Genomic DNA, 50,909 nt, shown 5'->3' with positions numbered 1-50,909 from the left:
TATATTATTTCAATAGAAATTGTCTTTTTTTACTTATCCTGGGACTTTATGTCCCAACCTTTTTGTATATCTATTTATCGTTCATGCCCTTACCTTGTAATATAGCGTTAATATATTTATCAATACGATTATATCGCGTCTGACTACGTTTAGCCTGTGAGAAATAATATAAATATTGATGCTGACGTCCTGGCGTTAATTGGTAAAATGCTTCTTTTAAACGGGGGAACTCTTCAAATTTTTGTTGTAGCTCCTCAGGTACTTCATAATCTTCATTCTTTTTCATTGGAACATTTTTACCAGCTTTTTCAGTTTTAATTGCTTCATTCAAGTAGTATTTTATTTCATCTTTACGCTTTTCTATTTCTTCTAAACTGTTAAAACGTAATTGTCGTGCTGCCTGTACTCTTTCAGTTTGTTGAATCAATGTATGATACTTATCTTCAAGTATTGCTCCTTTTTGAAAAAGCAACGCTACATAATCTTTAAATCCATGTATTAGCACAACATTTTTATTGTTTATCGTATAACAAGGATGCATCCATTTATAATTTTCTTCAAGTTCAGTTTCATTAAAAATTAAATTTCTCAAAAATTTATAACAATCTTGCCATTGGCTTTCTTTAGCTAAAAATTGATCAACTTGCTCATTTTTTTGTTTATTCATTCATTACTACACCTCTTTTAATTAACATTACCTTCTCATATTATATATATTTTATTTATTGATATTTAATTAAACAATATTAATTGTATTATTACAAAAATTTAGTTTGACTAATGTTTTAACTAGCGTATAATTATAGCGTAATATTTTTGTTGATTATTCAACATATACAAAGGAGTATTTATGAAAAATAAAAACAAATCAAAAAGTAATAAGATAAGCCTTTCTCAACTCGTCCTCCTTGGTCTTGGTTCATTAATAGGATCAGGTTGGTTATTTGGAGCGTGGGAAGCATCTTCAATGGCCGGTCCAGCCGCCATCATTTCCTGGGTTATCGGTTTCTTAGTAATTGGAACGATTGCCTATAACTATATTGAGATAGGAACTATGTTCCCTCAATCAGGCGGTATGAGTAACTATGCACAGTATACTCACGGCTCATTACTTGGTTTTATTGCAGCATGGGCGAACTGGGTATCATTAGTAACAATTATTCCCATTGAAGCTGTGTCTGCTGTTCAATATATGAGTTCTTGGCCTTGGGATTGGGCTAAACCAATGGGATCTTTAATGAAAGATGGCTCAATCAGTACTTACGGTTTGATTGCTGTTTACATCATTATTGCAATCTTTTCATTATTAAACTATTGGTCAGTAAAATTATTAACATCATTTACAAGTTTAATTTCAGTATTCAAATTAGGTGTCCCTATTTTAACCATAATTATGTTATTAGTTTCCGGTTTTGATACAGGTAATTATGGACACTCTATCGGTACATTTATGCCTTACGGAAGTGCACCTATTTTTGCTGCAACAACAACATCTGGAATTATCTTCTCATTTAATGCATTCCAGACAATTATTAACATGGGATCAGAGATTAAAAATCCAGAGAAAAACATCGCACGTGGGATTGTTATCTCACTTACATTAAGTGCTATATTATATATAGTTTTACAAAGTACGTTCATTACATCTATGCCAAGTTCAATGTTGCACGAGCATGGATGGAGCGGTATCAATTTCAATTCACCATTTGCAGATATGGCAATTTTATTAGGTCTTAACTGGTTAGCAATATTACTTTATATGGAAGCAGTTGTGTCACCGTTTGGTACTGGAGTTTCTTTTGTTGCCGTTACTGGACGTGTGTTACGCGCTATGGAAGAAAATGGGCATATTCCTAAATTCTTAGGTAAAATTAATAAAAAGTATAATATCCCACGTGTTGCCATTGCATTTAATGCAATTATCAGCATGGTTATGGTGACATTGTTCCGTGACTGGGGTACACTAGCTGCGGTTATTTCTACTGCAACATTAGTTGCATATTTAACTGGTCCAACTACGGTTATTTCATTACGTAAAATGGCACCAAAAATGACTCGTCCATTCAAAGCTAATATTTTAAAATTTATGGCACCTTTATCCTTTGTTTTAGCATCATTAGCTATCTATTGGGCAATGTGGCCAACAACAGCAGAAGTTATTTTAATTATTATTTTAGGTTTACCTATTTATTTCTTCTATGAATATAAAATGAATTGGAAGAATACTAAAAAACAAATTGGCGGAAGCTTATGGATTATTATCTATCTTATTGTTCTCGCATTCTTATCATTTATTGGAAGTAAAGAGTTCAAAGGCTTAAATTGGATTCACTATCCATGGGATTTCTTAGTCATTGTAATCGTTGCTTTAATCTTCTATCAACTAGGTACGACAAGTTACTTTGAAAGTATTTATTTCAAGCGTGCGAACAAGTTGAATAAGAAAATGGGCGATAAGTTGCGTAAAACACGAAAAAAAGCGCGTCATAAAGATTGGAAAGAACGCGATAGACAAGAACAAAATCAATAAGACGACAGCTTATAGAACATAAAATATTTATAATAAAAGCTTGGGACTATCATCATTGTCTCAAGCTTTTTAATATACCAGTAATTATGAATTAAATTCAAAAGTTCATATAATTCTATCTGATATCATTCGTTAAATATTCAGTTATACACTTAATATCATTTTTACTTCGTTTGTAAATTTAATATTCTAACACATTATTCAAGTCAATCATCAACAGTTCTTTTCACTTTCACTTTGTTACTTGGTCACATTTCATCTAAATATTATTTTTCATGTTATAGTTAAGCTACGACTTTATATGTAAAGGTGTGTTCAAACATGGTTCAAGTCAAGATAGGTAACTGTACCATCAATGGCTTACACAAAAAGAATATTGATGTATTCTTAGGCATCCCGTATGCCAAACCATTCAATAAGATATCTCGATTCCAACATTCAAAGCTTATGGAACTAACCAAACCAATGATTGATGCAACTCATATTCAATCCATCCCACCACAACCCTACAATTCACTTGAAGACTTTTTTTCGATGACAGATTCATCGTTTAATTCTTTTAAACAAAATGATTATTGCCTGTTTTTAAATATTTGGAAACCATCATCCAATCAAAATCATTTACCTGTAGTGATTTACTTTTATGGTGGTAGTTTTCTTCAAGGACATGGTACAGCTGAACTATATTGTCCTGAGCACATAGTAGAACAAGAAAATATAATAGTAGTTACTTTTAATTATCGCTTAGGTGCACTCGGCTACCTAGATTGGTCTTATTTAAATCAACATTTGAACTATAATAATGGGATTTCTGATCAAATTAACGTTTTAAAATGGGTACATCAATATATCGAACATTTTGGCGGTGATCCAAATAACGTGACACTAATAGGTCAATCTGCAGGTAGTATGAGTATCATGACATTAATGCAAATGCCCGAACTTGATGATTATTATCATAAAGTAATGTTATTAAGTGGAACGTTAACAACTGATACACCACGCAATGCACATACTAAAGTACAACATTTTTCACAACTCATGAGACATTATTTTCCTAATAAAACACTTAAGACACTTACCAGTGATGACATTTTATATCTAATGGAGTCTCAAAAAATAGAGCGCGGAAGATCTCGTGGACTTGATTTGATTTATCAACCTATTAAAGATCATCATATGTCACGATCCATTAAAAAATTCTCCAAGCCGACATTCATGAGTTATACACACGATGAAGGTGATATTTATATTGAAGACGCAACACGCACCTTACCTTCTGAACGTTTTATTCACTTGATGACTCAATATGGTGCACACGTCGAAAAAATTGATGTCATCACAATGAAACAACAAAGAAATTTAATAACAGAGCATTGTTTTGTTCGTCCGACTTATCTATTTTTAAATCAAATGAATAATTGCGACACTTGGCTAGCACGTTTTGATTGGCATCAACCCCATACCTCCTACTTTAAAAGTGCATATCATATATTGGATTTAGTATTTTGGTTTGGTCACCTCTCTATTTTGACTAAAAATCATTATTCTGTAACCCAACATGATATGAATTTAAGTCGTAACATGATATCTGACTTAGCTTATTTTGCCCGAAAAGGTAGGATGCCATGGAAATGTTATGAACCTCATCATCAAGCGTTACATATCTATAAATAAAGACTGGAAAAGGCACTGATAACATACACGAATCTAATACCATAAAGATACTTCTATATGCTATCGTGCAAACCTTTTCCAGTCATAAATTTTTAGCATAGTGTCTATTTTTTAAAGTTAATACAATGATAAGACTAATTAAACCTATCAATGCACTAGTATAAGTAACATATTCCACTGATAAATGTGTCATAACGAGTCCACCTACGATTCCGCCAACGCCAATACCGGCATTGAGACTCGACATATTCCAACTCATCACTTGGCTTGTATCACCTTCGACGTGTTCAATAATACCGCTTTGAATAGCTGGATTTGTACTCCACTGCATTAAATTCCACATAAATAAGCCGACTAATAATAATCCTGTTCCTGGTAATAATAAATTAAGAATTATCATCATTATTATAAATATTGAAATCGAAATTATTAACCAACGCTTACTAGTAAACTTATCAGATAAAACACCGCCTAATGAAGTACCGATCACACCTGCTACACCATTAACAAGCAGTGCTAAAGACACAAAAGACATTTCATGTCCATTGGATAAAATTAATGGATTAATAAAGACGAATGTTACAGAATTAGCAACCAGTACTAAAAATGTAATCATCAGATATTTAATAACCTCACGAGGTCTTATGACGCTTGAGCCAGTTTGTGATTCAATACTAGCTGAACGAAGTGTTTGATTTGGATGTGACAATTCATCTTCTTTTGGTAGATATATTAACATCAAAATACCAACAAATACACTTACAACAATAATAAATAAAAATGTAAATCGCCATCCTACCCAGTCGCCAATCACTGTACCGATGGGAACTCCAAAGACATTCGCCCCACTAAAACCTGTATAAACAATGCCAATCATTTTACCTCTGTTTTTTGCTGATGTGAGCATCGCCGTGAGTGCTAAAACTTTCACAATAATGAGTGAAGCTGCGGCAGAAGATAAAATACGTCCTACAACTATTATTGCAAAATGAGGCGCAATGGCAATCAAACCATTCCCGAAGATAAAGATAATTAATGCCCATAATAATACTGATCGCGAAGCAAACCGATGAGTCAATTTCACTAATAACGGACCACATATCGCAAAGGTAAGCGCGTACAACGTCACCAGTTGCCCAACCACCGCTTCAGAAACATGAAGATCTTGACTCATTAAATTCATAATACCTGCAACCATCATCTCAACCATACCTACGATAAAAACACTTAATATAAATGTTGTTGTGCGTGCGACAGTCATAATATCTAGATGCCCCTTTCAAAGTAATGACGTAACTATTGATTTTAACTAAAATAAAACAGCTACAAACTTATCATTGTTTATAACTGTTTTATTATATAATATTTAAAGCTGTACTGTGTAGGTTAGATATTTAACTACTTTGTCTTGTGCGTTGCGTTCTAGCAATGAGTTGATGACGAGCATTAAAGAACTGACCGTAACTCATATACGTTGCAATGAGTGCAGACATAATCGTCGCTGTTGTATGAATAAACACGACAAGCAATTGAAATTTAATTGCTTGAAGTGGGTCAACGCCTCCGATAATCAATCCCGTCATCATACCTGGAATTGAAACTAAACCATATGTTTTTACAGAATCAATTGTAGGAACAATCGCTAAGCGTATACTTTCTCTAATAGATGATTTTGATGCGAGCTTAGGTGTCGCTGCTAACGTAAGTTTGGATTCAATATCAGAAACATCTTGAACAAATGCTCTTTCTAAATTCTGGTAAGCGAGATTAATCGCGATTAAACCATTATTAGCTAACATACCTCCAATTGGAATCACTTCATTCGCTGTAAATTTAATTGCACCTGTAGCAACAGTTGCTGCCAATGGTAGTGCTGTTCCCACAAATATAGCCACAAATGATATCCAAAAAACATGATGCATGACAGGTGAAGCACGACTTATTATATTCCAAGATGCATTAATAATAATGACTAACACACAAAGCACTAATAACCATTTTTCATTAATTTCGAAAATATAATGTAATAAAAAACCTAAAATCAATAATTGTATGGTTGCTCTAATTGTGGCAATAACTAAATCTTTGATAATATGTAATCCTTCTTTATAAGAAATAAAGATAGGGATTAGTAATAAAAGTGCTGTCAGACAAAGTGCTGTATTACTCATTACCATTCAACTCCTCATCACTCGATATCTTACCGTCAGTAATTGTGATTCTACGCTTAAAATGACGCATACTTTGGTCATCACTATGTGTAATCCACAAAATGGCAATCCCTTTATCCGCTAGTTTAAATATAATTTCTTCAATTTTCTTTTTATTATGTGTATCTAAAGCGCTAGTAGCTTCGTCCAATAATAAAACTTCAGGTTCATACATGAGTTGCCGTGCGATGGTAATACGTTGTTGCTCTCCCCCAGACATGTGCTCAAATTGAGCATCTAACTGATAATTACCTAGTCCCACTTGAGAGATGAGCTGTTTCGCTTTATCACGGTCATAAGCTTCATTTCTAGCCTCAGCAGGAAATTTCATATTATCTTCAATTGTATAACCAATTAACTCACTTTGTTGCATTAAATAACTCACACGTGTTCTTATCTCTTCCGGCTTATAATCAAAGTAAGATTGATCATTCAAATATAAATCTCCACTCGTAGGACTAATTAAATGATTCAATTGTTTGAGTAAAGTACTCTTACCGCTTCCAGAAGGACCTACAATAGCAATCGTGTCTCCTTTATTAATATTCAAATTAATATCATCTAAGATCGTACGATTATCAACCTTGTATGTAAGATGTTCAACCTTAAGTAGCAATTTAAACACATCCTTATATCGACATTACTAAACTCTATTCCCTATTTTGACTATTTTATTATTATTAAATTTAAGTTTGTACCTGTTAAATTATAGTACTCAATCACTCACTTATATTATAGATGTATATACACTTATAAATGCAACCACACTTAAAATCATATGCATTAGTATAGCAACTGCTAAATTTCTACCACTAGAATACTTATTATCTGAACTAGTTTATTTGAGAGTGTTGGGTTCTAATATGAAGTAATAGTTTACTTAAACGCAATCGTATAAGTAGAAGCACTGTTCAAAATGCTATTAAATTTGTAATCATATGCAAAGCAATTGGTACTGCTAAATTACGGTGGCTAAAATGGTAACCTATAACAAATACGACTGCTGCAATAAAGTAAGGTCCTGCTTCAAATGGTGAAACTGCATCGGTACAATGAAAATATGTAAATCCCACTACTGACACAATATACATCAAACCATAAGTTAATTTTTTACCTAGTTCATGAATGATTAAATGACGAAATAAAAGTTCTTCAATGATTGGTGTAAAAATAACAATATCTATAAATAGTATGGGTGTTATCCACGTATGTGTAAATAACTCTTCAATTCCCTCTTCATTAACTGTCTCATAATATTGATACTGTTCAGGTAAAAAATCAATTGAATATTCCCAAAGACTTGTAAAAATCTCTGTACTTAACGCACAAATAATAAGTAAAGGTATATATTTTTTTAATTCTTTAATTTTAGTCATTGCAGTCGTTATCATCGTACTTTTATGTAATAAATAAAAAATAAGAATAACAATTGCCTCTCCGACAAACGCATATACAGTACTTGCATCATTATAAAAGCTATTTAAATAATCTTCAGATAAATAACCATTAACTATAGCTAATATCTACGTTGTAATATTAGCGAACAAATCAGGTAAAATAAAAATTGCCAAAACATATAAAAGAACAAGCAAAAAATCCCTTTTGACTATTTTCTTTAATTTAAATTTCCCCTCAACGGTAGTTTGAGTTTGACAATACAATGTTGTACTTCCTTTGACATAATAAACTTCTATTTCAAACTTTTCTTCTTAAAAGTTGGTATACTTACTTAAAATTTCTATAAAAAGGATACATTGCAAAATCACTTGAAATATATAAGCGACAATTAAATTATCCCGCGATTTAATATATAGTATTGTAGCTGCTGAAGCAATAACGATATATGGAAGAATTTCAAAAATCGATGCCATATCGTAAACATGTACGATCGTTTCAATAACAATAGACAAACCAATTACAAATTGTCTATTCCATACTTTTCCTAATTCATGGATGATGAGATATCTATAAATGATTTGTTCTACCATTGGACGTAAGAATACCATGGATATAAAAGTAACTAACAACACATAAGGTGATTTAAATAGTCCTAATGTACGTTGTTCGTATTGCGTGAGATGATAACTTAAATGATTAGGTAATGCTGTTCCAATCACCCGAACTATAAGTAATAATAAATATACGACAATCGCAACTATTACAATTTTAATTATTTTATTCTTTGCAACTATCCATTGTTGCTTCATCACATCATTTATTACAGATTGATGCATTTTATAAAAGATAACTAATATTAGACCTTGAGCAATCACAAAACTTAAACTCAATGAAAAATGATACAACCATTGTGGTGGTGCTTGTTGTGTTATCATTGCAGTGATCCCTAATGAGCCGAAAACAACAATGATTGGTACGATACTTTGTAATAAAATATAAGCTGGTATTAATATAAAATTTCTTTTTAAAACTGTCCCACTGTCTGATAAATGATACGGTCGACCTTGTTTCTCTGAAGATTGTTTAATATCCATATTGTCCCTCTTCTCGCATAAAACATATATTTTTATCTTAATACAGCCGTACAATAATTTTAATGTTTTTCTATTAGACTTTCATTGTAAAACGCATACATTGTTGTATCATAATATTGAAAACGTTTTTAGGGGGTATTGTTTATGTCAGTTTTAACTGTCATGCAATTCATAGTCAATATCATCATCATGATTGTGTTATTAACGATTATGATTTTTGGGGTTATTTGGTTATTTAAAGACAAAGGTCAAAATCAACACAGTGTACTAAGAAATTTTCCTGTTTTGGGTCGTATACGTTATATTTCTGAAAAAATCGGTCCCGAATTAAGACAATATTTCTTCGCAAACGATAATGAAGGCAAACCTTTTTCACGAAGTGATTATAAAAATATCGTTTTAGCTGGAAAATATAAATCACGAATGACTAGTTTCGGTACAGGTAAGGATTATGAAGAAGGGTTTTATATTCAGAATACGATGTTTCCACTTCAAGCAACTGAATTACATATCGATCATACTGAATTCATTTCTACATTTTTATATCATATTGAGAATGAGCGCCTATTTAGTAGAGAAGAATACAGAAAAAGCGCTCAGGTTGATCCGTTTTTCTTAACTGATGAACATGCAGTAGTATTGGGCTCTAACCTTAAGCATCCCTTTAAAATCAAACGCTTAGTTGGTCAATCTGGGATGAGTTATGGCGCTTTAGGTAAAAATGCAATTACTGCACTATCAATGGGGTTAGCTAAAGCTGGTACATGGATGAATACAGGTGAAGGTGGATTATCTGAATATCATTTGAAAGGTAATGGTGACATCATCTATCAAATTGGTCCAGGACTCTTTGGGGTAAGAGATCATGATGGCAATTTTAATAGAGACATGTTTATCAATCTTGCCGAACACAATAATGTACGTGCGTTTGAAATCAAGTTAGCACAAGGCGCTAAAACACGTGGTGGACATATGGAAGGCAATAAAGTCACAGAAGAGATTGCACGCATTAGAAATGTGAAACCATATGAAACTATTAATTCACCTAATCGTTTTGATTTTATTAAAAATCCAACAGATTTACTGAATTTCGTTAATCGATTACAATCAATAGGTCAAAAACCGGTAGGCTGTAAAATTGTTGTTAGTAAAGTTGAAGAAATAGAGACGTTAGTTAAAACAATGGTAGAGATAGACATCTATCCAAGCTTTATCACTGTTGACGGTGGCGAAGGTGGTACAGGCGCTACTTTCCAAGAGCTTGAAGATGGTGTAGGTTTACCATTATTTACAGCACTTCCTATCGTTTCAAGTATGTTAGAAAAGTATGGTATAAGAGATAAAGTTAAAATTTTTGCGTCTGGTAAATTAGTGACTCCAGATAAAATCGCAATTGCATTAGGATTAGGTGCAGATCTCGTCAATATTGCTAGAGGGATGATGATAAGTGTAGGATGCATCATGAGCCAACAATGTCATTTAAATACATGCCCAGTCGGAGTAGCAACAACCGATCCTAAAAAAGAAAAAGGACTTATTGTTGATGAAAAACAATACCGTGTTACAAATTATGTTACAAGTTTGCATGAAGGATTATTTAACATCGCTGCAGCTGTAGGCGTTCATAGTCCAACGGAGATTACTTCCGATCATATTATCTATAGACAATTAGATGGCACTACAACGTCCATTCAGGATTATAAACTTAAATTAATTTCTTAAATCACAACATCGAAAAGGAGCGAGACAGAATGCTGTCTCACTCCTTTTCAATTTAATTATCTTCATTCATTTTACTTTTATCTTTTAAACCATTACGTTTGAGTTGTTTAACAACCCTATCCATACTCACATGGTCACCTTTTTTGGCATCGGATGATATGAAACCTAAATTTTTCTTAAGCTGATCGATATCCGCATCTTTATAATCAATATCGATATGTTCGATGGCCTTTCGATCTTTAAAATCAGCTTTATATGTGACACCTTCTATCCCTTTAAAGGCTTGCTCATCATTTTTAAACATTTGTTTCGCTTCATCTTTAGTAATGCCTAAATCATCATATTTAACTGTTGCTATAGTAGATTGTTTGAGAACTTCATCATCTTTGTATGTCAAAGATGTAATCACTTGCTTTCCGTTGACTTCGCCTTCATAAGTTTTTGTGCGTTCCTTCCCACATGCTGAAAGAGATACAGCACTTATCACTATTACTACTAAAAGCGATATGACTTTTTTCATAGTAGTCGCCTTCTCTCATCTTTAATCATGTTAATTATATCATCTTTAATTTGAATATGTTACTTATATGAAGATAAATATCTTTTTATTTTGAAAATTTAAACATCTATAAACATGGGATTCAGAATTTCACTATTTAGAATGTTATACTACTTTTAAAGACTTATTAATGGAGGAATGACTATGCCAGAATCTAAAGCATTACTTAAATCTTTAACAGATGTTAATGGCATTTCTGGACATGAAATGCAAGTTAAATCATTGATGAAAGATTATTTAACACCTGTCAGCGACGAGATTGTTGAAGACCGATTAGGAGGTATTTTTGGTAAAAAGAATGCTACTCATGGAACTAAATCTTTAATGATTTCCGGTCATTTAGATGAAATTGGCTTTATCGTTACACAAATTGATGAACAAGGATACATTTATTTCACGCCCATTGGTGGCTGGTGGAATCAAGTCATGTTATCTCAAAAAGTGACGATTACTACTGAAAATGGTAAAGAGATACGTGGAATTATTGGTTCTAAACCACCACATGCCCTCTCACCAGAAGAGCGTAAGAAGCCTGTTGATATTAAAAATATGTATATCGATATTGGTGTAGGTAGTAAAGAAGAAGCGAAAGAAGCAGGAATTGAATTAGGTAATATGATTACACCTTATAGCGAATTCGAATCGCTAGCCAATGATAAATACTTAACAGCTAAAGCGTTCGATAATCGATATGGATGCGCACTTGCTGTTGATGTACTTCAACAACTTAAAGATGAAAACATAGATATCAATCTATATGCCGGTGCAACTGTACAAGAGGAAGTAGGTTTACGTGGTGCTAAAGTTGCAGCAAATTTGATTAAACCTGATTTAGCAATCGCTGTGGACGTCGGGGTTGCATACGATGTTCCAGGTATGACGAGTGAAAAAAATGAAGGTAAGTTGGGTGATGGCCCGTTAGCAATATTGATGGATGCCACTAGTATCGCTCACGATGGTTTGCGCAAACATATTAAAGATGTTGCTGAGCATCATAATATTCCTGTACAGTGGGCAACAACACCTGGTGGTGGTACAGATGCAGGTAGCATTCATGTAGCCAATGAAGGTATCCCAACAATTACAATCGGCGTGCCATTAAGATACATGCACTCTAATGTATCAGTGCTCAACATTGATGATTATACAAATTCAGTGCGCTTAATTACTGAGATTGTTCGCTCATTAAATGATGACAGTTATCAAGCACTTATGTGGTAAATGAAGGAGGTATATCATGTTTTCTACTGGTAATAAAGCTAAAAAGACTATATTTGGAGCTATGACTTGTTCAAAATGTGGTAAAACACTCAATAATGACGAAAACATTACCATTAAAATCAATACTAAAGAATTAAAAGGTTATACTCACTTATCAAGTTGGGCTGATGCACAGTATAAATTGTGTGAAATCTGCTCAGAATAATCATTACCAGAGCACTAATGAATTAAGTTAACATTCATATTAGAATTTACTGCTACATCTCAATAACAAAAATTAAATTTGTTAAAATGCTTTAATAAAAATAAAATTTATTTCTGTGATTACCCGACAATATATTAAAACATGCCTGAGACAAGCAATGAGGTCTTAGGCATGCTTTATTTTCAATAATTTTATTTAGTAGAGTTTTTCCAACTTTCATCACTTAACATTTCTCCAGGCCATGTATAAGCCATCACACCACCATCGATACGAATAGTTTCACCAGTTATAAATGAACTATCATCAGAAGCTAAAAATGCTACAAGTTTCCCGACTTCATCCGGTGTTCCTAGTCGACCTAATGGTGTTACCCATTTTTGATTTTCTCGGAATGTTTGTCCGGCCTCTTCATCTGATGTACCTGCTAAATTATCAACAAGTGGTGTTTCGATTGTTCCAGGTGCTATGGCATTAGCACGAATATTTTCACGTCCATATTCTATAGCGATAGATTTTGTGAAATTAATGACACCACCCTTTGCAGCATTATACCCTGAACGGTATAAATCGGCAGCTTGTCCAGAGAATGAAGCTGTATTAATAATAGAACCACCTTGTTTCATCATTAAAGGTAATAAAAATTTAGTTACTAAAAACGTTCCTCTCATATCAACAGCCATAATTTTATCAAACACTTCAACTGGATACTCATGAATACGTCCGGCGCCATTATCTACACCCGCATTATTAAAAATAACATCTACATGTCCAAAGTCTTGTGCTATTTTTTCTGAGAATTGTTTGACTTGTTTATCATCTGAAATATCTACACGATATGCAGTTGCTTTCCCACCATTATCATTAATAGACTGTACAGTTTCTTCTAATTGATCTGATATATCAAGCGCTAACACATGTGCGCCTTCTTTTGCTAACGCCACGGCTGATGCTTTCCCAATACCAGTACTCGCACCAGTAATCACTGCGATTTTGTTTTCTAAACGTTCCATCCAAAGTCACTCTCCTATCACTTGTACATACTTAATACAATTAAGTATCATGTTAGTTTATTTTTTCCACGATGTGAATCAACTTAAACAGTGATAAGAATAAGACGCACGAAGAATAAATAGCTGAGTTAAGTTATACACTTATGTACTTTTCTTTTTACTAAAATTATATTTTTTAAAATTATAATTACTAATCAATCATCTTAAATATTTCAGAAAAATTAACTGTAAGTTCTTTTCAATTTATCTATATCATGTACAATAAAATTAAATAGGGATTATTTTAAACGCATTGTTTGAATAATAGGAGGCACACATGGAAGAAAGAATTGGTTTGATAGACATTGGTTCCAACACGATTCGACTTGTTATATTTGGCTACAATAAAAAAACTGGACTCAATGAAATACTGAATATAAAAACACCTGCACGATTAAGTCAATATCTCACAAAGTCCAATGAAATGAATGATGAAGGTATTCATGTTTTAAAAGAGACATTAAGCAGTTTTAGAAAAGTTGCGGATAAATTTAAAGTTGATGCATTATATCCCATCGCAACAGCTGCTATTCGTCAATCTAAAAATCGTGAAGCTATCATTAAAGAAATTAAACAAGATATTCATATCGAAATTCAAATTGTACCTGAAGAAGATGAAGCATTTTACGGTTACTATGCGATTACACATACTACTGATATTGAAAATGGAATTTCTGTCGATATCGGTGGCGGTTCTACCGAAGTTACCCTTTTCAAAGATAAGCAACTTAAAGAGTCTCACAGCTTTCCATTCGGCGTAGTATCACTTAAGCGTCAGTTTTTTGGTGATAAAGAACATAATGACAAAACAGCCATTAAAAATATGGAACAGTTTTTACGTGAGCAATTTAGTCAGCTAGACTGGCTATCCAATCAACATATTGCGCTTGTAGGAGTAGGTGGTTCTGCACGTAATGTTGCACGCATTCATCAATCAGCACATGCATACCCTATCGGTGGCGTTCATAACTATACGATGACTTCGAAAGATATTAACAATGTTTATGATTTAATCCGTAAAAGTTCTCGCGATGAACTAACAAATCTAGACGGTTTAAGTCGCGACCGCGTCGATATTATTCTGCCGGCTATCTCCGTCTTTAAAACGCTTTTCAAAAAAATTGACGCCACACAATTCACCTTCTCAAGAAAAGGGATTCGTGAAGGATTTATTATGAACCACATCAGCAAACGATATCCTGATGAGTTTAATAAAAGTCACGTACGTAAAGATGCATTGCGTCATTTAGCGAACGAATATCATATTGAAGAAACGAGTGCTAATCGTCGTGTGAAATTAGCTGAATCCTTATTGAATCAAATTATAAGTGAACGATCACTTAATATTTCGGAAATAGAAAAAGAATTATTTATTGAAGGTGCCTACATCTATTACCTAGGTAGTTTCATTGATTCAGACTCAAGTTCACCACATACGTATTACTTAATCGCAAATTCAATGATTAACGGCTTTTCACATAAAGATCGTGTGAAATTAGCTTTGTTAGCTAGTTTTAAAAACAAATCTTTACTTAAATTTTATTGCAAAGAAACACAGTGGTTTAGTAATAAAGAAATAGATACAATACAAGCTTTAGGGGGGATTATTAAATTTGCAAACACCTTGAATATCTCACATACTAGTTTTGTAGAGGAAGTTAAACTAAAAGCAAAGAAAGATGACAAATACGATTTAATAGTTTATTACAAAGGATCACCTATTGCAGAAGAATACCAAGCAAATCGTCAGAAAAAGCATATTGAGAAAATTTTAAAAGGTAAGGTTTCTATTATATTTACAAAATCTTAAAATTATTATGATATTTTAGATTGGTGCATAATAAAGATTAATTAATGAGGTGTATGTATAGTATGCAAACTCGATTGGGAGAAAAAGATATTAATTTACCGCAGTATTACAACAATAGGGAGTTAAGTTGGCTAGATTTTAACTACAGAGTATTACAAGAATCATATGATAAAAATAATCCGTTGCTTGAAAAACTTAATTTTATTTCTATCTTTAGTTCAAATTTAGATGAATTCTTTATGGTTCGAGTGGCTGGGTTAAAAGACCAAGTCAAAATGGGATATGACAAACCTGAAAATAAAGCACAAATGACGCCTCAAGAACAACTTGATGCTATTAAAATTAAAAATACAGACTATGTGAACACTCAATATCAACGTTATAACGAATTAATTAAAGAATTAGCCAATTACGATATTGAGATGGTAAAACCTGAAGACTTATCAGATGCATTGATAGAAAAATTAGAACAAGAGTTCAAGTTAAGTGTCTTGCCGACACTGACTCCATTAGGTATTGATGCGTATCATCCATTTCCAAAGTTAAATAATAAAAGTTTAAATATTTTTGTTGATATCGATACGGAAGATGCCATTAATTCAGCTATCGTTCAAATTCCTTCATTAATTCCACGCTTTTTAACTTTAAATGAGGGTACAAAACAATACGTTGTCATGGTCGAAGATGTGATTACGTATTTCATCAATTATCTATTTACAGGATACGAAGTACTAAATACTTTTACTTTCCGAATAACACGTAATGCAGATTTAACCATTCATGAAGATGGTGCTGAGGATTTGCTTATAGAAATTGAACGTTTCTTAAAAGAACGTAAGAGTGGTTCCGCTGTACGTTTAGAATTAGATTGTCGCACTTCTGAAAAAGAGAATGTAGAATGGTTAATCAATCAATTAGAAATTGAAGATAATGATATTTATTATTTGGATGGGCCACTGGATTTAACATTCTTATTTGGATTGGTTGATCATCTATCTCATAAACTCAAGTATTTAACGTATGATAAATATACCCCTCAACCACCTAAATCATTAGGTAACAAGAATATCTATCAGTTATCATTAGAAAGAGATATATTCTTCCACCATCCGTATGAATCTTTTGAACCAATAGTTGACTTTATTCGACAAGCAGCAGATGATCCAAATACAATCGCTATCAAACAAACCTTGTATCGAGTGAGTAAGGATTCGCCGATTATTAACAGCTTAAAAGAAGCTGCTGAAAACGGCAAGCAAGTAACGGTGCTCGTAGAATTAAAAGCACGCTTTGATGAAGAAAATAACGTACATTGGGCACGTATGCTTGAAGATGCTGGCTGTCACGTTATTTATGGTATGACACATTTAAAAACGCATAGTAAAATTGCTTTAGTCGTTAAACGCATCAATAATGAACTGACGTCATTTGTTCATTTGGGTACAGGTAACTATAACGATAAAACTGCTAAATTATACACAGATATGGGTATCATCACGACAAATAAAGATATTGCTGAGGATGCAATTAACTTCTTTAATTACTTGAGTGGTTACTCAACAAAACCAGAATACAATAAATTGATTGTAGCACCATACGATATTCGAGACGTCTTCATTGATCGTATCGATAAAGAGATACGTAGTCATTTACAACATGGTAATGGTAAAATTATGATGAAAATGAACTCTTTAACCGATAAAACGATTATCGAAAAGCTCTTCGAAGCATCCCAAGCTGGTGTTAAAATACAACTCATCATTCGTGGTATCTGTTGTCTTAAACCAGGCATTCCAGGTATTAGCGAAAATATAGAGGTTGTTAGTATTGTGGGTCGTTTGCTTGAACATTCACGTATTTATTACTTCCATAATAATGGCGAGGCGCATATTTATTTATCTTCAGCTGACGTTATGACACGTAATATGATTAAACGTGTCGAAATATTATTCCCTGTTGAAGATAAATCAATAGGACAACGATTAGTTAACTATATGAATTTACAATTATCTGACAACCAAAAAGGTCGTTACCAAGAAGCACAGGGCGTTTATCATTACGTCGAAAACAATTCATCACCTTTAAACTCTCAATCTTACTTGATGCAAGAAGCAATTAAGTATGGAGAAGAACTAAAAAAACAATCGGTACAACCTTCAGGACAACCCGTTCATTCTAGACGTGGTGGTAGTTGGATGCGAAAATTAAAAAACACATTTAAAAGATAAACTCACCTTGACAATTGTATTTTATATGAAATGAACACGAAAATAATAAATATCTTTTTATAACTATTCAACTTGTTATTCTTTATAATAATTAAGAGGTACAGAACACATCACTTTAACTCAACATTTTGAGAGTATAAAAGTCGTTCTTGTACCTCTTTTTTATCTATGATGATTTATAGGATTGTGGGTGTGCATACCACTCTTTTAAAAATGTATATAAAACATCACTATATTGTGCTAATTCCCTTGCTTTTATTTTCTCATCTACGCTATGTGCTTCTTCTAAACTACCTGGGCCATATAGTATTGTGGGAATGCCAAAATGTGCTGTCCAACCTCCATCAGTTACAGTTGTACTCATACCATGTTCAAGCTTTTTATTATGAATATATTCATGTGCTTTTTCTAATTGCTTAAAACCTGGATGATGTGTCGGCACAGTGAAACTTGGGAAGATTTCTCCTTTATCCTCAATCATGGATGTACCACCCCATTCAAATTCAAGTGGATTCTCTCTGAGCCATACATCTGCTTCTGCAACCTTATTTAAATATTTCTCTATTTCATCAACTACAGATTCATAACTTTCGTTCGGTAAGTAATGAACAGTAATCCATAATCGACATTCATCTGCAATAAATGCAGGATGACGTCCACCTTCTATGACAGCTGGGTTAATTGTATTCGCACCTGGCGGCATTCCAGGGCTCTTCTTCATGACAGCCCAATGTCTTTCAAGTTCATTAAGCGATTGAATCACCTTTGTCATTTTTTCAATGGCACTTGCACCAAACAAGCCCCCACCGGCATGTATCGTTTGACTACGCGCACCATCATGTATTGTATTCTTACTTTTAACTGTAATCCATCCAGTAATCACGCCACCTTGCCCAAGTGCTTGATTCTCACTCGTATCTAAGACAAGAGCTAAGTCACCTTTAGGTCCTATTTCACACGCACGTTTAGTTCCCGCTTCACCTACTTCTTCACCGACTACTGATTGAACAATAATATCCCCTTCAGGGCGTAGTCCTTCTTGATGTAATTGCTCCAAGACGTAGAATAACGAAGACATACCACCTTTCATATCGCTAACACCTCGACCGTATAACCATTCATCTTTGTTGGTAAGTTTAAAAGGTGGATACTGCCAATATTGATCGTCATCTACAGAAGCTACATCAACATGCCCATTCAATATCAGTTTTGGCGCTTGAGGATTGTGTCCTTTTAAGGTTGCTACTATCACACTATCATTGTCATATAACTGTTCTCTTTGTATTGAAAAATCCAGTTGTTTAAGTAACGTTTCAATTTCATCTTGCAATGGATCTGTATTACGTCCAGGTGGACTTTCAGTATTAAATTTAACTAGCATATCTAAAATTTCAAATTGACGTTTATCCAATTGATATCCCATCCTTTGTATAAAGTGGTTGAATTCAAACGTAACAATTTAAGTGTAACATGAAACGAAAATGCTATTTTAAATAAAGAAATGTCACCATTTAAACAGGTCTTATCGTTACTTCATTAACATTAACGCGACTAGGTTGTGTTAAAGCATATACTACAGCATCAGCAATGTTCTGTGCTTCAAGTTTTTTGCGTTCTCCAAAATCAGTACCTTCCGTCATAGGGGTATCAACCATTCCTGGTGAAATACTAGTCACTTTAACACCTGTACGTGCTAATTCTTTTTCAAGAGACTGTGTGATTGCATGTATTGCTGCTTTTGTCGCACCATAAACGGCATTCGTCTTTGTTGGTTCAAATCCTGATACCGATGCAAGATTGATGATATGCCCACTAGATTGTTTTAACAAATAAGGCAATGTTGCTTGTAAAACATGGATTGTACCTTTAATATTTACATCTATCATAGTATCCCACTGCTCAACATTATAGTCTGTAATTTTAGATGATAAACTTTGACCTGCGCTATTCACAACAATATCGATATGACCAAAATGGTCTATTACAGCTTTTAACATATCATCTATGTTCGATTTTACAGTGACATCCGCTGAAACAACTTTAGCTGGGGTATTTAATTGCTGGGCTATTTCGTTTAAGCGTTGTTCGTTACGACCAACCAGAACTATTGATGCACCTTGTTGACTTAACTTTTTGGCAATCGCCTCTCCTATACCGCTACTCGCACCTGTAACGACTGCAACTTTCTCTTTTAACTTTGTCATACATCACTACTCCTTATCATAGAATTATTTTGAATATCTTTATCATAACGTTTTGTTAGAGAATAGGACATTAATGTGATTTATAGATCAACTTTAAACAAAAGGAATCAATCATATATTTAATTATAAAAATCATTTTATATTTAGTCATTTTCATTATAAAGTAAACATAGTAACTAAAGAATAAAAGTCAAGTTTTAGGAGGAACAGTAATGTCGTTTTATGAACGGGTATTAAAACTAAGTGAAAATAATCATCGTACTGCTTTTGAATTTCGTTTTGAAGAATTATTTTCAAAGGAAGAATGGTGCGCATTATCGCTAGCTGAACGTCAGGAACAAGAAAAAGCATTTAGATGCGAAGTGAACAAGCGAGACGATATACGTATACCATTTTCAAGTGAAAACGATGCTAAAAATAAGTTATATAATATTGTTTATGCTTACAATTCCGTAAAAAAGAACTTTAAACAGGCTGAACACTCTAGAAATCCTAGAGGTCGAAACGTTTAATAATTATCAAGACAGTTTGCATTGTGATGATTAAAATATGTTGGGAAATGAAAGATTCGATGTAATCATAGGATACTTCGTGTGAGACAATATGACACATTAAAAGAAATGTAAATCATCGTTGAATCACAGATCAAAAATGAAGACCATAACTCACAGGGGTAGTAAGTTACGGTCTCCTAACACATTAATTTAGATTTTAGGGGTATATAGAGTGTCAATTTTGCCCTCAATTACTCTTTGAGAGCAAGCGAGTTCAACATTGTGGGAGTGCGTCAAAAATCAACTTGTAACGAGGGCTTTGCGCTCTAAACTATAATAGTATAATCTTTCAGCATCAATATACGGGATAGAATCAATCGTCAAATAACCATCCTTGATGTCTCCAACCAACCCTTGGTTAACGCCTGTGTTTACATAGATGTCATAACTACTTACATCGGAGAAGATCAATTCTTCTATAGCATTTCTCATAGTCATCACCTCAATAATTTACTCTTTCCTTACACTTCATATACTACATCATTTTATGTAAATTAAAAGCATTTTGTGATACATTTCACAAAAGTATCACTAATTTTTACTAATAATCAAAATTCAGAAATAATAATTTTAGTATAAGTAATTAAGTGATATATCTATAAATATCATCTCGAATGGACGTATTCATTGATAAATGCATAGTAACCACGCTATTTCCATTAGGCATATAATCTTGCTTCTCAGTTCCATTAATATATTTGGCTTTACCTAAATAGTAGAAATATTTCCCTTCATCATCTCTTTTTTTCACAAATATATACATATCTGTATTATTTTCTTCATGCTTTAAAATATTTTGTACTTCTGGTGAAGTTAATTTACGATTAGACCGCGTGTACCATTTTAATTCGTCTTGGCTCAAAAATTCATCGTCATACTTAGTATTATCGCTGATATTCTCATGTTTATCATAAGTGATAAATAAAGGAAGTGTACGATGTTTCATACGATAACCATTAATAGTTCCTGATTCATCTTTATCCCAGTTTAATAACTTAACAAAATCTTCCCTAGAATATTTGTTATATAGAATTAAACTGTTTTTCTTATTTTGGTATTTGTCATTATTATAATTAGCAAGATCAATTAAATCATGAACAAATGTGTTAAATAGTGATTTATTTAAAGCCTCTTTAAATTCATTTCCTAGACAAATAAGATTATCCTTATATTGTATTAAAGGCAATCCATAAGTTTTACCTATAGTCTTTTTGAAAAAAGTAAAATCTAAAATACTTAATGAAGTGTTAATATCATATTCAGAAATATCGTTATTAATGTTTAACATTTTTTTTGTTAAGTTTTCATAAGTTACGTCATTTTGTATAACTTCTTTCAATACATCAATATCTACTTTTTTAAGTCCAGGTGCTAATTGTCTTGATAAAAATGTTAAATTTTTAAATTCATTAATACTTAATTCATTCTCAATAATTTTATTTTTTATTAAAAACTCATAATAATTTTTAAAACGTGAGAAAATCACACTTGGATCAATCGAATCGTTATTTATAAAGTCCATAAGTAAAGGTAATTTACCTATACGGTCTTTTAAATTGTTAAAAGCTTCTTTAATTAGTTTTGGTTGATTTAATTTAACAGAATCTAGTGAATTATAGATTTTATTTTTAGCTACTTCTTCAAAATTTATTGTTGAAACACCGTTTAAAACCGTAGTATCTGTTAAGAATTTTCTGTAATTATCCTTATTTTGAGATTTATTTCCAGATAAGGCTATTGGGATCATATAGTTAGTTTTATAATTCCCAATAAAATCAATAACAGTAACGAATTCTTTATTATTACTTTTTCTTAATCCTCTACCAAGCTGTTGAATAAATATAATACTGGATTTAGTAGGTCTTAACATTACAACTTGATTAATTTCTGGAATATCAATTCCTTCGTTAAACAAATCAACAGTAATTATATAATTAATAGATCCTTCTTTTAGTTGTTGAATTGTTTCAGTTCTATAAGCTATAGAATCTTTTCCTGTCAAACCAACTGATGATATACCACGTTTACTTAATTGGTTTGCTAATTGATACGCCTCCTCCCTACTACTAACAAATATTAAACCCTTTAAAGCGTCACCTGAATAACCATAATAATTAGTCTTTTTTATGATATGTTCAACACGCTCATTAGATGCTAAATATTTTAGATTAAATGCATCTTCTTGACTCATTTCATTTTGAATATAATCTGTAACTCCAAAATAATGAAAAGGACATAAAATATTACTCTCTAAAGCCTCTTGTAAACGAATTTCATAAGCAATATTATAATTAAACAATTCAAAAATATTTAATTCATCAGTTCTTTCTGGTGTTGCAGTCATTCCTAGCAAAAAGTTAGGTTTAAAATAATTAAATATTTTCTGATAACTAGATGCAGCAGTTCGATGCGCCTCGTCAAAAACGATATAGTCAAAATGATTAGAGTTAAACAATTTATAATTTTCCTTTTTAGAAAGTGTTTGAATTGTTGCAAAAAGGAATTTAGCATCATGATCTTTTCGCTTTCCCGTTAATAATCCAAAATTACTTTCATCCTCATATGGAAAAACTTTCTTAAATTCTTCTATAGCTCTATTTAATATACCTTCATTATGAACAATAAATAGAAATTTATCTGGAGAATAAGCCCTTACATCAAGTGCGCATAAAATAGTTTTTCCAGTTCCTGTCGCAGAAATAATTAACCCCTTTTCTTCTCCCACATTTCTCAAAGACTCTAATGACTTTAATGCGTGTTCTTGCATTAAATTGGGTTTTATAAGTTTTGATTCATTAAACTTTTTAATATCTGAATTTTGAACGGCAGTGTTATCAAATACTTTTTGCAATGATTGATATTCAAAAGACTGTTTATATTCCTTTATCCATTCATCAGTTAAAGAAAAGCTAGAATCCCAAAGTTCATCAAACTTATATTTAATATTGTTAACAAGATCTCCATTTTTATGAGTTGATAAAAATAAATTATGTTCATAATTCAATTTCAATGCATTAGAAGTTAAATTCGAACTCCCTATAATAAAGGAAGTATGATTATGATGTTCAAATATGTATCCCTTAGCATGGAACCCCTCAATGTTTGTTAATTTAACCTCTACATTCTCTATTTTTAATAATTCCTCAAACATTTTCGGACTATTAAAACCTAAGTAATTTGATGTTATTATCCTTCCTTTTACGCCTTTCTTACTTAAATCATAAAAATGTGATTTTAGACTTGCCAAACCACTTTCTGTTATAAATGCAACCGAAATACAAAAAGATTGGCAATTGTGCAGCTGATCTATAATAGTAGAAAGAACATTTTCCTCTTTGTTATTTACTAGTAATCTTGGAACAAAATTACCTTTATGGGAACTATCTTTATCTATAAACCCTTTATATAAAGATTGCTTAATATCTTGTATCAAATTACTCAATCTAATTCTCCTCTATTATACGTCTTACAGCAGGTACGTCTGCTGGAGCCCATTCTAATTTATCTAATTCATTTTTTCCTACCCATTTTATTTCCTTATGCTCAGTTAAAGTTGGTTTTTTATTGTTAAGTTTACACTTGTAGGTTGTTAAGTTAACTATTCCAAAGTCATACTCATAAGTTGTGGTTGTTACCTTATCACCAACAATTAAATCACATTTCATTTCTTCTTTAATTTCTCTTATTAATGCATCTTTTTCGGTTTCCCCATTTTCTATTTTCCCACCTGGGAACTCCCATTTTAAGGGTAAACTCATATTTTCGCTTCTTTGCGCACATAATATTTTGTTATCAGAGTATATAATAGCACCTACTACATTAATTTCCTTTTTCAATTTCATCACCTTCACACCTTAATAAATTTATTTTAATTTTAACAAATGTATATGTGTTTATACATCCAAACAACTGCGAAAAATGCTCTGTTTATGTATATAAAATTTATTTTTTAAACAAGTCGTGGTTTACATACTTAATATATTAGATGAGTTAAAAATATGATTTATATAGATAATTCATTGTTATTAAACGTATTTTATTTATGCATAAAAAAGGTATTCAGATCATCTCAACCATCTGAATACCTAAAATTTTCAATTTATATATAATTACTTTACTCTCTCAAACAACTTCTGATAGTTATTCTTTGCTTGTTCATACTTGAGTGCATTTTTTGTTTCAACTTTTGTTAGTGGATTTTTAATTATTTTATCCATATAGGCTGCGAATGCTTCAATGTTATCTGGCTCAACAAGATAACCATTTTCACCGTGCTCTATGATTTCACCAGGACCGTATCTTACGTCATAAGCAATGACTGGGCAACCTACTTCAATACTTTCCATAACGGTTAAACCAAAACCTTCGTATTCACTGGTTAATAGTGAGGCTTTAGATTTTTTGAATTCTTCAAGTGGATGCTTGGTAAAATCATTTAAATCAACTTTATCTTCAATTTGATATTCTTTAACTAAATCTAGTATGACTTGTTTTTGATTTTGTTCATCTGCACCATAAATCGCTAATTTCGTTTGATGTCCATATTTTAAGAATTGATTATAAGATTTGATTAAATGGTCCACTTGTTTTTGTTTGCCTAGTCTACCAATAAATACAAATCTATCCTCTTTGTCTTGAGTATCTTGTTGTCCATAGCTTTTAATAAAGTGAGGTACAATCGATATTTTTTCATCGCTGATACCATATGCATGTTGAATATCGTCTTTTTGCATATGTGTGAGCAAGAGGTATTGAGCTACTTTATCAGAATTTTCCAATGCAATTTTGTATGAAGATTTAATATTATCGCCATCGATGTGGCTATTATGAAATACAAGCACATTTTTTGTGTTCATACAGTTATTTAAAAGTGGTTTATCTAAAAGTCTAGCATCATTAAACACAATATCATTTTGTTTAAAGCGATGTTCGAAATAATATTTAAAGAGATCTTTTTCGTTTTTAAAAGCCTTCATGATACGTTGATTTTTAAAAATTTGAATAAAATCTAATTCATTTGCCTTTTGTGAATTGAAGAATTTTTTACAGTAAATACTTCCCTCAGTGTCAAAATATTCTTCCAAAATTTTGTGATATGTGCGGCTTGAGAAGTAAATCTTTCTATGCAATTGACCGAAGTGATTATATTCTCTACGTTCAATTTTTTTCTTAGAAATTGGTGACATCACGTCTTCAAATTCTATGATATTTGTATCTTCATAAAATTTCCGATATAAAACATAAGTTTCTTGATCATAATATCTCATCACATTGCCATCATTGAATGCTTTAGAAGTTAAACCTTCAATGTCTCTATCTTTTTCAGAGTAAAGCGTTTTTTTCTTAAATCTACTTTTAGGTATTGAAAGTAATTTGAAATCAGATAACCAATCATATATATTTTCGATTTGCGTATTTTTCGTTATGAGTTGATTCTCTTCGAACTTTTGATAAACTTCATTATAATTGGCGTTATAATTCGTTGTTAATATTTTATTGTGAATGCCCATTTCTTTATCAAGAAATCGAATTCTTGTTAATAATGATTTAGTTCTTCCTCCGTGCACTAAGGGTAATGTGCTTGTTACTGTATATATCATTGTTTTAATCCCCACCTTTTAAGATGTATGCTATTTTATAGTTAATTATAAAAATATTGATGCATTTTGAAGCCAGAAATTTTATAATGTGATTTAAGAAGTATTTTATAAGTTGTTTTAAAATAAGTTAAGAACTTTTTATGTTTTCGAAAATAAACGTAAACTAAAAATATAGTATAATGTATATTTTAATTTTAATAAAGAGGAATTTGTAAATATGAAAAATAATTGGATAGATGTATTAGATGAAAGTTTAGTCAAAGATTTTTATAATAATCAAACTTCCGAAGAGCAACAAGAAGGACTTAATACTACACTGTCTTTTGGCACGGCTGGTATTAGAGGGAAATTCGGTTTAGGTGAAGGACGATTAAATAAGTTCACAGTATCTAAAGTAGCGTTAGGCTTTGCCCATTATTTAACATCAAGTATCGCGCATCCTGTTGTCGTCATACATTATGACACAAGACACTTATCACCTGAATTTGCTCAAATTATCGCTAATATTCTAGCAAGTCTTGATATTAAAGTTTATCTTGCTGATACATACAGAACAACACCTGATTTGTCATTTGCAGTCAGATACTTACAGGCTGATGCGGGTGTTATGATTACAGCTAGTCATAATCCTAAAGATTACAATGGAATTAAAGTTTATGGAGAAGATGGTGCTCAATTATCAACCGACGATTCCGCACGACTAAGCACATATATCGATAAGTTAGGTCATCCGCTTCATATTAATTTACCTAGTTTAACTACTGAACAACAATCATTAATTCATTCAGTCCCGAGCGAAGTCAGAGAAGATTATTTCAAAAACGTACAAGACTTAGTTGGAACGATTCCACAGTCTGATTTAAAAGTTGTCTTTACAAGCTTGCATGGTACGAGTGTGCCAGTTGTACCTGACATCTTATCTTCTCTTAACTTTAATCAATTTGAGTTAGTCGCATCACAATGTGAACCTGATTCAGATTTCAGCTCTGTAGCCAGTGCAAATCCAGAGGATCATAAAGCCTTTGATCAATCGATAGAACTCGCTAATCACATTGATGCTGATTTACTTATTGGCACAGATCCCGATGCAGACCGTTTAGGAATAGTTGAACTTGATGCTGAAGGTAACATCCACTATTACAACGGAAATCAGATTGGTGCACTTTTGTTAAATTATCGTATCAAACAAACAGAAGGATTATCTAACAGAATTATGTTCCAATCAATTGTAAGTGGTGGCTTAGCTAAATCTCTTGCTCAATATCATAATGTCAATTTCAAAGAAGTTTTGACAGGTTTTAAATATATCGCAGCTGAAATAAGACATCTGTCTCCTGAACAAAACTTTATTTTTGGCTACGAGGAAAGTTATGGCTTCTTAGCCCGTCCTTTCGTGAGAGATAAAGATGCGATTCAAATTGTGCCATTAATGATTAAGTATGCAGCTGAATTAAAAAACAAAGGACGCATGCTTAAAGATGAATTAGAAGACATTACTCGAAATGTCGGTAACTTTAATGACAAGCTTTTCTCACATACATTTGAAGGTACTCAAGGCAAGGCAAAAATCGAAAATATTATGACTCAATTCAGAAGTGAAACACCTTCGGAAATGTGTGGTCTTAAAGTCATTGCAATCGAAGATTTTGAAACAGGTAAAAAGACTGACTTACAAAATGATGAAGTCAGCGATATAACTTTACCTAAAGCGAATGTAATAAAGATATACTTTAATGAAGGATTTATTGCTTTGCGTCCTTCTGGTACAGAGCCTAAAATTAAACTTTATGTATCACTTTCTTGTGACCATTTTGACGTAGTTGCACAAAAAATGAACGATGCTATATTTAACTCTTAAATAGAAAAAGGTGGAAATGTATTCTCTTTGCAATCTTGATATCGAAATAGAATTAACATGGTTAGTAAAATTTCTAGGTGGTACTCATGATATTGAGGACCACCCTTTCTAATAATCAAAATTTGATGACAGTGAATACTCAATCCAATCATCCACTATAAATACGTAAAATGCCTGGGACAACTATTTTGTCTCAGGCATTTTTGATTGAATTTAAATATCTAATTGCTTAATGAATGCTTTTAAGTCTTGACTCATTTCTGGATCTTTTAAAGCATATTCAATCGTTGTTTTAACAAATCCTAATTTTTCTCCAACATCATAACGATTACCCTCAAAATCATATGCATACACTTGTTGTTTGCTATTCATTCGTTCAATCGCATCAGTTAATTGAATTTCATTTCCAGCACCTTCTTGTTGTGTTTCAAGATAATCAAAAATTTCTGGTGTTAATACATAACGACCCATGATTGCTAGATTAGACGGGGCAGTACCTTGTTTCGGCTTTTCTACAAATTGACGTACTTCATATCGACTTCCCTCTTTAGCAGAAGGATCAATGACACCATAACGATGTGTATCAGATTCTGGCACTTCTTGAACACCTATTACTGAATGGCCTGTTTCTTCATAAACGTCCATTAATTGTTTAATAGCTGGTGTATCAGACTCTACAATGTCATCTCCTAATAACACTGCAAATGGTTCGTTACCGATAAACTGTTTTGCAGTATGAATTGCATGTCCTAGCCCCTTTTGTTCTTTTTGTCGTACGTAAAAAATATTAGCTAAATCTGTTGAATATTGTACTTTTTCAAGCAGGTCTGCTTTTCCTTTATTTTCAAGAACCATTTCTAATTCTTTTTGATTATCAAAGTGATCTTCAATTGCACGTTTATGCTTGCCAGTCACTATAATAATATCTTCAATCCCTGCTTTAGAGGCTTCTTCTACAATATATTGGATTGTTGGTTTATCTAATATTGGTAACATTTCTTTTGGCATCGCCTTAGTTGCTGGTAAAAAACGAGTACCTAAACCAGCAGCAGGAATTATTGCTTTTTTTATCTTTTTCAATCTATAAACTCCTTTACCTATTTACGTAATTAAACTCTTAATAAAGTGTATCACTATTTAAAATGCTTTCATAGTAGTGTTTTTTCACCACAATCTTTTTCATTATTAACATTAACTTAATCAAGAATTGAGTTAGAAATTAAAAATACTCGAAAAGAAATTAACTTTATTTTAAATATATCGGTGACAGACATCCACTGAAAAACACTCGCTATATTTTTAAAATGAGAGTGGCAGGAAATTTTTCTCTATACAAATAAACTAATAAACAAAATAAATAAAATACCTGATACTGAAATAATTGTCTCTAATAAAGACCATGTTAAAAATGTTTCTTTAACTGTCAGCCCGAAATATTCTTTGAACATCCAGAATCCTGCATCATTGACGTGAGAGAGAATTACGCTACCTGCACCTATTGCAAGAACGACCAAAGATACATTAACATCTGAATGTTCTAAAAGTGGTAACACAATGCCTGTTGTTGATACGGCAGCAACTGTAGCTGATCCTAATGAAATCCTTAAGACTGCAGCTACAATCCATGCTAATAAAATGGGTGACATGCTTGTTCCTTCAAACATCTTAGCGATTGTATCACCTACGCCACCATCGATGAGTACTTGTTTAAATGTACCACCACCACCGATGATGAGTAACATCATGCCGATTGGATAAATAGCTTGCGTAACTGATTTCATAATGTCTTCCATTTTTCGTTGTTGCTTCGTTCCCATCGTAAAGATTGCAAATATCACTGCGATAAGCATTGCAGTACCAGCAGTTCCTATGAAGTAAACAATTTGTTCGAATACATTTGTTGCTTCTTCGTGTCCTGTAATCAGTTGCACAATTGTAGAAATCAACATAAGAATAACAGGTAACATAGCAGTTAATAAACTTATTCCGAAACCTGGCATCTCTTCTTCTTTAAATTCCTTTTGAGTACCTAAAGAAGAAATATCCCCTTCTCTCGTATACGCTGTTGGAACCATCTTTTGCGCAAATCGATTAAAGAGTGGACCTGAAATAAGTGTTACAGGAATAGCAATAATCATACCATATAACAAAACTTCACCAATATTCGCTTTAAGCTCTTTAGCGATGACAACGGGTCCAGGATGCGGTGGTAAGAATCCGTGTGTAACGGATAACGCTGTGACCATTGGTAGTCCCAACTTTAATATTGATACATTTGCGCGTTTAGCTACTGTAAATACGAGTGGGATTAATAGTACAAGACCTACTTCAAAAAATAACGCAATACCAACGATAAATGCTGCTATCAACATAGCCCATTGAACATGTTTTTGACCAAACTTTGCAATAAGTGTATCAGCAATACGTGTTGCGCCACCGCCATCGGCTAATAATTTACCTAATATCGCACCTAAGCCAAAGATTAAAGCAATGTGACCTAGCGTACTACCCATACCATTTTCAATGGTTTCCATAATTTTGTTAAGTGGCATACCTAATAATAACGCAGTTATCATTGAAGTAATGATTAATGAAATAAATGTATTAAGTTTCAATCCAATAATTAATGTTAATAAGATAATAATTCCTAATACAACACTGATGAGTGGCCAAATCTCTCCAAACATCGTATTCCCCTTCTTTCTCTTGTTTATTATTCATATAATATATAATCAATTAATCACTTAAATGTTCTCGTTGGAAATTCGCAATATCACTGTAGTTCTCAGTCATAGAACGACTAATGTTAATAAAAATGGTGACAAGTTGTTGGTAGATGGCAACTGTTTCTTGGTTAGGTTCGTGGGCATGTGTTGTACCTACCATATCTTTAATGACTGAAAAATCATCTATTTCTCCTAGAGCTTTCATTCCAAGTACACATGCACCTAGACATGAACTTTCGTAGCTTTCAGGTACGATTAAGTCTGTATCAAAAATATCTGCCATCATTTGTCGCCAAATTTCACTTTTAGCAAAACCACCCGTCGCTTTAATTGTTGTCGGTGTTTCATTCATCACTTCAATTAATGCCAGATAAACTGTATATAAGTTATACAGTACACCTTCCAATGCTGCACGAATCATATGCTCTTTCTTATGAGATAATGTCAATCCGAAGAATGAACCCCTAGCGTCAGCGTTCCACAATGGTGCACGCTCTCCAGCTAAATAGGGATGAAAAATTAATCCTTCTGCACCTGGTTTTACTCTGCTGGCAATCTGAGTTAACACATCATAAGGATCGACCCCCAACCTTTTAGCCGTTTCAACTTCACTCGCTAAAATTTCATCTCGTAACCATCTCAAAACGACACCACCATTATTGACGGGACCGCCAATCACATATTGATCTTTATCGAGAATATAACAGAAAATACGCCCCTTCTCGTCTGTTTTTGGCTGATTAATTACCGTACGAATTGCGCCCGATGTGCCAATAGTTACAGCAACTTCACCTTTTTGATAGCTATTTACACCTAAGTTAGATAATACGCCATCGCTCGCTCCGACAATCACAGGCGTTTGCTCATCAATACCCATCAACGTTGCGTAGCGTTTTTTCATTCCAGTTAAAACATGTGTGGTTGGAACAAGTTGTGGTAATTGATTTTTTTCAATACCTAACAATTCTAAAGCTTTATGATCCCAATCTAATTGTTCTAAGTTCATCATACCTGTAGCTGATCCTAAAGAATAATCAATGACGAATCGCTCATATAATTGAAACAGTACGTATGTTTTTAAATCTGCAAACATAGTTGTTTGTTTAAATATCTCCGGTTCCTCATGTCTCATCCAAAAGATTTTAGATAATGGTGACATAGGATGAATCGGTGTACCAGTTCGTTGATACAATTCAAAACCGCCATATGATTTTTCTATTAAATCAGCATAATCATTCGCTCGATTGTCAGCCCAAGTGATATTTTCAGTTAAACGTTGATTATCCGCGTTCATAGCAATCAAACTATGCATTTGCGCACTCAAGGAAATAAATTTAATATCTTCTTTTGCGATGCCAGATTCTCTTACAATATATTTAACCGTCATAAGCACAGCATCAAATATTTCATCCGGATTTTCTTCCGACACATCTACGTTTGGTGTATGTAAGTCATAGCCAATATTATGTTTCATTATAAACTTGCCTTTTTCATCATATAGCACAGCCTTCGTACTCGTTGTCCCCATATCTACACCAATCATATATTTCATATTCATCCCTCTTTTCTATAAATTAACGTAACCAGAAAGCTTCAATATTTTCTCCTACATCATCAAAATTTAAATGGAATGCTTTTCTCAATATGGAGGCATCATCGTTCTCAACAGCATCTATAAAAACTTGATGATTACTATGAATTCTCTCGAAATCTTTAGGGTCATTTGCCATTCTTTGTCTCATTGAAATGAGTATGAGTGATTCCATAACAGGTTTAAGGTGATTCCAAAACACTTTAAGATACTGATGATTTGTTGCTTGAATCATCACCTCGTGAAACTCAAAATCATGTTGTGTAAATGCTTCAGCATCCTCAAATTGGACTGCAACTTTCATCATTTCTAATTGCTTTTTCATTTCCTTAACAATATGTTGTGTATCTGTACCACTTAATTTTGAAAAGGCAAATGATTCGAGCATCAAACGCAAATCATACATCTCCTTTTTCTCTTGATCTCCAAAAGGAAGCACCTGTGCACCCATACGCTCTAATTGAATCAATTGATCTGTTTGAAGTAACTTAAATGCATCTCTGACCGGTGAACGACTCACATTAAATTGTTGTGCAACTTGATTTTCACTTAGTTGTATATGGGATTCAATTTCGCCATTCACTATTCCTAAACGTAACTCAGCAGCTATTACTTGTCCTGAAGTCATGTTTTCCTTCCACTTTTTCGGATAACCATACGTCACGTTCTATCCACCTCAATTCAATGTCCCTCTACTTGTATACAAGTATGTTAATATACAAATTTTTGTTTTGCAAGCGCTTTCTTTTAGGTGTTTTGACATTTTAAACACAATTCAACAAAATATTTCTTAGAATTATTTACATCCATCTTTGATTCGTTCACTTTCCTTCCTCTCAATACAATTTATAAAACAATGTAAAATACACTTAAAACATACTTACTTATTGCTTGTTTCTTATTATTCAATTATATATTTTATATTTCATAAAAAAATATAATTATATTGACAACGCTTACTTGGATACTTAAAATTTACTCGTAATTATTTTTCAGTTTTATACATCATCATACGATTAGGAGGTTATAACATGTTTAATTTCTTAAAACCAGCTAGACATATCAAATCATTGCCATCAGAAAAAATAGATGATACGTATAAAAGACTACGCTTTCAAGTCTTTTTAGGAATATTTATCGGTTATGCTGGTTACTATTTATTAAGAAAGAACTTCTCTTTAGCAATGCCTTCATTAATTGAGCAAGGCTTTAGTAAAGGGGAATTAGGTATTGCGTTATCTGCAGTATCTATCGCATATGGCTTTAGTAAATTTGTAATGGGAACTGTCAGCGATCGAAGTAATGCTCGAATGTTCTTAACTTTAGGTTTAGTATTGACAGCAATTATTAACTTATTATTAGGATTTATTCCATTCTTTACTTCAAGCATAACTATAATGTTTATCATGCTGTTTTTAGTTGGTTGGTTCCAAGGAATGGGTTGGCCACCATCTGGACGTGTGTTAGTTCATTGGTTTAGTGTCAGCGAACGCGGAAGCAAAACGTCAATATGGAATGTAGCACATAATGTAGGCGGAGGTTTAATGGCACCTATTGCTACGTGGGGTATTTCCATGACTGCATTATACAACTTCGGTTATTTAAAAGGGTTTGAAGGCGTCTTTATATATCCTGCACTATTGGCTATCATTATTGCCATCTTCTCTTACATACTTATTAGAGATACACCACAATCTCAGGGGTTACCACCAATTGAGCAGTATAAAAATGATTATGCCACTTCAACTAAACAAACAATTGAAACAGAATTAACTACGAAAGAAATATTGTTTAAATATGTACTTAATAACAAATGGGTATGGGCGATTGCTTTTACAAACATTTTCGTTTATTTTGTGCGTTATGGTGTTTTGGACTGGGCACCGACATACTTAAGTGAGGAAAAGCATTTTGATTTAAGTGCTTCAGGTTGGGCTTACTTTTTATACGAATGGGCAGGAATTCCGGGCACACTACTTTGTGGTTATCTATCTGACAAACTATTTAAAGGTCGTCGTGGTCCAGCAGGCTTCTTCTTTATGTTAGGCGTAACAATCTTTATCCTTATATATTGGTTAAATCCACCAGGTCACGCATGGTTAGATAATCTTTCATTAATTGGTATTGGTTTCTTAATTTATGGTCCAGTCATGTTAATTGGTTTACAAGCGTTAGATTATGTTCCTAAAAAAGCTGCTGGCACTGCGGCTGGTCTAACTGGTCTATTTGGATACTTGTTCGGTGCAGTTATGGCTAATATTGTATTAGGGTTTGTAGTTCAACATTTTGGATGGCATATTGGCTTTGTGTTATTAACAGTCATCAGCATACTCGCTATGTTATGTTTCATTTTAACTTGGAATAAACGTGGTCAAGAACAAATCGACTAATATCCTAAGTGTGCTCAATCATTGATTACGATGCGCATATGTCCTATTCAGTCGTGTGCTATATATAAAAATAGCCTAAGACTATTCGTCTCAGGCTATTTTTATGCTTTGCGTCATGTAGCATAAATGAATTTTTATTAATATATCCAAATTGCATTCATTGCTTAGCAATTTCTACACAATAATGTATTTCGTGACAATCAGGACATTGAAGCTTTCTAGTTTAAGGTGTATGTGATGCTGTTACAAATTTAATGACACTAGGATTAAACACATGGTGGCAATTAGGACAGACATATGAAACATTCTTTTTATACTTTTTTGTTAACCAAAGTGAATACATAGCTACAACAGGCATCATCGACAAAAAAGGCTTTTTCCTTTTAGTTACAATTGAAGTGATCAAACCACCATATTGTAATGAACCAATCAGAGCTATACTTAACCATAATTTCTTTCTAACATATTTGCGTCTATGAGATTCTTCCATATAAGTAGCTATATCTTGTAAATAATAAATTGGAGATATTGAATTTTGATGAACATAGCGCTGAATTTGCTCTATTTTACGTACCTTGTTTTCTTTAACTGTTATTGACTGTTGTATCTCATGCTTTTTGATTTGAAGAAGAGTGTAAAGCGTCTTCATTGATGAGTCTTCTTGTAATAACACTTTAATTTCTTTAATTGTGCAACCTATTTCCTTAAGAAATAAAATCAGTTCAAGTTTCTCCACTTCCTTATCAGTGTAAAAGCGTCTGTTAGTTTCAGAAGTATAATTTGGCGATAAGATTTCTTGTTTATCGTAGTACTGAATAGTGCGTGTTGACACATGGCATTTATGAGCTATATCTCCTGAAGTATAAATCGACATAGACATCTCACCTCCTAGTCAAAGCATACTCGATAACGTTACGTCATTATCAATAACTTTATTCATTTCTAGACGTCCGGACGTCTTATTTTTTGGAAATCCACGCTTTAATTTCATCTACCACGCCAGTTTGTCCATCCGATTGGGTTTCTAAAACACTCGGGAAATCTATATGACCAATTCCTGGATAAATAACTTCTTTAGTTTCTCCACCTAACGCCTTAAATTTTTCTAACGTAGCTTGAGAATCCGTATAAGGAATAATTTGATCTTCTTTTCCAGACATAAATAATATTTTTGGAAATTGTTTAATCTCATCGATATCTGGTAAATAATCTGTATTAATCGTGTAAATCATATCCGTAATTATAGTTTTAATAGGTGCAATAAATTGTACCAAATCAAGTGCGTTTTCCTTTTGTGCATAAATCGTTTTATCAAGTATATATTGAGGAAGATTTTTTACTGCCTTAATTTCATCTTTTAACACTGCTCGCTTACTCTCACTAGTGAATAATCGTGCTAACATACTCGCATCTGGAGTAATTTTCGCTGCGCTATGTAAATAAATAAGATGAGATACTGGTAATGTATTATACTTAAGTAATCGTGTCGCAATCATTCCTCCCATTGAATAACCAACAATACTCAGTTCTTTTATCTGTTGCTCCTTAACAATTTGCGTTAATACATCATATATACGTGCAGCGTAATCATCTAATGTATGTGTGTCACGATCTAAATCTGTACTTTTACCACGACTTGGACTATTAATAAATATTAATTTGTAATCTCTGAAGTAAGGCTCGAACATCGTCATAATTTTATATGTTAAGAGTGCACCATGAATAAATACAATCACATCATCAGCTTGGCTATCTCCTGCGTAGGCAACTTCACTATATTCTCCCTCAAATTGTTTAAGTGGATAAACTTTAGTTGTAAAATTTTGCTTAATCATATACATCCTCTTATTCTTAATACATTAATTAATATAATAATATCATATAATTTAATTTTTTATAATTATACTAATCATATGTCCATCAGCTTTATGTTACTACATATTTAAAACTGATCTTTCTATTTAAATAAGTTTAAACAATTTGAATCACACCAATACGCTTAATAAAAAAATTAATATTATCCTCATACTTAATTAACATTTTCTTACTATTCTTAATACTAGGAAACGACCGTTGCTGATAAATAATTTATACGTTTTGCACAACATCATTTACATTTTCATCATCTAGGGAGGCATTTCATGGTTATTTCAAAAAAATTATCACTTATTACTATAGGTATCTTAATAAGCATTCTTTTAATTTCTCTACTTATTGATCAACCTATCTCACATTATTTCATGAATCAGAATTCAATTTTCGGTACTTTATTTCAAAACTACGGTTTATTTCCACCTACGCTCATATTAATTATTTCAACTGTAATTTTAAATTATTATATTTTTAAGACTTTTAAAAATAAATTAGCAAAAACGTTAACTTTGATTTTATCTTTTATCTTTACGTTGATAAAAACCAATGAATTCGTGTCAGAAACTGCTCAATATATGTTATCTACATCAGAAAACATCAAAAATCATAAGCCAATGGGTATGGCAAATAATGAGGGAAACGCTGGAAATGCTTTATCTTTAGGAATGAGTTTCTTTATTTCTTTGATTATCCTTATAATTATCGCTTTTATTTGTTATCAGTTTTGGTTAAAACATACAAATAACCAAGAACTTAATCATTTATTCAAAGTTTCACTTATTAGCTTTATGATTTTATTTATTGGATTAGAACTCGTTGATAGCTTGAAACATTTGTGGGGACGTTTTAGACCATATGAAATCACTGGCAAAGCCGGACATTTCACTCACTGGCTCACAATAAATGGAAACACTGGACATAGTTCCTTCCCTTCAGGACATACTGGAAATGGTGCATTTCTAATGTTTATCGCATTTTACTTTAAAAAATTACGCACTCAAAAAATAGTATTTAGTATCGGATTATGTTATAGCATTTTAATGGCATTGAGCAGAATTCGTATTGGTGCACATTTCACTAGTGATGTAACAATGAGCTTGCTTATTATGTTTTCACTCATGGTTATTGCAGATTTTATAATCAATAAAGTTAACATCCTGAATAAAATTCATAGTAATAATTCATAGGTTTTAATATGACAGTATTGTCAATTCTATATAAAAATAATCTTACATATACACATTAAAGCTGAATAAATTAACATGACGCCCTGTTATTTTATTCAGCTATTCTTTTATTCATAATAATTTTAACTAGATTTTTATATTCATTGTAATGATTACAGTGATGTTTAATATCAATATATTTTAATACTTCCAAAAAAGAATCGTTTAATATTGCTAATTTTTCATAATACGATTTAGTGTATACTTTATTTAATGTTTCTAACTGCAATTCACTTAATTTACTCCTTCTCCCTTCATATTTAGACCAATCTCCCAAAGAATTGGGTTCTTCAGTCATTTCTAAATACCATAAATGGCAAAGAGAATTAGTCATCATATTAATGGCGTATTGCAGATAAAATAATTCATCTCTTTGATATCTTTTGTAAGACTCTATCAAGTATGCTAAGTACTTATTACAAATATTGCATAACCTTTCACTTGTTATATTAGTCGTAACATCAGATTTCTTCTTTAAATCACTTAAAAAGAAATCTTTATCTTTAACAATCAAAATATTGTTAAACCAAATACTGGGCATTAATTCTTGCTTATAAAATATTAAGACATCAATTTTCAAAAGATTTTCTAAGTGTACTATAGCGAATTCATTAGTCTGATTTTCAACAAATAAAATATTATCAAATAAATTAATAAATTCCTTTAAAATTTTACACTTTTTTTGATTAGCTTTAATTATAATTCTTAAATCTATATCTGAAAACTTGTCCGAATCATTTCGAGCAATACTTCCACCGTAAAATGCTCCGAGTATATCATCATCGTATAAAATGTAACTTTCTATTATCTTTCTATATATTCAATCAACTCACACCTTATAATACGCTACTTCTCTCGATTTGAAATTTCTGAATGTATTTGTTGCATTTTACTTTCTACATTTGTAATTTCTGATGCACATTGTTCTAATAATCCTTTATATTTTTCAGTGTCTGTATCATTTTTATAACGAATTTTGTGTTCTAAACTTGCCCACATATCCATGCCGATTGTACGAATTTGTATTTCTACTGGTGTTACTTCTACTGAATCTGCTAAAAACACTGGAATAGATACGACGATATGTAAACTTCGATAGCCGTTTTCTTTAGGATGTGTGATATAATCTTTACGTTTTAATAATTTAACATCTTCTTGTCTTAATAACATTTTTTCAATGACATAAACATCGTCTAAATAGTTACATACGACACGTATACCAGCAATATCCATAATGTTATCTTTAGCACTTTGTGCACTTACTTCAAATCCTTTACGATTCAACTTTTTAACTAAACTGTGCATTTCTTTTACTCGTCGTTCCATATGATGAATTGGATTGTGTTTATATTGATAGTTAAAGTTATCATCTAAAATACTTAATTTTGTACTTATTTCTTTAAGTGCTGAAGAATATAGGTGGTCCAGTTCCACAAATCCAACTAATGTATTAAATGCTTCATCATCATCTTTAAAATGTTTTAAGCTATTTTTGAATTCGTCTCGTAAATCTTTGATATAAAGTGCAGGCTTTCTCTCTACATACATCTTTCTCAACCTCCGATTTCTTTTCAAACCCATTATAGCGAATTAAAATTTAATATAGAAATTTTATGTCATATTACAGTTGTATCATATATCATTTATATATAAAAAAACTGAGACAACAATAATTGTCTCAGGTAACATTCATTCATGCTTTTAATCATCGATAAGTCAATTTCATACATTTATTAGCTTTTATATTACAATACCAAATGTTTATATGAGTCTATCACTTCAACATATATCCATCGCCATTATTTTGTTTAGAATCACTCATCTTTTCGATGCTCAATCACTTTGGTACCTTTATTTTCTGCGATATGTTGTGCACGGTTAACTGCTTCAGATTTTGTATCAAATGTATCTGAAGCTTGTTTAGCATCTGTAGATTTTACTTTCCATAGTTGATCTTCATAGTATACATGAACATTTTCTTCGTTAAGTTTAGGATTAGCTGATTCATCTTCTTGATGTTGCGTGATATGTTTGTTTTTTAACGTCTCTAATTCTTCTTTTGACGCATGTTGATACCATTTTTCAGCTTGATTTGTAGCAATGGGTATCACATCAGATTCTTTATAGCCATCTTTGAGCATCGCATTACCAATATCAATCGCTTTTTTCCGTTCGAGTTCTTCAAAGTTTTTCCAACTTTGAGGATAATCTTGCATCGTCCAAGGCATCGTCTTACCTCCTCAATAATTTACTACACCTTACCACTAAATTTGTTTAATTAAACAATACGAGACATCTGTACTAATTAATCTTTTGTGATGGCCTGACGTTGTTCAGCACAATTACGTTGTATATTCATAAGGGAAGCACGGATGTAATTGTATTGAGGTAATGCTTGCATGTCTCTAAGATTTAAATCTGCTTGAAATTGGAAATGCTTAGCTATATTTTCAAATACAACTAAATATTCACCCATTAAATCATCATTTATTGTTTGTCGGTGTTTATTATTCATGGCACGCTCTAGCATAAAACTTATTTCCTCTAGAGCAAATATACTTGGATAGTAATACCTTACCGCTTCTTTATTACTAAACAATTCACCATTCGCTGAATTGTAAATCTGTGTCACATTACTGATTTTGACGTTTAAATTTAAACTTTCTACCCTATCACGTTCATTCGTTTCCTGTTTATTTTTTGAAAATAAATAATGAAATAAAATACCTTCTTTACGTACCAATTCGGCAATAGCATCAGATAACATTGAGGATGCAGTTTTACGCGCGAGTATGAATATACCAATAACTGCAATAGCTATACCTATTAGAACGTCAATAATTCGAGTGTATGCTATCTCAATATTTAAATTTTGAGAGGCTAGACCATTGAGCATAATGACCTGTGTCGTAATAAAAATAACTGCAAATGCATAGTTAGATGCCACAAACGCTTCCGTCATCATGGCTGAGAATCCCATAATGATAATAGCGAAAATAGGATCGATATGAAATGCCAAGATTCCCGACAAAACAATAGTCCCTATTATTGTTCCAATACCTCTAGCAATTGACCTGTCTAACGTACGAATCGTTGTCACATTACCTAACATGATGGTATGCGCTGACAATGGCACCCAATACGCTTTTTGAATGTTAAATGCTAGAGCAATAAATATAGCCACTGCCATAATAACTGTATATTGCAAAGCATTTCTAAATACAATTGAGTCGAAAGTTAGATTTTGATATATTCGCTTGCTATATAAAGGCTTACGAATATCTGCTTCATATTTAATTTGATTATCGTTTGCGTGAATCATTTCATCTATTTTCAAAATATGATCCATTAAATTTTGAAATTCTGGTGCCACATCAACAACTTTTGACCACGGTCGATATTGTTTAGGTTGTTGAACACTTTTAATAATATGATCCATCATTTCAACTAAGTCATTTGGTAATGGACGAATATGATTTTCATTGAGTTCTAGTAATTCTGAATATATCCCTTGTGCTGATGTGTGTAATAAAATTAATTTCTGAAACCTTTTACTTAATTTTCCATTACCACCTGATGTTGAAGTAATTAAAAGTTTTTCAGAATTTCTAAATTCTGTAACAGCATTTCGAGCATATGCTTTGAAATCCTCTGGCTCATCAAAATGATGTAGCAAGTTATGTAATGTTTTAAAATCCGCATGAATTGCTCTGTCTTCTGCTTTCTCTTTAGCAAATATGATTGTTAAAATTACTGTTATGGTTGCCAACATACCACCAATGAGAATTGCAGATCCACGTAAAAGCGCTTCTTCTGGGGCTATCGGTAAGTTTATAGATAAGCAAAACGTTACTAAAAAGAATGTCGATGATGGACCAGCGATTTTTAGCGCATTAAACGTATAATATGGGATTGTAACAACAATCAGTAATAGTAATCCAAATAAAATAGGCTGAGATACTGTTAAGGTGCCAAGAATCATGCAAATAGTAAATGATAGTGAACATGTGATGACTGTTTTTAACATAGATTGCGGTGATCCACTAAAAACGTAGACATGTGCTAGCGTACCTGTTGATATTAAAATACCAAACATAGGGAATCCTAATAAGTAACCTATCAATGCTGGTAGTATCATTAAAAATCCTTGTCGTATTCCTTTAGCTATATCAATCTTTGAACGGTCGAAGTGTATCAAAGAGTTAATGATTTGTTGCATCCCAATCTTCCTTTCTCTAACATCCCACAAATTCAATTAAAAAAGGACAGAACATATACTTCATACATTTATTGTTCTGCCCTTCATCAGCATTGTTGAGAATTATGATATTTAGTTATTATTTTATCACATTGTCACTTTAGAGTAAGTACAGATTGTGATTATAATTGAATAGGTTGACTTACATCAATTTGAGGTTCTTCAATTAAATATTGACTAATATTATCACTAAAAACTTTAAAGTGATCTGATTGATTGTGTGCTTGAACCGCTTGTTCGTCTTTATAGTTTTCAACTACGACAAAGACATTTTTCTCAGTTACATCTTCGTAATGATGATAGAATAAATTACCTTCTTCTTTTCTAGAATTTATGACTAATTCCTTCATAAGTTTTAGATAATCTTCTCGTTTATTACCATCAATTTTTAATTTTGCGTTAATAATAATCATTTTAGTCAACTCCTATACATATTAATTATAAGTTTAGCAGTTTATAACTGATTAAAAAAACAATTCGCTTATCGCTTCCATGTTCTATACCACATAATAAAAGAATAAACACACGCAATGATATGAATGTCATTGCATGTGTTTCAAAAAATATTATTTATTAACGTGTTCTTCACTAACAACAAGAGGTTTATCTGGTTTAACGAAGAACCATAAAATTGCTGCTATAATAGCCGGAACGATTAAGAGTTGTAATGTCATTGACCATCCTAAATGATCTACAACAATTCCTGCAAGTAAAGGACTAATAAGTGCGCCAACATTTCCCCATAAGTTCATCCAACCTGACACAGTTCCAGAGAAATTACGACCTAAGTCAGTGGCTGCAGCCCAACTCATTCCCATAGAAATACCTACGCCACCTAAACAAAGTGATAACCAGAAAATGGTTACATATAAGTTGTCTGTATGTACAGCTAAGAAAATTGAAATTGAGAATACCACAAATCCCGCAATGGCAATTACGCCACGTGCAACAAAACGTGATTGACCTGTATTCAAAATCTTGTCTGAAATAGCTCCAGCAAATAAAATTAAGAAGAACATAAATAACCAAGGTAATGCACTGATAGTCATTTCTTTGAAATTCACATGATATTGTTCAGTTAAATATGTTGGTAACCATATTAGGAACAACGCGATAACAAACTGAACTACAAAGTATTGTAATGCGATTGCGTAGAAGCTGAAATGACTTAAAAAACGTTTCCACGGTGGTAAAGATTTCTCAGTTGCGACAATATCACGATTTTGAGTAATAAATCTTTTCTCGGCATCGTTTACCATTTTATGTTGTTCTGGTAAGTCTTTAGCAATAATTGCCCAAAGAACTGCCATTAAAATTCCTACAACCCCGAAAATGTAGAAAACGGCTTGCCAGTTAAAAGCATTGACAATGGCTATTGTAATAATAGGTGCTAAAACTGGACCAAAATAAGAGCCTGCTAACAACGCACTAGATGCACGACCTTTTTCATTTTTAGCGAACCAAAAAGAGTTAAAAACCGCATTGGATGGATACATTGGCGCTTCACCAACACCAAATAAGAATCTAATAAAGTAAAGTAAACCATGATGTTTAATCATCCCTGTTAAGATGGTAAATGCACTCCACCAAACTAAAGCGACAGTAATCATTTTACGTGGTCCAAACTTCTCTGCTAACATTCCCGAAGGTACTTGCATTAATGCATATCCTAGAGAGAAAAATGATGCTAATAAACCAAATTGTGTCTTAGTTAACCCCAAATCTTTCATCATCGGTACTGCAATATAAGATATGTTAGATCGATCCATGTAAGCAATAACCCCAATTAAGAAGAACCCTATTGCAAAATACCAACGAACATTACTACGTTTTTCTTTCATATTTGTTTCCTACTTCCATTTGTATTCTGTTGTTTCTTATTATGATGTCGTTATGTTTCAGAAATCCCCTCTGGTGACTGTTTTAACTTCAATTTTTAAAACAACTATTAAGTTGTAGCGCTACAATTTTTTATTAATATAGCACGTAGTGTAAACGGTTACAATACTTTTTGTGAAATTTTTTTGAACTTTTTAATATTTTTTGTGTATTTTAAGTGCATCTTACACCTTTATATCTTTTACCGCGCCCCTTACACCCTATTCTCACAATATATTAGCAATCATTAGTTATTGATTTTTTAAAGATGGTTTCTAAATATGTACTTGGCCAATAACAGTTAAAAATGATTCGCAAATGATGATAATAACTTTTAAATGAATACGATATCTACAAATTACTTAATAGAAATTGTAAAGAAATTTGAAGTCTTTTATTAAAGGTAGTAAAATATTGTAAACGAAACATTTAATATCTTGTAAATTAATTTCATATTTAACCACTGGAAGTGCCTTTGTTTAAGGCTGAGAGTAAAGAACTGACTTTATAATTCCTGGAACCTGATCCAGTTCATACTGGCGTAGGGAAGTGGCGACGCTCAATTTTATGAAGTCATACTAAAGCTCAACGCTATTTCCCAATTTAAGGGAAATAGCGTTTTTTTATTGTAGAAATTGGAGGGATATTTATATTTATTGCGATTACACATCATAAACAACTGACTAGGGACGATTTACAGCATTTTAAACATATCGAAGAAGCTATTGATGGCTTGTTATTTCGCACTTCCATGAATAACGAAGAAAACAAGGACATGATTCAATCTTTACTTCAATTGGGTTTTAGTAAAGATAAAATAATTATTCACAGTGATACGACACTATTAGAGGAATTAAATCTTAAACGTATTCATTTTAAGAGTAATGATACAACTGCTTTCGCATATAAAGCAGCACATCCTGATATTTATGTAAGTATGTCTACACATGACGTTGAAACAGTAAAACGATGTTATGAAAATAATTTAGATTATGTCTTTTTGGGGCACATTTTTCCAACCGCTTCACATCCAGATACGCCACCACGTTCTAAAAAGACCATTCAACAAGCATTAGATGTTCCTATCCCTATTTATGCTATTGGCGGTATCAATGAACATTCAATTTACAAGATGCCACCTGGATTTAAAGGTATATGTGCCATATCATATTTTAACAATGCTTCACTAGAAGAAATTAAACAATTAAGAAAGGAGTGGTCTACTCATGCATGATGTACTAATCATTGGTTCAGGAGTTATTGGTATGTCAATTGCAAGACACTTCAGTGCAACACACTTAGATGTTGCAGTCATAGATAGAGATGTACCTGGAAAGCATGCGTCATATAAAGCTGGAGGTATGCTTGGCGCACAAAATGAATTTACAAAGGATAGTGACTTGTTTCAATTAGCCATCGAATCTCGTGCTATGTTTCCACAATTAAGTAAATCATTATTAGATGAAACAGGCATAGACATTCAATTTAAAAATTCAGGACTTATCAAAATTGCTAATGAACACGATGATATCTCATCTATAAGACGACAATATCAATTTCTGAATAGTCAAGACCGTAGTGTCAAACAATTATCAGATGATGACTTGCTACAACTTACACATGGTGAAGTTAAACCTTCATACGCGGCCATTCATATACCGCATGATGGTCAAATTAATGCACATCATTACACACTGGCATTATTAGAATCATTGAAGTTAAGAGAGATTAAGCGTTATGCGTCTACAGAGGTCACTTCAATAGAACGGCATAATGGCTATTATTCAGTGAAAACCAATCAATCTTCAACAATTGAAGCGCACAAAGTTATCGTTGCAGGTGGCGCATGGTCTTCACAATTATTAACACAATATCATTTACAACGACAAGTGATTGGCGTTAAAGGAGAAGTCATCTTATTAGAAAATAACGATCTTGCACTTACTGAAACATTATTTATGACTAATGGTTGTTACATCGTTCCAAAACAACCCAATCGTTTTTTAATTGGTGCGACGAGTGAATTTAATAATTATTCTGTCGGTACTACAGATGAAGGTATGGATTGGCTTCTTCACCATGCATATCATCGTGTACCTCAACTAAAAGACAGTCATATACTGAAGAAATGGTCAGGAGTAAGACCATACACTGAAAAAGAAATGCCAGTCATGGATCAAATTGATGATGGCTTATACGTGATAAGTGGTCATTATCGAAACGGAATATTATTGTCACCTATTATCGGTCGTGACATTGCCAATTGGCTACTTTCTGGTATTAAACCATCACGTTATTCAAGTTTTACAGTTACAAGGAGGAATAATCATGAAGTGTATCATTAATGGCGACCTCTTCACTTTCGATCAGGATCAATCGATACAAGAGGTTTTACATTCACTTGAGTTAGACCCAAAACGAGTGATTGTTGAACTAAACAAAGAACTTATCAAGCAAGACAAATATGAAGAATATACTGTAAGAGAAGACGACAGATTAGAATTACTAGAAATTGTTGGAGGCGGTTAATATGTTTAAAATAGGAAATTTAGAATTACAATCTCGTTTACTTTTAGGTACTGGAAAATTTGAAAATGAAGAAGTTCAATCAAAAGCAATTGAGGCATCTGAAACAAATGTACTTACATTTGCAGTAAGACGGATGAATTTATATGATCGTAACCTACCTAACCCACTTGCAAACGTTAATTTAAAAGATTTTATCACTTTTCCAAATACTGCAGGTGCCAAAACAGCTCAAGAAGCTATCAGAATTGCTGAAATTGCTAGTCACGCAGGTGTATGTGACATGATTAAAGTCGAAGTCATTGGCGATGACGAAACATTATTACCTGACCCATTCGAAACATACGAGGCATGCAAAGTATTGTTAGAAAAGGGCTACATTGTTTGTCCTTACATCTCTAATGATTTAGTTTTAGCTCAACGTTTGGAAAAATTGGGTGTACACGCAGTCATGCCACTTGCATCTCCTATTGGCACAGGTAGAGGTATTAATAACCCATTAAATTTAAGTTATATTATCGAAAATGCTAGTGTCCCTGTCATCGTAGATGCTGGTATTGGTTCCCCTAAAGATGCGTGTCATGCCATGGAGCTTGGCGCAGATGGTATTTTACTCAACACAGCCATTTCAGCAGCAAAAGATCCTGTGAAAATGGCTGAAGCAATGAAATTAGGTATAAATGCCGGCAGACTTTCATATGAAGCTGGACGCATTCCTGTTAAGTATACTGCACAAGCATCTAGTCCATCAGAAGGTTTAGGGTTCTTGTAAAATGTCGCGTTATGAACGTCAAACACGCTTTGCACCATTTGGAGAAGAGGGACAGCAAAAGCTATCTACCTCTCAAATACTTATTTTTGGTGCTGGTGCTTTAGGAAGCCATATTGTAGATCAACTCGCACGCATGGGGGCTCATCATATTGCAATCGTCGATATGGATATTGTTGAAATTTCAAATTTACATCGACAAACACTCTTCGATGAAGAAGACGCACATACTTTAATATCCAAAGTAGAAGCAATCAAGCATAAGGTTAATCAAATTAATACAAATGTCAATCTAACAACTTATGATTTAGAAGTTACTTCATCAAATATCGAAAATTTAATAAAAAATGTCGAACCAGACATCATCATTGATGGCATGGATAACTTCAAAATACGATACCTGATTAATGAGGTTTGTCACAAGCATCAAATCCCATGGGTTTATGGTGCAGCTGTTGGTAGTAAAGGATCAGTATATGGAATAGATCACCAAGGACCATGTCTAAAATGTTTATTGCAAACAATTCCTGACACAGGGGAAAGTTGCGCTATTAATGGCGTACTTCCCCCTGTTATATCAATGATTGCAAGCTATGAAGTAGCAGAGTCCGTACGTTATCTTTCAGGAAAAGGATTTTCTAAGCAATTAATCACTATCGATGCATTTAATATTAATTATAAGTCAATGAATGTAGATGCACTCAAAAATAAAGATTGCCCAGTGTGTGAAAAACATGAATATACGTTACTAGAAAGCCAACAAGAACGTACCATTGAGGACTTGTGTGGGAATGCTTATTTATTTAGATTCCCACCTAAAGCTTTTAAACACGCTGCCCATTTCCCTGGAAATATGGTGAAATCTACTTCCTTTGCCAAATTAATTCAATATCAAACTTATGAATTCACCTTGTTTAAAGATGGTCGTATGAATGCATATGGTATACACAATGATGAAGAAGCACATCATCTATACAATACGTTGTTAAAATCCATACGCTAATTAAAGTAAGATTGTTACCCTTTCAACCTGTTTCTTGTTAAAATAACTTATACTTAACATCAAGTTTACGACAACTCGATTAATTTAAAAGGAGAAACTAACGTTGTATGGAACAAATTATCACTGATTTTATTAGTAAGTGGGGTTATACAGCGATATTCATTTTAATCTTATTAGAGAACGTATTACCTGTCGTTCCATCTGAGATTATTTTAACTTTTGCAGGGTTATTATCTGTGAAATCACACTTATCTATTTGGACATTATTAATCATAGCAACAATTGCTTCATTCATTGGTTTACTCATTTTGTATTATATTTGTAGACTTATCTCAGAAGAGAAATTATATCGTTTCGTTGATCGACATGGTAAGTGGATGAAGTTAAAAAGTAAAGATTTGAAACGGGCAAATGATTGGTTTAAAAAGTATGGTGCATGGGCTGTATTTTTATGTCGTTTTGTCCCGGTACTTCGAGTATTAATTACAATACCTGCTGGCATTAATCGAATGAACGTTATACAATTTACAACTTTATCTTTAATAGGTACTACAATTTGGAATTTTGCTTTAATACTGCTCGGTCGTTTGCTCAGTGACAGTTTTGACGCTTTGATGAATGGTATTCATACATATTCACGTATTATGTATATCATTATTATTATTGCAGTCATATATTTTGTCATACGTTATTTAATGAAACGTCGTCGCAGTGTTAAATAAATGTTGTGCTAAGTTTTCCGTTTCTTAACGGTTAACTTAGCTTTTTTATTAATTTTAATTTTATGATACGCAATTATTGAAAATTAATTGGTTTTTCAAGATAATCTATGTAAGCGCATTATTATAAATAATCGTATCGTTAGGTCGGAAAATATAATTAGAGGTGACTATGCATGACCCATATTACAGAAAGTGAAATGAAAGAAAAATATCTAGATTTACTCTCACAAAAATTTGACAGTGCAGAAAAACTTGCTACTGAAATTATTAACTTAGAGTCAATCTTAGAATTACCTAAAGGGACTGAACATTTTGTCAGTGACCTTCATGGTGAATACGAATCTTTCCAACATGTTTTAAGAAACGGATCTGGAAATGTGCGTGCTAAAATTAATGATATCTTCAAAGATAAATTATCCCAGCAAGAAATCAATGACTTAGCAGCATTAGTATACTATCCGGAAGAAAAACTAAAATTAGTTAAAAATAATTTCGATTCTATCGGAACATTAAATATTTGGTATATTACAACCATTGAACAATTAATTGATTTAATTACATATTGCTCATCAAAATATACTCGTTCAAAATTGCGCAAAGCATTACCTGAACAATACGTTTATATTATTGAAGAGTTACTTTATAAGAGCAATGAATTTCATAATAAAAAGCCTTATTATGAAACACTAGTCAACCAAATTATTGAATTAGAGCAATCAGATGATTTAATCATTGGCCTTTCCTATACTGTACAACGTCTTGTCGTAGACCATCTTCATGTCGTGGGTGATATCTATGACCGTGGTCCCAAACCTGATAAAATTATGGATACATTAATAAATTATCATTCTGTAGATATCCAATGGGGAAATCATGATGTATTATGGATTGGCGCCTATGCTGGTTCAAAAGTATGTCTTGCGAACCTACTACGAATCTGTGCACGTTATGATAATTTAGATATTATCGAAGATGCATATGGCATCAATCTACGTCCTTTACTTACGCTTGCTGAAAAGTATTACGATGCTGAAAACCCAGCGTTTAAACCTAAGAAACGACCAGATAAAGACGTCAGTCTTACAAAGCGCGAAGAAAGTCAAATCACAAAAATTCATCAAGCAATTGCGATGATTCAATTTAAACTTGAAATGCCTATTATTAAGCGTCGTCCTTCTTTTGAGATGGAAGAACGTTTAGTTTTAGAAAAAATAGATTATGATAACAATGAAATCACTATATATGGTAAAACATATCCGCTTAAAGATACTTGTTTCCAAACTGTAGACCCTAATAATCCCGCTGAATTACTAGCAGAGGAAAAAGAAGTCATGGATAAGCTATTACTTTCATTCCAACAATCTGAAAAATTAAGACGTCATATGTCTTTCCTTATGCGAAAAGGAAAATTATATCTACCATATAATGGCAACCTTTTAATTCACGGTTGTATTCCCGTCAATGAAAATGGAGAAATGGAATCATTTGAAATTGAAGGTGAACGTTTAAGTGGTCGTGATCTACTCGATGTTTTTGAATACCATGTAAGAAGAGCTTTCGACCATAAAGAATCTACCGAAGACATATCTACAGATTTAGTATGGTATCTTTGGACAGGTAAATATTCATCTTTATTTGGTAAACGTGCCATGACAACGTTTGAACGTTATTTTATAGAAGATAAAGCATCTCATAAAGAGGAGAAAAATCCTTATTATTACTTACGTGAAGATGTTGATATGATACGTAAAATGTTAAAGGATTTTGGTCTTAATCCAGATGAAGGACGTATCATAAATGGTCATACGCCTGTTAAAGAAATTGATGGTGAAGATCCAATTAAAGCTGATGGTAAAATGTTAGTCATAGATGGAGGATTTTCAAAAGCTTATCAATCAACAACTGGTATTGCCGGATACACACTTTTATATAATTCATTTGGTATGCAATTGGTCGCACATAAAGAGTTTAATAGAAAAGAAAAAGTGTTATCAATGGGGGCAGATGAATTGTCAGTAAAACGCGTTGT

43 protein-coding genes, 2 pseudogenes and 1 riboswitch (1 of these 46 only partly in view) are annotated in these 50,909 nt (G+C 32.5%); of the genes and pseudogenes, 18 read left to right on the top strand and 27 right to left on the bottom strand.

The features are described from left to right. Nucleotides 1-70 precede the first annotated feature (70 nt). On the bottom strand, nt 71-667 hold the full coding sequence (locus HMPREF3241_RS02700) for a YdeI/OmpD-associated family protein (protein ID WP_002447160.1): 597 nt from the start codon (nt 665-667) through the stop codon (nt 71-73). Nucleotides 668-850: 183 nt separating this feature from the next. Between HMPREF3241_RS02700 and HMPREF3241_RS02695 the strand changes: the two genes are divergently transcribed. Together HMPREF3241_RS02695 and HMPREF3241_RS02690 are read left to right on the top strand one after the other, a co-directional pair. Next, the gene (locus HMPREF3241_RS02695) at nt 851-2,530 is read left to right on the top strand and encodes an APC family permease (protein WP_002447159.1); all 1,680 of its coding nucleotides are present in this window, start codon (nt 851-853) and stop codon (nt 2,528-2,530) included. 321 nt (nt 2,531-2,851) lie between these two features. Next, on the top strand, nt 2,852-4,207 hold the full coding sequence (locus HMPREF3241_RS02690) for a carboxylesterase family protein (protein WP_002447158.1): 1,356 nt from the start codon (nt 2,852-2,854) through the stop codon (nt 4,205-4,207). A gap of 82 nt (nt 4,208-4,289) precedes the next feature. Here the strand turns inward: HMPREF3241_RS02690 and HMPREF3241_RS02685 are convergent, their stop codons facing one another. From HMPREF3241_RS02685 to lnsB, 5 genes are all read right to left on the bottom strand, one after another. Further along, nucleotides 4,290-5,468, bottom strand: coding sequence for an MFS transporter (locus tag HMPREF3241_RS02685; RefSeq protein WP_002447157.1), 1,179 nt, complete (start codon nt 5,466-5,468; stop codon nt 4,290-4,292). 133 nt (nt 5,469-5,601) lie between these two features. After that, nucleotides 5,602-6,378, bottom strand: a complete 777-nt coding sequence (gene fetB, locus HMPREF3241_RS02680; protein WP_070853428.1) for an ABC transporter permease — start codon at nt 6,376-6,378, stop codon at nt 5,602-5,604. After that, nucleotides 6,371-7,033: an ABC transporter ATP-binding protein gene (locus HMPREF3241_RS02675; RefSeq protein ID WP_002495950.1), complete on the bottom strand. Its 663-nt coding sequence runs from the start codon at nt 7,031-7,033 to the stop codon at nt 6,371-6,373. The genes fetB and HMPREF3241_RS02675 overlap by 8 nt, the downstream gene beginning before the upstream one ends. 295 nt (nt 7,034-7,328) lie before the next feature. Continuing rightward, nucleotides 7,329-7,793: a CPBP family intramembrane glutamic endopeptidase gene (locus HMPREF3241_RS13110; RefSeq protein ID WP_002475847.1), complete on the bottom strand. Its 465-nt coding sequence runs from the start codon at nt 7,791-7,793 to the stop codon at nt 7,329-7,331. 333 nt (nt 7,794-8,126) lie between these two features. Next, entirely contained in the window at nt 8,127-8,909 is a 783-nt protein-coding gene (gene lnsB / locus HMPREF3241_RS02665; RefSeq protein ID WP_002447153.1) for a CPBP family lipoprotein N-acylation protein LnsB, read from the bottom strand. A gap of 144 nt (nt 8,910-9,053) precedes the next feature. On the opposite strand from lnsB, the gene HMPREF3241_RS02660 reads away from it, so the two are divergent. Then, entirely contained in the window at nt 9,054-10,631 is a 1,578-nt protein-coding gene (locus tag HMPREF3241_RS02660; protein ID WP_070853427.1) for an FMN-binding glutamate synthase family protein, read from the top strand. A 52-nt stretch (nt 10,632-10,683) separates the two neighbouring features. Here the strand turns inward: HMPREF3241_RS02660 and HMPREF3241_RS02655 are convergent, their stop codons facing one another. Further along, entirely contained in the window at nt 10,684-11,151 is a 468-nt protein-coding gene (locus tag HMPREF3241_RS02655; protein ID WP_002447151.1) for a YehR family lipoprotein, read from the bottom strand. Nucleotides 11,152-11,334: 183 nt separating this feature from the next. Here HMPREF3241_RS02655 and HMPREF3241_RS02650 point away from each other — a divergent pair, with 183 nt between their 5' ends. Both HMPREF3241_RS02650 and HMPREF3241_RS02645 read left to right on the top strand, forming a co-directional pair. After that, entirely contained in the window at nt 11,335-12,411 is a 1,077-nt protein-coding gene (locus HMPREF3241_RS02650) for a M42 family metallopeptidase (protein ID WP_002489490.1), read from the top strand. Nucleotides 12,412-12,427: 16 nt separating this feature from the next. Continuing rightward, nucleotides 12,428-12,616 (top strand): hypothetical protein, encoded by a 189-nt coding sequence (locus HMPREF3241_RS02645; RefSeq protein ID WP_002447149.1) that lies wholly within the window; start codon nt 12,428-12,430, stop codon nt 12,614-12,616. Nucleotides 12,617-12,807: 191 nt separating this feature from the next. Here the strand turns inward: HMPREF3241_RS02645 and HMPREF3241_RS02640 are convergent, their stop codons facing one another. After that, complete coding sequence (locus HMPREF3241_RS02640) at nt 12,808-13,626, bottom strand: SDR family oxidoreductase (protein ID WP_002447148.1); 819 nt, start codon at nt 13,624-13,626, stop codon at nt 12,808-12,810. Nucleotides 13,627-13,942: 316 nt separating this feature from the next. Here HMPREF3241_RS02640 and ppx point away from each other — a divergent pair, with 316 nt between their 5' ends. Then, nucleotides 13,943-15,475: an exopolyphosphatase gene (gene ppx / locus HMPREF3241_RS02635; protein WP_002447147.1), complete on the top strand. Its 1,533-nt coding sequence runs from the start codon at nt 13,943-13,945 to the stop codon at nt 15,473-15,475. A 62-nt stretch (nt 15,476-15,537) separates the two neighbouring features. Continuing rightward, a complete protein-coding gene (locus tag HMPREF3241_RS02630) occupies nt 15,538-17,703 on the top strand; it encodes an RNA degradosome polyphosphate kinase (protein ID WP_002495952.1) in 2,166 nt (721 codons plus the stop codon). Nucleotides 17,704-17,869: 166 nt separating this feature from the next. Here the strand turns inward: HMPREF3241_RS02630 and HMPREF3241_RS02625 are convergent, their stop codons facing one another. After that, a complete protein-coding gene (locus tag HMPREF3241_RS02625) occupies nt 17,870-19,126 on the bottom strand; it encodes an acetylornithine deacetylase (RefSeq protein ID WP_002447145.1) in 1,257 nt (418 codons plus the stop codon). Nucleotides 19,127-19,214: 88 nt separating this feature from the next. Then, nucleotides 19,215-19,907 carry an SDR family oxidoreductase gene (locus HMPREF3241_RS02620; RefSeq protein WP_002447144.1) on the bottom strand — a complete coding sequence of 231 codons (693 nt, stop codon included), beginning with the start codon at nt 19,905-19,907 and terminating at the stop codon, nt 19,215-19,217. A 212-nt stretch (nt 19,908-20,119) separates the two neighbouring features. On the opposite strand from HMPREF3241_RS02620, the gene HMPREF3241_RS02615 reads away from it, so the two are divergent. Then, nucleotides 20,120-20,419, top strand: coding sequence for a DUF1413 domain-containing protein (locus HMPREF3241_RS02615; RefSeq protein ID WP_002447143.1), 300 nt, complete (start codon nt 20,120-20,122; stop codon nt 20,417-20,419). Between the two features lie 282 nt (nt 20,420-20,701). On the opposite strand, the gene HMPREF3241_RS02610 is transcribed toward HMPREF3241_RS02615, so the two are convergent. The 4 genes from HMPREF3241_RS02610 to HMPREF3241_RS02595 form a co-directional block, all read right to left on the bottom strand. Beyond that, nucleotides 20,702-20,893: a hypothetical protein gene (locus HMPREF3241_RS02610; RefSeq protein WP_001831457.1), complete on the bottom strand. Its 192-nt coding sequence runs from the start codon at nt 20,891-20,893 to the stop codon at nt 20,702-20,704. A gap of 151 nt (nt 20,894-21,044) precedes the next feature. Then, a complete protein-coding gene (locus tag HMPREF3241_RS02605) occupies nt 21,045-23,903 on the bottom strand; it encodes a DUF3427 domain-containing protein (RefSeq protein WP_002495953.1) in 2,859 nt (952 codons plus the stop codon). Between the two features lies 1 nt (nt 23,904). Further along, nucleotides 23,905-24,297, bottom strand: a complete 393-nt coding sequence (locus tag HMPREF3241_RS02600; protein WP_002495954.1) for a (deoxy)nucleoside triphosphate pyrophosphohydrolase — start codon at nt 24,295-24,297, stop codon at nt 23,905-23,907. A 273-nt stretch (nt 24,298-24,570) separates the two neighbouring features. Continuing rightward, entirely contained in the window at nt 24,571-26,061 is a 1,491-nt protein-coding gene (locus HMPREF3241_RS02595; RefSeq protein WP_002495955.1) for a glycosyltransferase, read from the bottom strand. 217 nt (nt 26,062-26,278) lie between these two features. On the opposite strand from HMPREF3241_RS02595, the gene HMPREF3241_RS02590 reads away from it, so the two are divergent. Beyond that, nucleotides 26,279-27,919, top strand: coding sequence for a phospho-sugar mutase (locus tag HMPREF3241_RS02590; protein ID WP_002447139.1), 1,641 nt, complete (start codon nt 26,279-26,281; stop codon nt 27,917-27,919). A gap of 213 nt (nt 27,920-28,132) precedes the next feature. On the opposite strand, the gene galU is transcribed toward HMPREF3241_RS02590, so the two are convergent. The 4 genes from galU to HMPREF3241_RS02570 all read right to left on the bottom strand — a co-directional run bounded on the left by galU (nt 28,133) and on the right by HMPREF3241_RS02570 (nt 32,900). Continuing rightward, nucleotides 28,133-28,999: a UTP--glucose-1-phosphate uridylyltransferase GalU gene (gene galU, locus HMPREF3241_RS02585; RefSeq protein ID WP_001831553.1), complete on the bottom strand. Its 867-nt coding sequence runs from the start codon at nt 28,997-28,999 to the stop codon at nt 28,133-28,135. 248 nt (nt 29,000-29,247) lie between these two features. After that, nucleotides 29,248-30,606 carry a gluconate:H+ symporter gene (locus HMPREF3241_RS02580; RefSeq protein ID WP_002447138.1) on the bottom strand — a complete coding sequence of 453 codons (1,359 nt, stop codon included), beginning with the start codon at nt 30,604-30,606 and terminating at the stop codon, nt 29,248-29,250. 49 nt (nt 30,607-30,655) lie between these two features. Beyond that, nucleotides 30,656-32,197 carry a gluconokinase gene (gene gntK, locus HMPREF3241_RS02575; RefSeq protein WP_002447137.1) on the bottom strand — a complete coding sequence of 514 codons (1,542 nt, stop codon included), beginning with the start codon at nt 32,195-32,197 and terminating at the stop codon, nt 30,656-30,658. A 22-nt stretch (nt 32,198-32,219) separates the two neighbouring features. Continuing rightward, a complete protein-coding gene (locus HMPREF3241_RS02570) occupies nt 32,220-32,900 on the bottom strand; it encodes a GntR family transcriptional regulator (RefSeq protein WP_002447136.1) in 681 nt (226 codons plus the stop codon). A gap of 367 nt (nt 32,901-33,267) precedes the next feature. Here HMPREF3241_RS02570 and glpT point away from each other — a divergent pair, with 367 nt between their 5' ends. Then, nucleotides 33,268-34,626: a glycerol-3-phosphate transporter gene (gene glpT, locus HMPREF3241_RS02565; RefSeq protein WP_002447135.1), complete on the top strand. Its 1,359-nt coding sequence runs from the start codon at nt 33,268-33,270 to the stop codon at nt 34,624-34,626. A 157-nt stretch (nt 34,627-34,783) separates the two neighbouring features. On the opposite strand, the pseudogene HMPREF3241_RS02560 reads toward glpT, so the two are convergent. After that, a pseudogene (locus tag HMPREF3241_RS02560) lies at nt 34,784-35,500 on the bottom strand (MerR family transcriptional regulator). A gap of 85 nt (nt 35,501-35,585) precedes the next feature. Continuing rightward, complete coding sequence (locus tag HMPREF3241_RS02555; RefSeq protein ID WP_002495957.1) at nt 35,586-36,461, bottom strand: alpha/beta fold hydrolase; 876 nt, start codon at nt 36,459-36,461, stop codon at nt 35,586-35,588. Nucleotides 36,462-36,767: 306 nt separating this feature from the next. Between HMPREF3241_RS02555 and HMPREF3241_RS02550 the strand changes: the two genes are divergently transcribed. Then, complete coding sequence (locus tag HMPREF3241_RS02550) at nt 36,768-37,685, top strand: phosphatase PAP2 family protein (RefSeq protein WP_070845716.1); 918 nt, start codon at nt 36,768-36,770, stop codon at nt 37,683-37,685. Nucleotides 37,686-37,776: 91 nt separating this feature from the next. Here HMPREF3241_RS02550 and HMPREF3241_RS13105 read toward each other — a convergent pair whose 3' ends face one another. The 7 genes and pseudogenes from HMPREF3241_RS13105 to HMPREF3241_RS02520 all read right to left on the bottom strand — a co-directional run bounded on the left by HMPREF3241_RS13105 (nt 37,777) and on the right by HMPREF3241_RS02520 (nt 43,823). Next, nucleotides 37,777-38,265 carry a hypothetical protein gene (locus HMPREF3241_RS13105; protein WP_225973797.1) on the bottom strand — a complete coding sequence of 163 codons (489 nt, stop codon included), beginning with the start codon at nt 38,263-38,265 and terminating at the stop codon, nt 37,777-37,779. A gap of 15 nt (nt 38,266-38,280) precedes the next feature. Continuing rightward, nucleotides 38,281-38,499: pseudogene (locus HMPREF3241_RS13340) on the bottom strand (nucleotidyltransferase domain-containing protein); the annotation flags it as partial. A gap of 71 nt (nt 38,500-38,570) precedes the next feature. Next, the gene (locus HMPREF3241_RS02540) at nt 38,571-39,272 is read right to left on the bottom strand and encodes a GTP pyrophosphokinase (RefSeq protein WP_070853425.1); all 702 of its coding nucleotides are present in this window, start codon (nt 39,270-39,272) and stop codon (nt 38,571-38,573) included. A 266-nt stretch (nt 39,273-39,538) separates the two neighbouring features. Next, nucleotides 39,539-39,952 (bottom strand): DUF2188 domain-containing protein, encoded by a 414-nt coding sequence (locus HMPREF3241_RS02535; RefSeq protein ID WP_002475117.1) that lies wholly within the window; start codon nt 39,950-39,952, stop codon nt 39,539-39,541. A 77-nt stretch (nt 39,953-40,029) separates the two neighbouring features. Then, on the bottom strand, nt 40,030-41,943 hold the full coding sequence (locus HMPREF3241_RS02530; protein ID WP_002490644.1) for an FUSC family protein: 1,914 nt from the start codon (nt 41,941-41,943) through the stop codon (nt 40,030-40,032). Between the two features lie 161 nt (nt 41,944-42,104). After that, nucleotides 42,105-42,395 carry a putative quinol monooxygenase gene (locus HMPREF3241_RS02525; RefSeq protein ID WP_002458192.1) on the bottom strand — a complete coding sequence of 97 codons (291 nt, stop codon included), beginning with the start codon at nt 42,393-42,395 and terminating at the stop codon, nt 42,105-42,107. Nucleotides 42,396-42,548: 153 nt separating this feature from the next. Continuing rightward, on the bottom strand, nt 42,549-43,823 hold the full coding sequence (locus HMPREF3241_RS02520) for a pyruvate MFS transporter (protein ID WP_002496324.1): 1,275 nt from the start codon (nt 43,821-43,823) through the stop codon (nt 42,549-42,551). A 492-nt stretch (nt 43,824-44,315) separates the two neighbouring features. Continuing rightward, nucleotides 44,316-44,425: riboswitch (TPP riboswitch) on the top strand. Between the two features lie 69 nt (nt 44,426-44,494). Between HMPREF3241_RS02520 and HMPREF3241_RS02515 the strand changes: the two genes are divergently transcribed. The 7 genes from HMPREF3241_RS02515 to HMPREF3241_RS02485 all read left to right on the top strand — a co-directional run. Next, nucleotides 44,495-45,094: a thiamine phosphate synthase gene (locus HMPREF3241_RS02515; protein ID WP_079994895.1), complete on the top strand. Its 600-nt coding sequence runs from the start codon at nt 44,495-44,497 to the stop codon at nt 45,092-45,094. Then, complete coding sequence (gene thiO / locus HMPREF3241_RS02510; protein WP_070853424.1) at nt 45,087-46,205, top strand: glycine oxidase ThiO; 1,119 nt, start codon at nt 45,087-45,089, stop codon at nt 46,203-46,205. Before HMPREF3241_RS02515 ends, thiO begins: the two co-directional genes overlap by 8 nt. After that, complete coding sequence (gene thiS / locus HMPREF3241_RS02505) at nt 46,189-46,389, top strand: sulfur carrier protein ThiS (protein WP_002447125.1); 201 nt, start codon at nt 46,189-46,191, stop codon at nt 46,387-46,389. The genes thiO and thiS overlap by 17 nt, the downstream gene beginning before the upstream one ends. Before the next feature lies 1 nt (nt 46,390). Next, nucleotides 46,391-47,158, top strand: coding sequence for a thiazole synthase (locus HMPREF3241_RS02500; protein ID WP_002447124.1), 768 nt, complete (start codon nt 46,391-46,393; stop codon nt 47,156-47,158). 1 nt (nt 47,159) lies between these two features. After that, the gene (gene thiF, locus HMPREF3241_RS02495) at nt 47,160-48,158 is read left to right on the top strand and encodes a thiazole biosynthesis adenylyltransferase ThiF (protein ID WP_070853423.1); all 999 of its coding nucleotides are present in this window, start codon (nt 47,160-47,162) and stop codon (nt 48,156-48,158) included. Between the two features lie 107 nt (nt 48,159-48,265). Beyond that, nucleotides 48,266-48,880 (top strand): undecaprenyl phosphate transporter UptA, encoded by a 615-nt coding sequence (locus HMPREF3241_RS02490; RefSeq protein WP_002447122.1) that lies wholly within the window; start codon nt 48,266-48,268, stop codon nt 48,878-48,880. 173 nt (nt 48,881-49,053) lie between these two features. After that, on the top strand, nt 49,054-50,909 hold the 5' portion of the coding sequence (locus HMPREF3241_RS02485; protein WP_002447121.1) for a fructose-1,6-bisphosphatase. 109 nt of this gene lie beyond the right edge of the window; 1,856 of the gene's 1,965 nt are visible here — the first part of the coding sequence; its start codon is at nt 49,054-49,056; its stop codon lies beyond the right edge, outside the window.

Origin of the sequence: Staphylococcus sp. HMSC34G04, assembly GCF_001838765.1 — a bacterium.
Classification (GTDB): Bacteria; Bacillota; Bacilli; order Staphylococcales; family Staphylococcaceae; genus Staphylococcus; species Staphylococcus epidermidis.
This window is presented reverse-complemented; position numbering and strand designations above follow the sequence as displayed.

Coding starts and splice junctions, on each gene's coding strand:
- HMPREF3241_RS02700 (WP_002447160.1), bottom strand. CDS start 667: ATGAATAAACAAAAAAATGAGCAAGTTGATCAATTTTTAGCTAAAGAA.
- HMPREF3241_RS02695 (WP_002447159.1), top strand. CDS start 851: ATGAAAAATAAAAACAAATCAAAAAGTAATAAGATAAGCCTTTCTCAA.
- HMPREF3241_RS02690 (WP_002447158.1), top strand. CDS start 2,852: ATGGTTCAAGTCAAGATAGGTAACTGTACCATCAATGGCTTACACAAA.
- HMPREF3241_RS02685 (WP_002447157.1), bottom strand. CDS start 5,468: ATGACTGTCGCACGCACAACAACATTTATATTAAGTGTTTTTATCGTA.
- fetB (WP_070853428.1), bottom strand. CDS start 6,378: ATGAGTAATACAGCACTTTGTCTGACAGCACTTTTATTACTAATCCCT.
- HMPREF3241_RS13110 (WP_002475847.1), bottom strand. CDS start 7,793: ATGACTAAAATTAAAGAATTAAAAAAATATATACCTTTACTTATTATT.
- lnsB (WP_002447153.1), bottom strand. CDS start 8,909: ATGGATATTAAACAATCTTCAGAGAAACAAGGTCGACCGTATCATTTA.
- HMPREF3241_RS02660 (WP_070853427.1), top strand. CDS start 9,054: ATGTCAGTTTTAACTGTCATGCAATTCATAGTCAATATCATCATCATG.
- HMPREF3241_RS02655 (WP_002447151.1), bottom strand. CDS start 11,151: ATGAAAAAAGTCATATCGCTTTTAGTAGTAATAGTGATAAGTGCTGTA.
- HMPREF3241_RS02650 (WP_002489490.1), top strand. CDS start 11,335: ATGCCAGAATCTAAAGCATTACTTAAATCTTTAACAGATGTTAATGGC.
- HMPREF3241_RS02645 (WP_002447149.1), top strand. CDS start 12,428: ATGTTTTCTACTGGTAATAAAGCTAAAAAGACTATATTTGGAGCTATG.
- HMPREF3241_RS02640 (WP_002447148.1), bottom strand. CDS start 13,626: ATGGAACGTTTAGAAAACAAAATCGCAGTGATTACTGGTGCGAGTACT.
- ppx (WP_002447147.1), top strand. CDS start 13,943: ATGGAAGAAAGAATTGGTTTGATAGACATTGGTTCCAACACGATTCGA.
- HMPREF3241_RS02630 (WP_002495952.1), top strand. CDS start 15,538: ATGCAAACTCGATTGGGAGAAAAAGATATTAATTTACCGCAGTATTAC.
- HMPREF3241_RS02625 (WP_002447145.1), bottom strand. CDS start 19,126: ATGGGATATCAATTGGATAAACGTCAATTTGAAATTTTAGATATGCTA.
- HMPREF3241_RS02620 (WP_002447144.1), bottom strand. CDS start 19,907: ATGACAAAGTTAAAAGAGAAAGTTGCAGTCGTTACAGGTGCGAGTAGC.
- HMPREF3241_RS02615 (WP_002447143.1), top strand. CDS start 20,120: ATGTCGTTTTATGAACGGGTATTAAAACTAAGTGAAAATAATCATCGT.
- HMPREF3241_RS02610 (WP_001831457.1), bottom strand. CDS start 20,893: ATGAGAAATGCTATAGAAGAATTGATCTTCTCCGATGTAAGTAGTTAT.
- HMPREF3241_RS02595 (WP_002495955.1), bottom strand. CDS start 26,061: ATGATATATACAGTAACAAGCACATTACCCTTAGTGCACGGAGGAAGA.
- HMPREF3241_RS02590 (WP_002447139.1), top strand. CDS start 26,279: ATGAAAAATAATTGGATAGATGTATTAGATGAAAGTTTAGTCAAAGAT.
- HMPREF3241_RS02580 (WP_002447138.1), bottom strand. CDS start 30,606: ATGTTTGGAGAGATTTGGCCACTCATCAGTGTTGTATTAGGAATTATT.
- gntK (WP_002447137.1), bottom strand. CDS start 32,197: ATGAAATATATGATTGGTGTAGATATGGGGACAACGAGTACGAAGGCT.
- glpT (WP_002447135.1), top strand. CDS start 33,268: ATGTTTAATTTCTTAAAACCAGCTAGACATATCAAATCATTGCCATCA.
- HMPREF3241_RS02555 (WP_002495957.1), bottom strand. CDS start 36,461: ATGATTAAGCAAAATTTTACAACTAAAGTTTATCCACTTAAACAATTT.
- HMPREF3241_RS02550 (WP_070845716.1), top strand. CDS start 36,768: ATGGTTATTTCAAAAAAATTATCACTTATTACTATAGGTATCTTAATA.
- HMPREF3241_RS13105 (WP_225973797.1), bottom strand. CDS start 38,265: ATGCCCAGTATTTGGTTTAACAATATTTTGATTGTTAAAGATAAAGAT.
- HMPREF3241_RS02540 (WP_070853425.1), bottom strand. CDS start 39,272: ATGTATGTAGAGAGAAAGCCTGCACTTTATATCAAAGATTTACGAGAC.
- HMPREF3241_RS02535 (WP_002475117.1), bottom strand. CDS start 39,952: ATGCCTTGGACGATGCAAGATTATCCTCAAAGTTGGAAAAACTTTGAA.
- HMPREF3241_RS02530 (WP_002490644.1), bottom strand. CDS start 41,943: ATGCAACAAATCATTAACTCTTTGATACACTTCGACCGTTCAAAGATT.
- HMPREF3241_RS02525 (WP_002458192.1), bottom strand. CDS start 42,395: ATGATTATTATTAACGCAAAATTAAAAATTGATGGTAATAAACGAGAA.
- HMPREF3241_RS02520 (WP_002496324.1), bottom strand. CDS start 43,823: ATGAAAGAAAAACGTAGTAATGTTCGTTGGTATTTTGCAATAGGGTTC.
- thiO (WP_070853424.1), top strand. CDS start 45,087: ATGCATGATGTACTAATCATTGGTTCAGGAGTTATTGGTATGTCAATT.
- thiS (WP_002447125.1), top strand. CDS start 46,189: ATGAAGTGTATCATTAATGGCGACCTCTTCACTTTCGATCAGGATCAA.
- HMPREF3241_RS02500 (WP_002447124.1), top strand. CDS start 46,391: ATGTTTAAAATAGGAAATTTAGAATTACAATCTCGTTTACTTTTAGGT.
- thiF (WP_070853423.1), top strand. CDS start 47,160: ATGTCGCGTTATGAACGTCAAACACGCTTTGCACCATTTGGAGAAGAG.
- HMPREF3241_RS02490 (WP_002447122.1), top strand. CDS start 48,266: ATGGAACAAATTATCACTGATTTTATTAGTAAGTGGGGTTATACAGCG.